The sequence below is a fragment of the Sphaerotilus sp. genome (assembly GCF_031429695.1).
GTDB lineage: Bacteria > Pseudomonadota > Gammaproteobacteria > Burkholderiales > Burkholderiaceae_C > Sphaerotilus.
Window position 1 is genome coordinate 1 of the sequence record NZ_JANPAB010000014.1, and the last position, 57028, is coordinate 57028.

General features: G+C 66.1%; 50 protein-coding genes and 1 pseudogene (1 of these 51 cut by a window edge). 25 read left to right on the forward strand and 26 right to left on the reverse strand.

All coding sequences use genetic code 11. The features are described 5' to 3' along the window. The first annotated feature begins 40 nt into the window (after nucleotides 1–40). The 6 genes from glyQ (at nucleotide 41) to zwf (ending at nucleotide 6942) form a co-directional block, all read left to right on the forward strand. Entirely contained in the window at nucleotides 41–1006 is a 966-nt protein-coding gene (gene glyQ, locus RMP06_RS02870) for a glycine--tRNA ligase subunit alpha (protein WP_310460350.1), read from the forward strand. Between the two features lie 2 nt (nucleotides 1007–1008). Further along, on the forward strand, nucleotides 1009–3153 hold the full coding sequence (glyS, locus tag RMP06_RS02875; protein WP_310460268.1) for a glycine--tRNA ligase subunit beta: 2145 nt from the start codon (nucleotides 1009–1011) through the stop codon (nucleotides 3151–3153). Between the two features lies 1 nt (nucleotide 3154). Next, nucleotides 3155–3793 (forward strand): D-glycero-beta-D-manno-heptose 1,7-bisphosphate 7-phosphatase, encoded by a 639-nt coding sequence (gene gmhB, locus RMP06_RS02880; protein WP_310460269.1) that lies wholly within the window; start codon nucleotides 3155–3157, stop codon nucleotides 3791–3793. Between the two features lie 16 nt (nucleotides 3794–3809). Continuing rightward, nucleotides 3810–4565, forward strand: coding sequence for a lysophospholipid acyltransferase family protein (locus RMP06_RS02885; RefSeq protein WP_310460270.1), 756 nt, complete (start codon nucleotides 3810–3812; stop codon nucleotides 4563–4565). A gap of 16 nt (nucleotides 4566–4581) precedes the next feature. Next, nucleotides 4582–5382 (forward strand): M48 family metallopeptidase, encoded by an 801-nt coding sequence (locus RMP06_RS02890; RefSeq protein WP_310460271.1) that lies wholly within the window; start codon nucleotides 4582–4584, stop codon nucleotides 5380–5382. Nucleotides 5383–5478: 96 nt separating this feature from the next. Continuing rightward, nucleotides 5479–6942, forward strand: a complete 1464-nt coding sequence (gene zwf, locus RMP06_RS02895; RefSeq protein ID WP_310460272.1) for a glucose-6-phosphate dehydrogenase — start codon at nucleotides 5479–5481, stop codon at nucleotides 6940–6942. 22 nt (nucleotides 6943–6964) lie between these two features. On the opposite strand, the gene RMP06_RS02900 is transcribed toward zwf, so the two are convergent. From RMP06_RS02900 to RMP06_RS02920, 5 genes are all read right to left on the reverse strand, one after another. Beyond that, nucleotides 6965–8023: an ABC transporter ATP-binding protein gene (locus tag RMP06_RS02900; protein WP_310460273.1), complete on the reverse strand. Its 1059-nt coding sequence runs from the start codon at nucleotides 8021–8023 to the stop codon at nucleotides 6965–6967. Between the two features lie 2 nt (nucleotides 8024–8025). Continuing rightward, complete coding sequence (locus RMP06_RS02905) at nucleotides 8026–10224, reverse strand: ABC transporter permease (protein ID WP_310460351.1); 2199 nt, start codon at nucleotides 10222–10224, stop codon at nucleotides 8026–8028. Nucleotides 10225–10240: 16 nt separating this feature from the next. Beyond that, entirely contained in the window at nucleotides 10241–11275 is a 1035-nt protein-coding gene (locus RMP06_RS02910) for an ABC transporter substrate-binding protein (protein WP_310460274.1), read from the reverse strand. 115 nt (nucleotides 11276–11390) lie between these two features. Beyond that, complete coding sequence (locus tag RMP06_RS02915) at nucleotides 11391–11969, reverse strand: hypothetical protein (protein ID WP_310460275.1); 579 nt, start codon at nucleotides 11967–11969, stop codon at nucleotides 11391–11393. Between the two features lie 35 nt (nucleotides 11970–12004). Then, nucleotides 12005–12199 (reverse strand): YgaP family membrane protein, encoded by a 195-nt coding sequence (locus RMP06_RS02920; RefSeq protein WP_310460276.1) that lies wholly within the window; start codon nucleotides 12197–12199, stop codon nucleotides 12005–12007. A gap of 230 nt (nucleotides 12200–12429) precedes the next feature. On the opposite strand from RMP06_RS02920, the gene RMP06_RS02925 reads away from it, so the two are divergent. Together RMP06_RS02925 and RMP06_RS02930 are read left to right on the forward strand one after the other, a co-directional pair. Continuing rightward, nucleotides 12430–13818 (forward strand): FAD-binding oxidoreductase, encoded by a 1389-nt coding sequence (locus tag RMP06_RS02925; RefSeq protein WP_310460277.1) that lies wholly within the window; start codon nucleotides 12430–12432, stop codon nucleotides 13816–13818. 81 nt (nucleotides 13819–13899) lie between these two features. After that, nucleotides 13900–14832, forward strand: coding sequence for a hypothetical protein (locus RMP06_RS02930; RefSeq protein ID WP_310460278.1), 933 nt, complete (start codon nucleotides 13900–13902; stop codon nucleotides 14830–14832). A 91-nt stretch (nucleotides 14833–14923) separates the two neighbouring features. Here RMP06_RS02930 and RMP06_RS02935 read toward each other — a convergent pair whose 3' ends face one another. The 5 genes from RMP06_RS02935 to RMP06_RS02955 all read right to left on the reverse strand — a co-directional run bounded on the left by RMP06_RS02935 (nucleotide 14924) and on the right by RMP06_RS02955 (nucleotide 21750). After that, entirely contained in the window at nucleotides 14924–16495 is a 1572-nt protein-coding gene (locus RMP06_RS02935) for a SpoVR family protein (protein WP_310460352.1), read from the reverse strand. 5 nt (nucleotides 16496–16500) lie between these two features. Further along, complete coding sequence (locus tag RMP06_RS02940; RefSeq protein WP_310460279.1) at nucleotides 16501–17793, reverse strand: YeaH/YhbH family protein; 1293 nt, start codon at nucleotides 17791–17793, stop codon at nucleotides 16501–16503. Nucleotides 17794–17852: 59 nt separating this feature from the next. After that, nucleotides 17853–19775 (reverse strand): PrkA family serine protein kinase, encoded by a 1923-nt coding sequence (locus RMP06_RS02945; RefSeq protein ID WP_310460280.1) that lies wholly within the window; start codon nucleotides 19773–19775, stop codon nucleotides 17853–17855. 457 nt (nucleotides 19776–20232) lie between these two features. Next, entirely contained in the window at nucleotides 20233–21147 is a 915-nt protein-coding gene (locus tag RMP06_RS02950) for a ParB/RepB/Spo0J family partition protein (RefSeq protein WP_310460281.1), read from the reverse strand. A 30-nt stretch (nucleotides 21148–21177) separates the two neighbouring features. Continuing rightward, nucleotides 21178–21750 carry an RBBP9/YdeN family alpha/beta hydrolase gene (locus RMP06_RS02955; RefSeq protein WP_310460282.1) on the reverse strand — a complete coding sequence of 191 codons (573 nt, stop codon included), beginning with the start codon at nucleotides 21748–21750 and terminating at the stop codon, nucleotides 21178–21180. Between the two features lie 52 nt (nucleotides 21751–21802). Here RMP06_RS02955 and argC point away from each other — a divergent pair, with 52 nt between their 5' ends. Next, nucleotides 21803–22744, forward strand: coding sequence for an N-acetyl-gamma-glutamyl-phosphate reductase (argC, locus tag RMP06_RS02960; RefSeq protein ID WP_310460283.1), 942 nt, complete (start codon nucleotides 21803–21805; stop codon nucleotides 22742–22744). Between the two features lie 55 nt (nucleotides 22745–22799). Here argC and RMP06_RS02965 read toward each other — a convergent pair whose 3' ends face one another. Beyond that, nucleotides 22800–23159, reverse strand: coding sequence for an SWIB/MDM2 domain-containing protein (locus RMP06_RS02965; RefSeq protein WP_310460284.1), 360 nt, complete (start codon nucleotides 23157–23159; stop codon nucleotides 22800–22802). Between the two features lie 235 nt (nucleotides 23160–23394). On the opposite strand from RMP06_RS02965, the gene RMP06_RS02970 reads away from it, so the two are divergent. The 5 genes from RMP06_RS02970 to RMP06_RS02990 all read left to right on the forward strand — a co-directional run bounded on the left by RMP06_RS02970 (nucleotide 23395) and on the right by RMP06_RS02990 (nucleotide 29327). Then, complete coding sequence (locus RMP06_RS02970) at nucleotides 23395–24108, forward strand: TerC family protein (RefSeq protein WP_310460285.1); 714 nt, start codon at nucleotides 23395–23397, stop codon at nucleotides 24106–24108. Between the two features lie 77 nt (nucleotides 24109–24185). Continuing rightward, nucleotides 24186–26849, forward strand: a complete 2664-nt coding sequence (locus RMP06_RS02975) for a CHASE2 domain-containing serine/threonine-protein kinase (protein WP_310460286.1) — start codon at nucleotides 24186–24188, stop codon at nucleotides 26847–26849. A 27-nt stretch (nucleotides 26850–26876) separates the two neighbouring features. Next, nucleotides 26877–27659, forward strand: coding sequence for a Stp1/IreP family PP2C-type Ser/Thr phosphatase (locus RMP06_RS02980; RefSeq protein WP_310460353.1), 783 nt, complete (start codon nucleotides 26877–26879; stop codon nucleotides 27657–27659). 44 nt (nucleotides 27660–27703) lie between these two features. Beyond that, nucleotides 27704–28387, forward strand: a complete 684-nt coding sequence (locus RMP06_RS02985) for an FHA domain-containing protein (RefSeq protein WP_310460354.1) — start codon at nucleotides 27704–27706, stop codon at nucleotides 28385–28387. Nucleotides 28388–28544: 157 nt separating this feature from the next. Continuing rightward, a complete protein-coding gene (locus tag RMP06_RS02990; protein WP_310460287.1) occupies nucleotides 28545–29327 on the forward strand; it encodes an MBL fold metallo-hydrolase in 783 nt (260 codons plus the stop codon). Between the two features lie 6 nt (nucleotides 29328–29333). On the opposite strand, the gene RMP06_RS02995 is transcribed toward RMP06_RS02990, so the two are convergent. From RMP06_RS02995 to RMP06_RS03005, 3 genes are all read right to left on the reverse strand, one after another. Continuing rightward, nucleotides 29334–30098, reverse strand: a complete 765-nt coding sequence (locus RMP06_RS02995) for a sulfite exporter TauE/SafE family protein (RefSeq protein WP_310460288.1) — start codon at nucleotides 30096–30098, stop codon at nucleotides 29334–29336. 336 nt (nucleotides 30099–30434) lie between these two features. After that, nucleotides 30435–32096 carry a GMC family oxidoreductase gene (locus tag RMP06_RS03000; RefSeq protein WP_310460289.1) on the reverse strand — a complete coding sequence of 554 codons (1662 nt, stop codon included), beginning with the start codon at nucleotides 32094–32096 and terminating at the stop codon, nucleotides 30435–30437. A gap of 82 nt (nucleotides 32097–32178) precedes the next feature. Beyond that, nucleotides 32179–32820 (reverse strand): MarC family protein, encoded by a 642-nt coding sequence (locus RMP06_RS03005; protein WP_310460290.1) that lies wholly within the window; start codon nucleotides 32818–32820, stop codon nucleotides 32179–32181. Nucleotides 32821–33080: 260 nt separating this feature from the next. Between RMP06_RS03005 and RMP06_RS03010 the strand changes: the two genes are divergently transcribed. Continuing rightward, nucleotides 33081–33596: an RNA recognition motif domain-containing protein gene (locus RMP06_RS03010; protein ID WP_310460291.1), complete on the forward strand. Its 516-nt coding sequence runs from the start codon at nucleotides 33081–33083 to the stop codon at nucleotides 33594–33596. 110 nt (nucleotides 33597–33706) lie between these two features. On the opposite strand, the gene RMP06_RS03015 is transcribed toward RMP06_RS03010, so the two are convergent. From RMP06_RS03015 to RMP06_RS03030, 4 genes are read right to left on the reverse strand one after another with little or no spacing between them, the layout of a single operon-like run. Next, on the reverse strand, nucleotides 33707–34507 hold the full coding sequence (locus RMP06_RS03015; RefSeq protein ID WP_310460292.1) for an SDR family oxidoreductase: 801 nt from the start codon (nucleotides 34505–34507) through the stop codon (nucleotides 33707–33709). Further along, nucleotides 34504–35187 carry an LPS export ABC transporter periplasmic protein LptC gene (gene lptC, locus RMP06_RS03020; protein ID WP_310460293.1) on the reverse strand — a complete coding sequence of 228 codons (684 nt, stop codon included), beginning with the start codon at nucleotides 35185–35187 and terminating at the stop codon, nucleotides 34504–34506. Before lptC ends, RMP06_RS03015 begins: the two co-directional genes overlap by 4 nt. Nucleotides 35188–35198: 11 nt before the next feature. Next, nucleotides 35199–35798 (reverse strand): KdsC family phosphatase, encoded by a 600-nt coding sequence (locus RMP06_RS03025; RefSeq protein ID WP_310460294.1) that lies wholly within the window; start codon nucleotides 35796–35798, stop codon nucleotides 35199–35201. 2 nt (nucleotides 35799–35800) lie between these two features. Then, nucleotides 35801–36751, reverse strand: a complete 951-nt coding sequence (locus RMP06_RS03030) for a KpsF/GutQ family sugar-phosphate isomerase (RefSeq protein WP_310460355.1) — start codon at nucleotides 36749–36751, stop codon at nucleotides 35801–35803. A 101-nt stretch (nucleotides 36752–36852) separates the two neighbouring features. Here RMP06_RS03030 and RMP06_RS03035 point away from each other — a divergent pair, with 101 nt between their 5' ends. After that, complete coding sequence (locus RMP06_RS03035) at nucleotides 36853–38853, forward strand: monovalent cation:proton antiporter family protein (protein WP_310460295.1); 2001 nt, start codon at nucleotides 36853–36855, stop codon at nucleotides 38851–38853. A gap of 9 nt (nucleotides 38854–38862) precedes the next feature. Here RMP06_RS03035 and RMP06_RS03040 read toward each other — a convergent pair whose 3' ends face one another. The 6 genes from RMP06_RS03040 to rpmH form a co-directional block, all read right to left on the reverse strand. Continuing rightward, nucleotides 38863–39330 (reverse strand): cyclic nucleotide-binding domain-containing protein, encoded by a 468-nt coding sequence (locus RMP06_RS03040; RefSeq protein WP_310460296.1) that lies wholly within the window; start codon nucleotides 39328–39330, stop codon nucleotides 38863–38865. 109 nt (nucleotides 39331–39439) lie between these two features. Beyond that, nucleotides 39440–40852 (reverse strand): tRNA uridine-5-carboxymethylaminomethyl(34) synthesis GTPase MnmE, encoded by a 1413-nt coding sequence (gene mnmE / locus RMP06_RS03045; protein WP_310460297.1) that lies wholly within the window; start codon nucleotides 40850–40852, stop codon nucleotides 39440–39442. Nucleotides 40853–41189: 337 nt separating this feature from the next. Continuing rightward, nucleotides 41190–42860: a membrane protein insertase YidC gene (yidC, locus tag RMP06_RS03050; RefSeq protein ID WP_310460356.1), complete on the reverse strand. Its 1671-nt coding sequence runs from the start codon at nucleotides 42858–42860 to the stop codon at nucleotides 41190–41192. Nucleotides 42861–42865: 5 nt separating this feature from the next. Next, nucleotides 42866–43174 carry a membrane protein insertion efficiency factor YidD gene (gene yidD, locus RMP06_RS03055; protein WP_409050085.1) on the reverse strand — a complete coding sequence of 103 codons (309 nt, stop codon included), beginning with the start codon at nucleotides 43172–43174 and terminating at the stop codon, nucleotides 42866–42868. An 18-nt stretch (nucleotides 43175–43192) separates the two neighbouring features. Then, complete coding sequence (locus RMP06_RS03060) at nucleotides 43193–43690, reverse strand: ribonuclease P protein component (RefSeq protein ID WP_310460298.1); 498 nt, start codon at nucleotides 43688–43690, stop codon at nucleotides 43193–43195. 32 nt (nucleotides 43691–43722) lie between these two features. Continuing rightward, a complete protein-coding gene (gene rpmH, locus RMP06_RS03065; RefSeq protein WP_293998229.1) occupies nucleotides 43723–43857 on the reverse strand; it encodes a 50S ribosomal protein L34 in 135 nt (44 codons plus the stop codon). 257 nt (nucleotides 43858–44114) lie between these two features. On the opposite strand from rpmH, the pseudogene RMP06_RS21440 reads away from it, so the two are divergent. From RMP06_RS21440 to RMP06_RS03105, 9 genes and pseudogenes are all read left to right on the forward strand, one after another. Next, a pseudogene (locus tag RMP06_RS21440) lies at nucleotides 44115–44255 on the forward strand (DnaA N-terminal domain-containing protein); the annotation flags it as partial. A 450-nt stretch (nucleotides 44256–44705) separates the two neighbouring features. After that, entirely contained in the window at nucleotides 44706–46079 is a 1374-nt protein-coding gene (gene dnaA / locus RMP06_RS03070) for a chromosomal replication initiator protein DnaA (protein WP_409050090.1), read from the forward strand. 35 nt (nucleotides 46080–46114) lie between these two features. Then, on the forward strand, nucleotides 46115–47272 hold the full coding sequence (gene dnaN / locus RMP06_RS03075; protein ID WP_310460300.1) for a DNA polymerase III subunit beta: 1158 nt from the start codon (nucleotides 46115–46117) through the stop codon (nucleotides 47270–47272). Between the two features lie 55 nt (nucleotides 47273–47327). Further along, the gene (gene gyrB, locus RMP06_RS03080; protein WP_409050086.1) at nucleotides 47328–49871 is read left to right on the forward strand and encodes a DNA topoisomerase (ATP-hydrolyzing) subunit B; all 2544 of its coding nucleotides are present in this window, start codon (nucleotides 47328–47330) and stop codon (nucleotides 49869–49871) included. 111 nt (nucleotides 49872–49982) lie between these two features. Further along, on the forward strand, nucleotides 49983–50639 hold the full coding sequence (locus tag RMP06_RS03085) for an N-6 DNA methylase (protein ID WP_310460301.1): 657 nt from the start codon (nucleotides 49983–49985) through the stop codon (nucleotides 50637–50639). After that, a complete protein-coding gene (locus RMP06_RS03090) occupies nucleotides 50636–52243 on the forward strand; it encodes an Eco57I restriction-modification methylase domain-containing protein (protein ID WP_310460302.1) in 1608 nt (535 codons plus the stop codon). Before RMP06_RS03085 ends, RMP06_RS03090 begins: the two co-directional genes overlap by 4 nt. Then, nucleotides 52224–54776: a DEAD/DEAH box helicase family protein gene (locus RMP06_RS03095; RefSeq protein WP_310460303.1), complete on the forward strand. Its 2553-nt coding sequence runs from the start codon at nucleotides 52224–52226 to the stop codon at nucleotides 54774–54776. The genes RMP06_RS03090 and RMP06_RS03095 overlap by 20 nt, the downstream gene beginning before the upstream one ends. Nucleotides 54777–54793: 17 nt before the next feature. Beyond that, complete coding sequence (locus RMP06_RS03100) at nucleotides 54794–55753, forward strand: HI0074 family nucleotidyltransferase substrate-binding subunit (protein WP_310460304.1); 960 nt, start codon at nucleotides 54794–54796, stop codon at nucleotides 55751–55753. Next, entirely contained in the window at nucleotides 55750–56088 is a 339-nt protein-coding gene (locus tag RMP06_RS03105; RefSeq protein WP_310460305.1) for a nucleotidyltransferase domain-containing protein, read from the forward strand. Before RMP06_RS03100 ends, RMP06_RS03105 begins: the two co-directional genes overlap by 4 nt. 27 nt (nucleotides 56089–56115) lie before the next feature. On the opposite strand, the gene RMP06_RS03110 is transcribed toward RMP06_RS03105, so the two are convergent. Next, a complete protein-coding gene (locus tag RMP06_RS03110) occupies nucleotides 56116–56499 on the reverse strand; it encodes a VOC family protein (protein ID WP_310460306.1) in 384 nt (127 codons plus the stop codon). Between the two features lie 112 nt (nucleotides 56500–56611). Further along, nucleotides 56612–57028, reverse strand: partial view of an SDR family oxidoreductase gene (locus RMP06_RS03115; RefSeq protein ID WP_310460307.1) — the end only. Its footprint extends 435 nt past the window's final position; the window shows 417 of its 852 coding nt (coding positions 436–852); its start codon lies beyond the right edge, outside the window; the stop codon is at nucleotides 56612–56614.

Sequence of the window (57028 nt, forward strand, 5' to 3'; positions counted from 1 at the left end):
TCCTCCACGTCCTTCCAAGTCCTCCAAGCTGCCCACCACCATGCTGACCTTCCAGCACATCATTCTTCGCCTTCAGGAATACTGGGACGCCCAGGGCTGTGCGCTGCTGCAGCCCTACGACATGGAAGTCGGCGCCGGCACCAGCCACACCGCCACCTTCCTGCGCGCCCTCGGCCCCGAGCCCTGGAAGGCCGCCTACGTGCAGCCGAGCCGCCGCCCCAAGGACGGCCGCTACGGTGACAACCCGAACCGCCTGCAGCACTATTACCAGTACCAGGTCGTGCTCAAGCCCGCACCGGCCAACATCCTGGAGCTGTACCTCGGCTCGCTGGAGGCCCTCGGCTTCGACCTGAAGAAGAACGACATCCGCTTCGTCGAGGACGACTGGGAGAACCCCACGCTCGGTGCCTGGGGCCTGGGCTGGGAGGTCTGGCTCAACGGCATGGAAGTGACGCAGTTCACCTACTTCCAGCAGGTCGGCGGCATCGACTGCAAGCCCATCACCGGCGAGATCACCTACGGGCTGGAGCGGCTGGCGATGTACCTGCAGGGCGTGGAGAACGTCTATGACCTCGTCTACGCACCGGGCCTGAAGTACGGCGACGTGTTCCACCAGAACGAGGTCGAGCAGTCCACCTACAACTTCGAGCACAGCAACGTCGAGTTCCTGCTGACCGCGTTCGGCGCGCACGAAGGCAATGCGCAGCACCTGATGACGCAGCAGCTGGCCCTGCCCGCCTACGAGCAGGTGCTGAAGGCCGCGCACACCTTCAACCTGCTGGACGCCCGCGGCGCGATCAGCGTCACCGAGCGTGCCGCCTACATCGGGCGCATCCGCAACCTCGCCCGCGCCGTGGCCGCCGCCTACCTCGACAGCCGCAAGCGCCTGGGTTTCCCGATGGCGCCCAGGGCTTGGGCAGACGAGGTGATCGCGAAGATCGACGCCGAGGCCGCCAAGGCCGAAGCCAAAAACGACGCCAAGAACGACTCGAAGAAGGCCGCCTGACCATGACGACCACGCAGAACCTCCTCGTCGAACTCTTCGTCGAAGAGCTCCCGCCCAAGGCGCTGAAGAAGCTGGGCGAATCGTTTGCCGGCACGCTGGCCGCCAGCCTGAAGGCCAGCGGTCTGGCCGGTACCGACGCCGTGGTGACGCCGTTTGCGTCGCCGCGCCGCCTCGCGGTCCACGTCACCGGCGTCGCGGCCCAGGCCGCCGACAAGGCCGTGCAGCAGAAGCTGATGCCCGTCGCCGTGGCACTGACCGCCGATGGCCAGCCCACGCCCGCGCTGCTGAAGAAGCTCGCCGCGGTGGGCGCCGATGCGTCGGTGGTGCCGAGCCTGAAGCGCCTGCCCGATGGCAAGGCCGAGGCGCTGTTCCTCGACTCGGTCGTGACCGGCGCCACGCTGGCCGAAGGGCTGCAGAAGGCGCTCGACGAGGCGCTCGCCAGGCTGCCGATCCCCAAGGTCATGACCTACCAGCTCGCGGACGGCTGGTCGAGCGTGAACTTCGTGCGCCCGGCCCACGGGCTCGTCGCGCTGCACGGCGACGACATCGTGCCCATCGCCACCCTCGGCCTGACTGCCGGCCGCACGACCACCGGCCACCGCTTCGAGGCCGCGCACCCGACCGTCACGCTGCGCCACGCCGACACCTACGCCGAGCAGCTCGCCACCGAAGGCGCCGTGATCGCCGGCTTCGACGCCCGCCGCGCCGAGATCGTGCGCCAGCTCACCGCCGCCGCCGCGAAGGAAGGCCTGAAGCCGATCGACGACGACGCGCTGCTGGACGAGGTCACCGCGCTGGTGGAGCGGCCGAACGTGCTGACCTGCCAGTTCGAGGCCGAGTTCCTGGCCGTGCCGCAGGAGTGCCTCATCCTGACGATGAAGGCAAACCAGAAGTATTTCCCGCTGCTGGACGCCACGGCCAGGCTGACCCACAAGTTCCTGATCGTCAGCAACATCAGCCCGGCCGACCCGAGCGCGGTGGTCCAGGGCAACGAGCGCGTCGTGCGCCCGCGGCTGGCCGATGCCAAGTTCTTCTTCGACCAGGACCGCAAGAAGACGCTGGCCTCGCGCGTCGAGGGTCTGTCCAAGGTCGTCTACCACGGCAAGCTGGGCACCCAGGGCGAGCGCGCCGAGCGCGTGCGCGCCATCGGCCACGCCATCGTGCAGCAGCTCAGCATGGCGACGCTGCCTTTCACGGTGGACGCCGAGGACCACTTCAAGGTGCTCGACAGCAAGGTGCAGCAGGCCGCACTGCTGGCCAAGACCGACCTGCTGACCGACATGGTCGGCGAGTTCCCGGAGCTGCAGGGGATCATGGGCGGCTACTACGCGCGCCATGAGGGCCTGCGCGACGGCGTGGCGATCGCCATCGAGGACCACTACAAGCCGCGCTTCGCCGGCGACGCGCTGCCGCGCAACCACACCGGCACGGTCGTGGCGCTGGCCGACAAGCTGGAGACGCTGGTCGGGCTGTTCGGCATCGGGCAACTCCCCACCGGCGACAAGGATCCCTTCGCGCTGCGCCGCCATGCGCTGGGCGTGATCCGCATCCTGGTCGAGAACAACCTGCCGCTGGACCTGAACGAACTGATCGGCGCCGCCCTGCCCGCCTTCGGCGAGCGGATCACCGATCCGAGCACCCCGCTACGTGCCTTCTTCGCCGATCGCCTGTCGGTGTCGCTGCGCGAGCAGGGCTACAGCGCGCAGGAAGTGGACGCCGTGCTCGCGCTGGCGCCGAGCCGGCTGGGCGACATCCCGCGCCGCCTCGCCGCGGTGCGGGCGTTCTCGGCGCTGCCGGAAGCCGCGTCGCTGGCCGCCGCCAACAAGCGCATCGGCAACATCCTGAAGAAGGCCGAAGGCACGGTCGAGGCGAAGGTCGATCCCGCGCTGTTGCAGGACGCTGCCGAGCAGGCACTCGCCGCTGCGCTGCAGTCGGTGCAGCCGCAGGCCGACACGCTGTTCGAGCAAGGCGAATACGCCGCCAGCCTGCAGGCCCTCGCCGCACTGAAGGCACCGGTGGACGCCTTCTTCGACGACGTGATGGTCAACGCGGACGACCCCGCCCTGCGCGCCAACCGCCTGGGTCTGCTGAAAACGCTGCACGGCGCGATGAACCGCGTCGCCGACCTGTCCCGGCTGGCGAGCTGACATGGGCGAGCGCAGCCCGATCCGGCTGGTCATCCTCGACCGTGACGGCACCATCAACGAAGACCGCGACGATTTCGTCAAGTCGCCGGACGAGTGGGTGCCGATTCCAGGTGCGCTGGAGGCCATCGCGAAACTGCACCAGGCGGGCTGGCACGTCGTTGTCGCCACCAACCAGTCGGGCCTGGGACGCGGGCTGTTCGACATGTACACGCTCAACGAGATGCACATGAAGATGAATGCACTGCTGGCGCCACTGGGGGGCCGCATCGACGCCGTGTTCTTCTGCCCCCACGCACCGGAAGACGCCTGCCGCTGTCGCAAGCCGCTGCCAGGGCTGTTCGAGGACATCCGCGAACGCTTCGGCCTGGACGACATGTCGGCGGTGCCGGCCGTCGGCGACACACTGCGTGATCTGCAGGCCGGCACCGCCGTCGGCTGCGCGCCGCACCTGGTGCGCACCGGCAAGGCGGCCATGCTCGACGACGCCGGCGTGCAAGCGCTGCGTGACCAGATTCCCGGTCTGGTCGTGCACGCCAGCCTGGCCACCTTCACCGATGCCCTGCTCGGTGCCGAACGCAAGAAACACAGCGACGCCCGTGCCGAGGGCAAGCGCCTGGCCAGCGGCGGCGCACCCCTTTGAACCGACCCACCCCTCCATGCTCCTCTACCTGCGTTCTGCCGTCTTCATCCTCTGGCTCATCGTCACGGTGATCCCGTGGAGCCTGGCCGCCGTGATCGGCTCGGTCTTCACGCGGGGTGCGCCGCTGTACTGGCTGTGTGCGGGCTGGTTGAAACTGTCGGTGCTGGGGGCGAAATGGATCTGCGGGGTCCACTGGCGCGTGCAGGGCATGGAGAACGTGCCCACGGCGGCGGACGGCCAGGCCTCGGTGATCCTGGTGCCGAAGCACCAGTCCACCTGGGAAACCTTCGCCATCCCGGCGATCATGCCGCACCCGCTGGCCTACGTCTTCAAGCGCGAACTGCTGTGGATTCCGTTCTTCGGCTGGGCGATCGGGCGGCTGGACATGGTCCACATCGACCGCGGCCGCCGCTCCGACGCCTGGCGCAAGGTGGTCGAACAAGGCACCCGCATCATGGGCCTGGGCACCTGGATGATCATGTTCCCGGAAGGCACGCGCACCCCGCGTGGCAGCCAGGGCGAGTACAAGACCGGCGCCTCGCGGCTGGCGGTGACGACGAACACGCCGCTGGTGCCGATCGCCGTGACGTCCGCGCGCTGCTGGCCGCGCAAGAGCTTCCTGCTGCGGCCGGGCACGATCGACATCTCGATCGGGCGACCGATCGATCCGCAAGGACGCCGCCCGGACGAGCTGATGCGCGAGGTCGAGTCGTGGATCGAGGCAGAAATGCGCCGCCTCGATCCCGAGGCCTATCCCGCCCAGCCGGGCTGACCGCGAGCGCCGCCCCGTGTCTCACCGCCCCACCGCCGACACCGGGCTGCCCCACTCCGAAGCGCTGCTGCGCCCCGCCGAGGCCAACCGCGAACTGGTGCTCGGCGGGCTGCACCTGGGCTACCTGCTCAAGCGCGCCACGCGCCGCACCATCGGCTTCGTCGTCGGCCCGCGCGGACTGGCGGTGAGCGCACCGCGCTGGGTCAGCCAGCCGCAGATCGACGGCGCCGTGCAGCTCAAGGCGGACTGGATCCTGCGCAAGCTCGCCGAGCAGGGCCAGCGCCTGGTGCAGCTCGACGCGGCGCGCATCGACTGGCGGGACGGCGCCCGCCTGCCCTATCTCGGCGAAGACCTGCGGATCTGCACCACCGACCACCACCTGACGCGCACGGTGCTGCAGGAGCCGCAGCCCCAGCTCGGCCAGCCGCGCACCCTGCACCTGCGCCTGCCCGCGCAGGCCACGCCCGGACAGATCCGCGACACCGTGCAACGCTGGCTGCAGCAGCAGGCCCGCGCGCTGTTCGAGGCCCGCATCGCCCACCACGCCGCGGCGATGGGCGTGCAGGTCACCCAGCTGCGCCTGAGTTCCGCCCGCACCCGCTGGGGCAGCGCCAGCAGCGACGGCAGCGTGCGGCTGAACTGGCGGCTCATCCACTTCCCGCTGACCACGCTCGACTACGTCGTGGTCCACGAACTCGCCCACCTGCACGAGATGAACCACGGCCCGGCGTTCTGGGCCATCGTGCGCGCCGTGATGCCCGACTACGAGGCCCGGCGGCGCACGCTGAAGGACGGCGTGGTGCCCGTCTTCGATTGAACAAGCTCACGGGTCCGGGACTTGCATATCGCCGCATCCCCCGGTGCCGATCAGCGTACCGTCCATCGCCTTCAACATCACGAGACGAGGTGTGCCTTGGCCAAGATTCCTCCCGGTGTCGGTCCGCGGTTTCCGCAGGTGGTCGTTCTGTTCGGTGCCACCGGCGATCTGGCGCGGCGCAAGCTGCTGCCGGGGCTGTTCCACCTGTCCAGCGTCGGCTTCATCCCCGGCTGCCGGATCATCGGCATCTCGCTGGATGACCTCGATGTCGAGGGCTTCCGCCGCGCCGCCCGCAGCTCGCTCGACGAATTCTCCAGCCGCAAGGTCTCGGAGGCCGACTGGGAGGCGTTTTCCGCCAGCCTGGACTACGTGCCGCTGTCGGCGGGTGCCGATGCCCTGAAGGCCGCGGTGGACCGCGCGGAGCACAGTCTTGGCGCCGAATGCCGCCGGCTGCACTACCTGAGCGTGCCGCCGAACGCGGCGTTGTCGGCGGTGCGGCTGCTGGGTGCGGCTGGGCTGGTGGAGCGTTCGCGCATCGTGATGGAAAAGCCCTTCGGCACCAACCTGGCCACGGCGGTCACGCTGAACTCGCAACTGCACGAGGTGTTCGCCGAGGAACAGATCTTCCGCATCGACCACTTCCTGGGCAAGGAGCCGGCGCAGAACATCCTCGCCTTCCGCTTCGCCAACGGCCTGTTCGAGCCGATCTGGAACCGCAACTTCATCGACCATGTCCAGATCGACGTGCCCGAGACGCTGGGCCTGGGCAAGCGGGCCGGCTTCTACGAGCAGACCGGTGCCTACCGCGACATGGTGGTGACGCACCTGTTCCAGATCCTGGCCTTCATGGCGATGGAGCCGCCGACCTCGCTGGAACCGATTCCTATTAGCGAAGAAAAAAACAAAGTTTTTCGCAGCATGCTGCCGATCCAGCCGAGCGAGGTGGTGCGCGGGCAATACACCGGCTACCGCCATGAGGAGGGCGTCGATCCCGACTCGGACGCCGAGACCTTCATCGCGCTGAAGTGCCACATCGACAACTGGCGCTGGGCGGGCGTGCCCTTCTACCTGCGCACCGGCAAGCGCCTGGCCGAGGGCCAGCGCATCATCTCGATCGCCTTCCGCGAGCCACCCAAGAGCATGTTCCCCGCCGGCTCGGGCGTGGGCTCGCAGGGGCCGGACCACCTGACCTTCGACCTGGCCGACGCCTCGAAGATGTCGCTGTCGTTCTACGGCAAGCGCCCGGGGCCGGGCATGCGGCTGGACAAGCTGAGCCTGCAGTTCGCGATGCACGACACCGGGCTGATCGGCGACGTGCTCGAAGCCTACGAGCGGCTGATCCTCGACGCGATGCGCGGCGACCGCACGCTGTTCACCACCGCCGAGGGCATCGAGCGGCTGTGGGAGGTCTCGACGCAGTTGCTCGAATCCCCGCCACCCGTGCGGCTGTACGCCCCTGGTTCGTGGGGGCCGAAGGCGGTGCACCAGCTCATTGCGCCGCACGCCTGGCGGCTGCCTTTCGAGCGGGCGTGGCGCGATCCGAATGGCCAGGCCGGGTGAACCGGCGGGGTGATCGGGCGGTTCAATCCGCCGCGTTCACCACCGACACCCCGACCTGCCGCAGCGCCAGCCCGACCGGCGCCCCCACCGGCCGGCTGGCGTCCGCGCCCGCTTCCGCCACGACGACGAACACCTCGCCCAGCGCCGTCGCCACGGTCAGCTCGCGCACGCTGCCCAGGTAGCTCGACTTGACGAGGGTGCCATCGAGCGGGCCGCTGCCGGGCGGGCCGACCTGCCACGCCTCGGGCCGCACGGCGATCTTCACCGGCCCGGCGCGCACCGACCGATCGGCCTGCACCGTCAGCGGACCGAGCCGCACCGCCCCATCCACCGCCGCCACGCCGTCGAACAGCATCGCCTCGCCCATGAACCCGGCCACGAACGCGGTCTGCGGGTGGTCGTAGAGCTGCTGCGGGGTGCCAGCCTGCGCGATGCGGCCGGCCTCCATCACGATGATCTGGTCGCTCACCGCCAGCGCCTCGCTCTGGTCGTGGGTCACGTAAGCGACGGTCAGGCCCAGCCGCTGCTGCAGCGTGCGGATCTCCTCGCGCATCGAGCGGCGCAGGCGGGCATCGAGGTTCGACAGCGGCTCGTCGAACAGCATCACCGCTGGCTCCAGCACCAGCGCCCGCGCCACCGCCACGCGCTGCTGCTGCCCGCCCGACAGCTCGCCCGGCAGGCGCCGGTCATAGCCCGACAGGCCGACGCTGGCCATCGCCGCCTGCGCCCGCTGCACGACTTCGGCGCGGGCCACGCCGGTCACGGTCAGCCCATAGGACACGTTCTCGATGACGTTCAGGTGCGGGAACAGCGCGTAGCTCTGGAACACCATGCTGACGTTGCGCTCGGCCGCGCCGAGGTCGGTCACGTCCTGGCCATCGATCAGGATGCGGCCCGAGGTCGGCGTCTCCAGCCCCGCGATCATGCGCAGCACCGTCGTCTTGCCGCAGCCCGAGGGGCCGAGCAGCGTCGTGAGCGTGCCGCGCCGGACGGTGAAGTCGATGCCGTGGACCACCAGCGGGGCGCGGCGGTCGCCGTAGCGCTTGGTGACCTGGCGGAATTCGATGCCGATGTCTGTCATGTTCAGTGTCCCTGCACGCCGCGCCGGCCCAGTTGCCGCTCGCCGACCAGCCGCTGGATCAGCGCCGTGGCCCCCGACATCAGCACGATCAGCACCGTGCAGTAGGCCAGCGCCACGCCGTAGTCGCCGTTGCCGACGCGGCCGATGATGTAGGTGGTGGCGAGTTCGTTCTCGGCCGTCACCAGGAAGACCACCGCCGAGACGGTGGTCATGCTGCGCACGAAGCTGTAGACGAGTGCCGCCACCAGCGCCGGGCGCAGCAGCGGCAGCACGATGCGGCGCAGCGTGGTGGCCGTGCTGGCGCGCAGCATGGTGGACGCCTCGTCGAGCGACGGGTCGAGCTGGCGCAGGCTCGCGGTGCCGGCACGCACGCCCACCGGCAGGCTGCGGAACACGAAGCACAGCACGATGATCAGCCCGGTGCCGGTCAGCTCGAACGGCGGCACGTTGAACGCCAGGATGTAGCTGATGCCCAGCACCGTGCCCGGAATGGCGAACGCCAGCAGCGCGCCGAACTCGAACGCGCGCTGGCCCGCGAACTGGGTGCGCGCCAGCAGCCATGCGATCAACAGGCCGAGCGTGGCGCACAGCGGTGCTGCGATCGCCGCCAGCCGCACCGTGGTGAACAGCGAGTTCCACGCCGTGCCCGCCCAGACGAGGCCGTGTTCGCCCCACTGCAGGTCGAACGCGGTGCGCAGGTGGGCCAGCGTGGGCGTGTAGTCGCGGCCCCAGGTCTGCACGAAACCGCCGACGAAGGCGAACAGGTAGACGACCACCGTGAACGCCAGCCACGGTCCCGCCACGCCCACGCACAGTCGCCGCACCACGTCCGGCAGCGGCAGCGCCAGGCCCGCGTCGCCCTTGCCGGTCACCGTCGTGTAGCCGACACGGCCGAGCACCCGCTGCTGGAGGAAGAACACCGCCAGCGCGAAGCCGGTCAGGATCAGCGCCAGCGACGCCGCGCGGCCCTGGTCGAACTGCGCGCCGACGATGGCGAAGAAGATGTCGGTGGACAGCAGCGCGTACTGGCCGCCGACGACCACCGGGTTGCCGAAGTCGGCCATGCTCTCGATGAAGCCGACGAGGAAAGCGTTCGTCAGACCCGGCTTCATCAGCGGCAGCGTCACCGTCGTGAAGGTCTTCAGCCGCGACGCCCGCAGCGTCTGCGCCGCCTCCTCGACCGACGGGCTGATGCCCTGCACCACGCCGCGCAGGACCATGAACGCGATCGGCGTGAACGCGAACATCTGCGCCAGCCAGACGCCGAACAGGCCGTAGAACCAGCGCGTCGGCGGGATGTCGAAGGCCCATTCCAGCGCCTGGTTCACCAGCCCGGCGCGGCCGAACAGCAGGATCAGCCCCAGCCCGACCACGAACGGCGGCGTGATGATCGGCAGCAGTGCCAGCACGTTCAGCGGGCGGCTCAGCCGCTGCGCGCCACGCTCGGCGTAGAGGGCGATCAGCGCGCCCATCACGGTCGTGCCGGTGGCCGTCATCAGCGCCAGCAGCAGCGTGTTCCACGCCACCCCGCAGCGCACGCCGCCCGCCACGCAGCCCAGCCCCCAGATGCGCTCGTGCCCGAGCCGCTCGGCCAGCACGCGTGCCGACCATGCGCCGTCCTCATCGACAAAGGCGCCCATCAGGCTCTTGCCGACCGGCAGCGCGACAAACAGCAACAGCAGCGCCACACACAGCACCACCGCAGACGACACGAACAGGTCGCCCCGGAAGCGCCCGAGCCGCGCCAGCCCGGCGCCCAGCAGCATGAGCAGCACCAGCGCCACCCAGGCACCGCCCAGCCCCATGCCGAACTGCCCCGAGGGCAAGGCGCCGAACACCCCCTGCAACCAGGCGAACGACCAGCCCCGCGCCCCGATGGCGAACCCGCAGCCCAGCACGCCCGCCAGCCCGGCCACGGCCGCCGTGACCAGCACGCGGCCCTGCGCCCGCCCGCTCGGCAGCCACGCACCGACCAGCGCCAGCAGCAAGGCCACGCCGCCGCTCCACAGCCACGGCTTGCCATGGCGCAGCGCCTGCACCAGCGCGCTCGCCGTCTCGGCGCCACCCCAGGCACCCGCGAGCGATTGCCACAGCGTCAGATCCTGCGGGAAGTACCAGGGCAGCAGCCCCCACGCCGCCAGCCCCGACCCCACCCAGGCGAACACCGCCCGGCGCGCCTGCACCTGCCCTCGGTTCAGCATCGACACCCCGCCCGGCTCAGCGCGGCAGCGAATTGACGTCCTTCTCCCAGCGCGCGATCAGCCGCTTGCGCTCGGTGCTGGAGCCGTACTTGGCGTAGTCGTAGGGGATGAACTTGATCTTCTTGAAATCCGGCACCCGCGGATCGACCTTGGCGGCCTTGTTCGACGGCAACTGGAACTGCTTGGCCGCCGCGCCCATTTCCTGCGCCCCGGCGGTCAGTGCCCAGTCGTAGAAACGCTTGGCATTGGCCAGGTTGCGGGCACCGTCGATGAGGCTCATGGAGCCGATCTCGGCGCCGGTGCCGTCGGCAGGGGTGATGGTGGCGATCGGGAAGCCCTGCATCGCCTCGCCGGGGCCGTCATGCACGAAGCTGATCGACACCGTTGTCTCGCCCCGCGCCGCCGCCTTGATCGGGCCGGTGCCGGAGCGGGTGTACTGGCTGATGTTGCGGTGCAGCGCCTTCATGTACTCGAAGGCCTTTTCCTCGCCCATGAGCTGCACCAGCGTGGCGACCATCGTGTAGGCGGTGCCGCTGGAGGCCGGGTTGGCGACCTGGATCTCGCCCTTGAACGCCGGGTTGAGCAGGTCGGCCCAGGTCTTCGGGATCGGCAGCTTCTTCTTGGCGATCAGCTCGGTGTTGTAGCCAAAGCCGAGCGGGCCGGAGTAGATGCCCACGGTGCGGAACTTCGACTGCTCGGCCTGCTGCTGCGCCCAGGCGTGGAGCTGCGGCAGCGACGGAGACTTGTAGTCGAGCGACAGCCCCTGCTCGGCCGCCTGCAGGTGCGGATCGCCCGTGCCGCCGAACCACACGTCGGTCTTCGGGTTGGCGCGCTCGGCGATGAGCTGCGCCAGCGCCTCGCCCGAACCCTTGAGCGACATGTTGACCTTGACGCCCGTGGTCTTGGTGAACACCGTCTGGATCATGTTGCACCACTCGGCCTGCACCGAGCAGATGACGTTGAGCTGGCCAGCGTCCTGCGCCTGCACGGCGGGGGTGGCAAACAGCGCGGCCACGGCGAGGGCTGCGGCGCATGGAATGGGGTGGGGCATGGCGGAATCCTCCTGCGGTGGGCTGTAGCGATTGTCGTCAGCCCGCCCCCCGGGACGCCACGAGGAAAACCAGCGGGCCGGCAGCCGGCGTTGTCGCCTGCGCGTCACCCTGTGGTCAGAACGTCGCAGACAACCCCAGCGACCACAGCACCGGCCGCACCGTGGGCAGCCCGTCGAAGCGGTGTTGCCCGACATCGACCGCCGCAACCACGCCCAATCCCATCGGCAGGCGGCACGTCAGTCCGGCACCCAGCAGCAGGCCGATATGTGGCTCGGAGGACTCGAACACCTCGGCGCCATTGACCGACGTGACCAGCGCCGTCTGCCAGCGCCCGAGGCCGATGCGCGCCTGCGCCTGCCAGCCCTCGGCCAAGGGAACGGCGGCTTGCAGGGCGGCGAAGGGGCCGCTGGTGTGGCGGCGGTGGCGCTGCACCCACGGGCCGGTGCGGGTATCGCCGAACGACGCCGCTCCCAGCACCACGCCAGCCGATGCACCCGCAGCACCCAGCGACCACATCACCCCGGCCGACACGCGCCCGCCTGCCGAGCGCCCAGCCTCGGCATCCGACGCCAGGCCCGGCGCGAGTTCCACCGTCCACGCCGCCTGGGCGGCAGCAGGGTCCGGCAACGCAAAGCCCATCGCGAAGGTGAAGGCCAGGGAAAAGGCAGGAATCGTGGCGTCAAGGCAAGGCATGCGCAGGATTTTGCCTGCGCTGCCGGGGCGGCCGCCTATTTCGGCGACACGGGGCAGGTGTTCATGCCGAGCAGCGAGTACAGCGGGCACATGCGGAACAACCCGGTCGCCAGCGGCACGACGCCGATCCAGCCCCAGGCCCCGATCTGGCCGGACAGCGCCAGCAGAATCAGGACCAGACCGACCACGATGCGGAGGATGCGGTCCGCGCCGCCAACATTGATGTTCATGCGAGTCTCCTGGTGAATCCAAACGCCAATCAGAACGTCAGAGCACCGACCACTCGGTCGGCATGCAGGGAGATTGTGGCCCCCGCCGGGCCATTATTCGTGATGTGGATCACGTTGAATCACCCTGCAGGGTATGCACCGATGCCCAACCCTGCGCCCCGCCGGCGTGCCAAAGAACGGCACCGCAGGCATCATCACGCCCTCACCCAGAAACAGACCGGAGACGCCCCATGAACGCCCACCGCCCGATGCCCGACGCGATGCTGCAGGCCCTGCGCGACCGCTTCGGCGACCGCTGCTCGACCGCCCAGGCGGTGCGCGACCAGCACGGCCGCGACGAGTCCGCCTACGACGCCGCGCCGCCCGACGCCGTGGTCTTCTGCGAATCGAACGAGGACGTGATCGACGCGGTCAAGCTGGCCGACCGCCACGAGGTGCCGGTGATCCCGTTCGGGGTCGGCTCGTCGCTCGAAGGGCACCTGCTGGCGGTGCAGGGCGGCATCAGCCTGGACCTCTCGCGCATGAACCGCGTGCTGCGCGTCAACGCGGAAGACCTGACCGTCACCGTGCAGGCCGGCGTCACCCGCACGCAGCTCAACCGCGAGATCCGCGACACGGGCCTGTTCTTCCCGATCGACCCCGGCGCCGACGCCTCGCTAGGCGGCATGGCGGCCACCCGCGCCTCAGGGACCAACGCGGTGCGCTACGGCACGATGCGCGAGAACGTGCTGGGCCTGGGCGTCGTCACCGCGTCCGGCGAGTGGATCCACACCGGCACGCGGGCACGCAAGTCCGCCGCCGGCTACGACCTGACGCGGCTGTTCGTCGGCAGCGAGGGCACGCTGGGCGTGATGACCGAGGTCACGCTCAAGCTCTACCCGCTGCCCGAGGCCGTGTCGGCGGCGATCTGCCATTTCCCGAGCATCGACGCGGCGGTGCAGACCACGATCATGACGATCCAGATGGGCGTGCCGATCGCGCGCGTCGAGCTGGTGGACGCCAACACCGTCGGGCTGGTCAACCGCCACAGCGGCCTGGGGCTTGCCGAGCGACCGATGCTGCTGATGGAGTTCCACGGCTCGCCCGCCAGCGTGGCCGAGCAGGCGCAGACGGTGCAGGACATCGCCGCCGAGCACGGCGGCGAAGCCTTCGAGTGGGCCTCGACCCCGGAGGAGCGCACCCGGCTGTGGACCGCCCGCCACCACGCCTACTTCGCCGCGATCCAGAGCCGGCCGGGCTGCCGGGCGATGTCCACGGACGCGTGCGTGCCGATCTCGCGGCTGGCCGAGCTGATCGCCGAATCGGTGGCCGATGTCGATGCGAGCGGCCTGCCCTACTTCCTCGTCGGCCACGTCGGCGACGGCAACTTCCACTTCGGCTACCTGATCGACCCCGACCAGCCCGCCGAACGCGAACTCGCCGAGGTGCTGAACCACCGGCTGGTCGAGCGCACGCTGCGCATGGAAGGCACCTGCAGCGGCGAGCACGGCGTGGGGCTGCACAAGATGGGCTTCCTGCTCGACGAGGCTGGCGCGGGCGCGGTCGGGCTGATGCGGGCGATCAAGCAGGCGCTGGACCCGAAGGACATCATGAATCCGGGGAAGATCTTTGCGGTGTGAGCGGCGCAAAGCCTGAGATTGCGTCAGATCGTCCCGCGATATCGGCCCCCAGACTGATCGGCAGGCTTCCTAGAATGGGCCATGTCCGAAATCATCAGCCAGATCGCCCAAATCAACGTGCCGCAGGACGTCCTGCAGAACGCGGATTTCGACGGCATCGTCAACGACTTCCGCCGCCACTTCCGGCGGCTGGACGATTTCCAGCGCATCCATGGCCCCGTCGGAATGCACGATTCGCTGCAGCCGCTGTGGCAGGCCATCGCTGCGGGCGACCACCGGCCGGGCACAGCGGATCTGGAGGTCTCGGCACTGGCCAAGACGCTGGGACAGCTGGTCGTGCTGTCGGTGGTGCAGTCGCAACAGCTCCAGCGCCAGCAGGACGCGCTCGGCTCGCAGCAGACGGCCACCCGCACGCTGCAGCAGAAGGTCAAGCAGGCGCATGCCACGCTGGCCGAGCACCAGCAGGCGCAGGGCGTCCACAGCACCGAGATGCAGCAGGTCATGCGCCAGCTGCTGGAGTTGCGCAACGGACTGGTGGCCTCGACCCAGCGCCTCACCGAAGCCGGTCAGGACAGCCGCAAGACCCGCGAGGAGCTGCAGGCGCAGATCAAGCAGACGCTGACGGACGCCACGGCGCGCGTCGATACCGCCTGCGAATGGGTGCAGACCATCGCCGACGCGCAGAACACCAAGGTGGAGACCTTGCGCAACGCCGTGCGCGCCGACACCGACGCCCGCGACCAGGCCGAGCGCCTGCTGGCCGATGACCTGGCGCTGATGCAGCGGCAGCTCGACCACGAGCACAACCGGGTCGAGGACATGGGTGACCTGCTCTCGCAGCACCGCATGGCGCAGGACGCGCTGCAGTCCCGGATCACCGCGCTGACCGAGGACCGCGCCGCCGAGCAGGCCCGGATGCAGGACCGGCTGAAGAAGCTCACGCTGGGCATCGCGGGGGTGTCCGGACTGGCGCTGATCGGGCTGATGCTGGCGGTCACGCGGTTCACGGGCTGATTCGCTCTCCCAGAAAGCAGAAGGCCGACCCGGTAACGGGTCGGCCTTCTGGCCTTCTGGCCTTCTGCTTGGCCGCATGGGTGGTACAGGGTCAGTTCGACGATGCTGGCGCCGGCACACCCCACCGCTTCGTCACGTCGCCCTTGCCGTTGACGCTCTCCAGGAACACCGCGAAACCCCACAGCCGCGCCACGTGCTTGAGTACCTCGACGGCACTGTCGGCCAGCGGGCGGTCCTGGTGCTGAAAATGCCGCAGCGTCAGCGAGCGGTCGCCGCGCAGGTTGACGTTCCAGACCTGGATGTTCGGCTCGCGGCTGCCGAGGTCGTATTGCCGTGACAGCATCTCGCGCACGCGCCGGTAGCCGCTGTCGTCGTGGATGGCGCTGACCTCGATCTCGGACTGCTTCTCGTCGTCGTGCAGCGCGAACAGGCGCAGGTCGCGCATCAGCTTGGGGCTGAGGTACTGGCCGATGAAGCTCTCGTCCTTGAAGTTGCGCATCGCCTGGTCGAACGCGGGCAGCCACGGCGTGCCGGCCAGCTCGGGGAACCACTGGCGGTCCTCGTCGGTCGGCTCCTCGCAGATGCGCTTGATGTCGGTGTACATCGCGAAACCGAGCGCGTAGGGGTTGATGCCGCTGTAGCCCCGGTCACCCACGCGCGGCTGGTAGACCACGTTGGTGTGCGACTTGAGCCACTCGATCATCACGCCGTCGGTGAGGTGGCCGTCGTCGTACATCGTGTTGAGCAGCCGGTGGTGCCAGAAGGTGGCCCAGCCTTCGTTCATGACCTGGCTCTGCCGCTGCGGATAGAAGTACTGCGCCACCTTGCGCACGATGCGCACGATCTCGCGCTGCCAGGGTTCGAGCAGCGGGGCGTTCTTCTCGAAGAAGTACAGCAGGTTCTCCTGCGGCTCCTCGGGGAAGCGGCGGTTGCCGAGCGCTTCCTCGGCCTTCTCGGCGCGCCGGGGCAACGTGCGCCAGAGGTCGTTGACCTGCTGCTGGGCATAGGCCTCGCGGTCCTTGCGCTCGGAGAGTTCCTGCGCGAGGGTCTTCTTGCTCGGGCGGCGGTAGCGGTCCACGCCGTGGTTCATCAGCGCGTGGCAGCTGTCGAGGAAAGCCTCCACGGTGTCGATGCCGTGGCGCTCCTCGCAGTCGGCGACGTAGTGCTTGGCGTAGACGAGGTAGTCGATGATCGACGCCGCATCCGTCCACATCCGGAACAGGTAGTTGCCCTTGAAGAAGCTGTTGTGGCCGTAGGCGGCGTGGGCGATGACGAGGGCCTGCATCGGCATCGAGTTCTCCTCCATCAGGTAGCTGATGCAGGGATTCGAGTTGATGACGATCTCGTAGGCCAGGCCCATGTGGCCGCGCTTGTAGTTCTTTTCGGTGGAGATGAACTCCTTGCCGTAGCTCCAGTGGCGGTAGTTCACCGGCATGCCGACGCTGGCGTAGGCGTCCATCATCTGCTCGGCGGTGATGATCTCCAGCTGGTTGGGATAGGTGTCAAGGCCGAAGCGGGCCGCGGTGCGGCGGATCACGTGGTGGTACTGATCGATCAGCTCGAAGCTCCAGTCGCTCGGGCTGGGCAGCGGCTCGGCCGCACGCTCGGGCGCCGGGAGCGGGCCGTCGTGCAGATCCTTCATGGCGACGGCGGGCATGGGCATCGATTTCATGCGGTGGCTCCTTCCTTCTTGAACAGGTCACGGAACACCGGGTAGATCTGGTCGGCGCTCGTCACCTTGCGCATCGCGAAATGCGGTCCCGACACCTCGGCGAGCCGGACATATTCGTCCCACAGGTTCTGCTCGGGCTCGGCCACCTGCACATAGGCGTAGTAGCGGCACAGCGGCAGGATCTTGTTCTGCAGGATCTCGCGGCAGCGGCCCGAGTCGTGGTGCCAGTTGTCGCCGTCGCTGGCCTGGGCGCCGTAGATGTTCCACTGGTCGCTGGGGTAGCGGGCGCGGATGATCTCCTCCATCAGCACCAGCGCGCTGGACACCACCGTGCCGCCGGTTTCGGTCGAGTGGAAGAAGCCCTGCTCGTCCACCTCCTGCGCCTGCGTGTGGTGGCGGATGAAGACGATGTCGATCTTCTCGTAGTGCCGGGTCAGGAACAGGTAGAGCAGGATGAAGAAGCGCTTGGACAGCTCCTTGCGCCCTTCGTCCATCGAGCCGGACACGTCCATCACGCAGAACATCACCGCCTTGGACGTCGGCACCGGCACCTTCACGCGGCTGCGGAAACGCAGGTCGATCGGGTCGAGGAAGGGGATGCGGCCGAGCCGCGTGCGCAACTCGGCGATGCGGGCCTGCAGGTCCAGCAGCACCTTTTCGGCGAGCAGGTCGGTGGGGTGCGGATGCGCCTGCAGTTCGGCGAGCTGGTGTTCGAGGTGGCGCAGCTCGCGCCGGCTGTCGTTGCCCAGCGCGATGCGCCGACCGAGCGCGCCGCGCATCGAGCGCACGATGTGCAGGTTGCTGGGCGTGCCGTCGTTGGTGAAGCCGGCACGGTGGCTCTTCCACTCGGGCGTCTCGGCGATCTGGGTGCGGATGAGGTGCGGCAGCGCCAGGTCCTCGAAGAAGACCTGCATGAACTCTTCCTTGCTCAGGGAGAAGACAAAATCGTCCTCGCCTTCGCCGGAGTCGCTCGCCTGCCCCTGACCCGAGCCGCCACCGGCGCCGCCGCCCTTGGGCCGCTTGATGCGGTCGCCGGCCACGTAGTCCTGGTTGCCGGGGTGGACCATGTCACGCTGGCCGCCCTGCCCGTGGTGGAAGACCGGCTCGCTGATGTCCTTCTTCGGGATGTGGATGTCCTCGCCACGCTCCAGGTCGCGGATGCCGCGCCCGTCGATGGCCCGGCGCACGGCCCCCCTGATCTGGTCCTTGTAACGACGCAGGAAGCGCTCGCGGTTGCCGATCGACTTGTTCTTGCCGGAGAGCCTGCGGTCGATGATCTGCTGGAACATGGTTCACCTTGCAATGGTTGGCTGCCCCGGTGCCTCCCGGAGCCAGGGCGGCCGGGGCCTCAGCTCGACTTGCGCACGCGCAGGTACCACTCGCACAGCAGGCGGACCTGCTTGGATGTGTAGCCCTTCTGCACCATGCGATTCACGAAATCCTCGTGCTTCTTGGCCTCGTCGTGGCTGGCCTTGGCGTTGAAGCTGATGACCGGCAGCAACTCCTCGGTGTTCGAGAACATCTTCTTCTCGATCACGGCACGCAGCTTCTCGTAGCTGGTCCAGACCGGGTTCTTGCCGCCGTTGTGGGCACGGGCCCGCAGCACGAAGTTGACGATCTCGTTGCGGAAGTCCTTCGGGTTGGAGATGCCCGCGGGCTTCTCGATCTTCTCCAGCTCGCCGTTCAGCGACCCGCGGTCGAAGACTTCACCCGTGTCGGTGTCGCGGTACTCCTGGTCCTGGATCCAGTAGTCGGCGTAGGTCACGTAGCGGTCGAAGATGTTCTGGCCGTACTCCGAGTAGCTCTCCAGGTAGGCGGTCTGGATCTCCTTGCCGATGAACTCGGCGTAACGCGGGGCCAGCAGCTCCTTGATGTAACCGATGTACTTCGATTCGGTTTCGGCAGGGAACTGCTCGCGCTCGATCTGCTTTTCCAGCACGTACATCAGATGCACCGGGTTGGCGGCCAGCTCGGTGTTGTCGAAGTTGAAGACCTTGGACAGGATCTTGTAGGCGAAGCGCGTCGAGATCCCGCTCATGCCCTCGTCGACGCCGGCGTAGTCGCGGTACTCCTGGTAGCTCTTGGCGCGCGGGTCGGTGTCCTTCAGGTTCTCGCCGTCGTAGATCATCATCTTGCTGTAGAGGCTGGAGTTCTCCGGCTCTTTCAGGCGGGTGAGCATGGCGAACTGGCTCATCATCTTCAGCGTGCCCGGCGCGCAGGTCGCCCCGGCCAGCGACGAGCCGCGCAGCAGCTTCTCGTAGATCTTCACTTCCTCGGACACCCGCAGGCAGTACGGCACCTTGACGATGTAGATCCGGTCCAGGAAGGCTTCGTTGTTCTTGTTGTTGCGGAAGGTCTTCCACTCGCTCTCGTTGCTGTGGGCCAGCACGATCCCGTCGAAGGGGATGGCGCCAAAGCCTTCCGTGCCCTTGAAGTTGGCTTCCTGTGTCGCGGTCAGCAGCGGGTGCAGCACCTTGATCGGCGCCTTGAACATTTCCACGAACTCCAGCAGCCCCTGGTTGGCCAGGCACAGGCCACCCGAGTAGCTGTAGGCGTCCGGGTCGTCCTGCGCGTAGGTTTCCAGCTTGCGGATGTCCACCTTGCCGACCAGCGCACTGATGTCCTGGTTGTTCTCGTCACCCGGCTCGGTCTTGGCGATGCCGACCTGCTTGAGGATCGACGGGTAGCGCTTGACCACCTTGAAGCGGCGGATGTCGCCGCCGAACTCTTCGAGACGCTTGACCGCCCACGGGCTCATCACGCGGTTGAGGTAACGCACCGGGATGCCGTACTCCTTCTCCAGCACGGCGCCGTCTTCGACCGGATCGAACAGGCCCAGCGGCGATTCGTTCACCGGCGAGCCCTTGATCGCGTAGAACGGCACCTCCTGCATGAGCTGTTTCAGGCGCTCGGCAATGGAGCTCTTGCCGCCGCCCACCGGGCCGAGCAGGTAGAGGATCTGCTTCCTTTCCTCCAGCCCTTGCGCGGCGTGGCGGAAGTAGGAAACGACCTGCTCGATCGCGTCCTCCATGCCGTAGAACTCGGTGAAGGCGGGGTAGATCTTGATGATCTTGTTGGCGAACAGCCGCGACAGGCGGGTGTCGTTGCGGGTGTCGATCGACTTGGGCTCACCGATGGCCTTGAGCATGCGCTCGGCAGCCGAGGCATAGGCCAAGGGGTTGCGCTTGCACTCGTCGAGGTAGTCTTCCAGCGAGATTTCTTCCTCGCGGGTACGCTCGTAGCGGGCGGCGAAATTGCTGATCACGTCCATTGCAGGCCTCCTGTATGAAGTCAGGCGATGGGCGACAGGATCAGTGTCGCGCCACCAGGGAAGATCTGATGGAGTCCCGCACCCGGGTGCGAGGCGCCATCAGAACTTTCCGTTGGTCTGCAAGCGCGGTGGATCCGCGTTTGTGTGACTCGGCAATGTCAGCTTCGTTCAACTTGAGCCGCGCGGTCCCTGGAAGAACCCGGTCCTCGGGCGGCATTTCCACTTGTGCACCGGGAGCCGCGACTTCCATCACTGACCACCAGCCCCTGCCATTCCACTACGTCAGGACGGCCTTCCGCGTTGACACCTGCAATGCCTGTGCCTGCCTGAGGTCAACACCGGAACATGTCGGACCTGATCGTGACGGATCGTACGATTGGCAACAACACTCGGGTCGGGGTCGATCAGCGGAATGAAAGCCACCCGGAACCGGGTGGCGCAGCGCGGTGAACCGTGCTCAGCGCTCGGTGGCGCCGAGGCGGTCGAGCAGACCGCCGAGTTCGTCGAGCGAGCCGAAGGCGATGACCACTTCGCCCTGCTCGCCACGGCGGGTGCGCTTCTTGACGCGGATCTCGACCTGGGCGGTCAGCAGATCCGACAGCAGCGATTCGAGCCGCTGCACGTCGCGCGACTTGGCCGGACGGGCGCGATCGGCCGCACCTGGCTGAGCCAGATCGTGCTGGCGGTTGACGAGTTTTTCGGCTTCCCGCACCGACAGCTTGCGGCCAACGACTTCGTTGGCGCAAGTGATCTGGTGCGCCTTGTCCAGCGACAGCAGCGCACGGGCGTGGCCCATGTCGATGTCGCCGGCGGTGAGCATCTGCTGCACTGGCTCGGCCAGTTGCAGCAGGCGCAGCAGGTTGGACGTCGCGCTGCGCGAGCGGCCGATGGCCTGTGCGGCGCTGTCATGCGTCAGCCCGAATTCGCGGATCAGGCGCTGCACGCCGTGCGCTTCTTCGAGCGGATTGAGGTCTTCGCGCTGGATGTTCTCGATCAGCGCCATCACCGCGGCAGCCTGGTCCGGCACGTCGCGCACCAGCACCGGCACCTCGTCCAGCCCCGCCAGCCGCGCGGCACGGGTGCGGCGCTCGCCGGCGATGATCTCGTACATCGGCAGCCCGTCGCGCGCGGCCACCGGACGCACCAGCACTGGCTGCATCACGCCCTGGGTCTTGATGCTCTCGGCCAGCTCGAACAGCGAGCCCTCGTCCATGCGTGTGCGCGGCTGGTACTTGCCGGGCAGGAGCTGGTCGAGCTGAACGGCACCGGGATGCCTCTCCTTGCCGCCGGGCTGTGGCGTGGTGTCGCTGACCTGCGGCCCGAGCAGGGCTTCCAGACCGCGACCGAGACCTTTGGGCTTCTTGGTGACCATCCGGCGATTGTCCGCGATATTGGTGTGGTTTCAGGGCTGAACGCTCGGGGCATTCACCAGTGATGCGACCAGTGCCAGCCCCTCCGGCCAGTCCTGCAGGCCGGATTCGGCATTGAGGTGCCCGCGCGGGCCGGCGTCCACCCGCGTGGCGCCCCAGTCGACGCACAGTCCGGCCGCGCGGGCCGGGTCGCAATACGGATCATCCGACGACACCACCGCGGTCGCCACGAATGGCAGCCGCCCGCGCCGCATCGGTCGCCAGTTGTGCAGCTGCGGCGGCATGTCGTCGCGCTCGGTGTCGGGCGGTGCCACCAGCAGCGCACCTTGGACGCGGCCCGTGTGGCGACTGTGTGCCGCCCACGCCGCCACGAGCTGGCAACCCAGGCTGTGCGCGACCAGCACCGCCGGACGCACATCCGACAGCAGCACGTCGTCGAGCCGCGCCATCCAGTCGCCGCGGCGCGGCCAGGTCCAGTCGTCCTGCTCGACCCGCGTGAAGCCGTGCAGCGCCGCCCAGCGGGTCTGCCAGTGGCCCTCGCCCGAGCCAAGCCAGCCTGGCAACAGCAACACACGGCAGGTTTCCAGAAGGCCAGAAGTGTTCATCGTCATGTCCATGCCGTATTCTTTCGCGTTCCACCGATCACGAGGTTCCCCCATGAAGCATGCAGTGTTTGTCGACGGCCAGGAAGGCACGACGGGCTTGCGCATCCACGAGTATCTGGCCAGCCGCGCCGACATCGAGGTGTTGCGCATCGCGCCCGACCAGCGCAAGAACGCCGCCGAGCGCGCCCGTCTGCTCAACGCGGCTGACGTGGCCTTCCTGTGCCTGCCGGATGCCGCCGCGGTCGAAGCCGCCGCGCTGATCATCAACCCGAACACCTGCCTGATCGACGCCAGCACCGCGCACCGCACCGTGCCGGGCTGGGCCTTCGGCCTGCCGGAGCTGGCGCCCGGCCAGCGCGAACAGCTGCGCGCCACCAAGCGCATCGCCAACCCCGGCTGCCACGCCAGCGCCTTCATTCTGCTGATGCGCCCGCTGGTCGATGCCGGATTGGTGCCCGCCGCGTTGCCGGTGAGCGCCACGTCGCTGACGGGCTACTCGGGTGGCGGCAAGAAGATGATCGAGCAGTACGAGGCGGGCGGCGACGTGAAGCTGCAATCGCCACGTCCCTACGCGCTGGGGCTGTCGCACAAGCACATCCCGGAAATGATGACCCACACAGGGCTGACGACCAAGCCGGTGTTCGTGCCGGTGGTCGGCAACTTCTACAAGGGGCTGTCGGTGACGATCCCGCTGCACCGCGCGCAACTGGCCCCGGGCGCCACGGCTGAACGGCTGCACGCGGCATTTGCCGAGCACTACGCCGGCGAGCCCTTCGTGCGCGTGATGCCGCTCAACGACCCGGCAACGATGGAAGACGGCTTCTTCGACGTGCAGGGCTGCAACGACACCAACCGGGTCGATCTGTTCGTGTTCGCCAATGGCGAGCAGGTGCTGCTGATGGCACGTCTGGACAACCTCGGCAAGGGTGCCAGCGGCGCGGCGGTGCAGTCGATGAATGTGCATCTCGGCATCGAGGAAAGCTTGGGCCTCTGACGCCCCGGACGCAAAAAAGCCCGGCGGTGCCGGGCTTTTGGTGGATCAGGACAACTCAGGAGAGCTGGTTGCTGATCAGCTTGGTCATCTCGAACATCGAGACCTGATCCTTGCCGAAGATTGCCTTGAGCTTCTTGTCGGCGTTGATCATGCGCTTGTTGGCGGGATCCTGCAGGTTGTGCTGCTTGATGTATTCCCAGACCTTCTTGGTGACTTCGGTGCGGGGCATCATGCCCTTGCCGACCACGGCCGCGAGCAGCTTCGAAGGGGTCATCGGCTTCATGAAGGCCGCATTGGGCTTCTTGACCTCGGCCGCAGGGGCTTCGACCACCGGTGCTGCAACAGGTGCAGCAACAGCCACTTCGACTACTTGTGCGGGGGCCTTCTTCGCGGCGGCCTTCTTGGCAGTTGCCATGTGTGATTTCTCCGTCTTGGATGGTGATGTGCCCGTGGGACCGGCACTGCGCGGCAATGGTACTGCTTGCCTATGGTGTTGAGAAGGCGTGCGCAGCGGAGTTCCTCTGCTGCACCTGTCAAAATCATCTGCCACACGGCCGACCATGCCCGCAGATTCGTAATTTCACGCACTGACGATCGGTGTGTGTGGCCGGACACTCCGTGGTTCAACCCCATTCGAATTCGACATTGCCATGAACCTAGCCGACTCCGCCATCTGGATCGCCCTGATGAAAATCATCTGGGTCAACATCCTGCTTTCCGGTGACAACGCCGTCGTGATCGCGCTGGCCGCCCGCGGCCTGCCGCCCCAGCAACAAAAAGCCGCCATCTTCGGCGGCAGCGGCGCGGCCATCGTGCTGCGGGTGGTGCTGACGCTGTTCGCGGTGCAGTTGCTGCAATACCCCTTCCTGAAACTGATCGGCTCGGTACTGCTGCTGTGGATCGGCATCCAGCTGCTGGCCGGAGGTGACGGTGATGGCGACATCAAGGCCAGCTCGTCGCTCGGAACCGCCATCCGCACCATCCTGGTCGCCGACCTGGTGATGAGCCTGGACAACGTCATCGCTGTGGCCGCCGCCGCCGACAGCGCACCACTCGAAGCCCGAATCCCGCTGCTGATCGCGGGCCTGGGCCTGTCGATTCCGCTGATCATCTTCGGCAGCACGCTGCTGCTGCACTTGATGGAACGCTTCCCGATCATCATCACGGTCGGTGCCGCCCTGCTGGGTTTTGTGGCCGCCGAGATGGGCATGACCGATCCGTCGATCATCGACTGGGTCCACCAGCACCTGCACAACCTGGAGATTCCGATCAGCCTGTTCTTCGCATTCGCGGTGGTGGTGGTGGGCAAACAGCTCGCCAAGCGCCAGGAAGCCGGCAAGAGCGCGGACGAACAAACGGTCTGACGCACGCCACGGTGCCGGAGCGGGCTCCGGCGCTGCGATACTGTCGGACCGCTACTGCACATTCCCGTCCGATCAACATGACCAGCCCACGCCCCATCTTCTGGAAACAGGACAGGGCCTGGGCTTTGTTGTTTCTGGGTCTCGCCGGTCTGCTGCACGCCACCACCGACCTGGCACTGCTGCCACAGCAGTGGCTCTTCGACCGCGCCATCACCAGCCGCATGGCGCCGGCGCCTGTCGCCGAAGTCGCACTGGTGATGATCGACGAGACCAGCCAAGCCCGTTACGGCCGTGCGCCTTGGTCACGGGATTTGCACGCACGGCTGATCGATCGGCTGGTGCAGGCCAGCGTCGTCGTCGAGACCGAGCCCTTCATCGGCCACGAGAGTGAACGGGCACTGGCCGAGCTGCAGCACCTGCACGCCACCATCGCCGCTGACCCGGTGCTGGCCAAGTATCCCGAGCTACCAGCCATGCTGGAGCGCAGCGAGTTGAACCTCGACGGCGACGCACGGCTCTCCGCCAGTCTGGAGCGCCACCAGCGTACGCTGCTGAGCCTGGCCGCGCTGCCAAGCCTGCCGTCGACCGCCACCCCCGCAGCCTCCAAGAGCCAGGCGCCCGGCGCGCGCACCCCCACCGGCGCACCGCTGGCCGCCCCCTGGCCCCTGCCGCTGCTGCGCGACGCCGCGGCAGGTGTGGGCCACAGCGAGATTCAGCCCGACCGCGACGACGTGCTGCGCCGCCACGCACTGCAAAGGCAGGTCGGTGCATGGCGGGTCAGCTCGCTCGCGGTGCTGGCCGCCGGCCTGCACCGTGGCCTCACGCCAGCCCAGATTGACACCGCTCTGCAATCGTCCCCACCGCGCCTGGGCGGACGCACGCTCCCGGTCGATGCCCTAGGACAGCTCGCACCGCTGTGGGCGCCGGGGACGGCGGCACAGTCAGGCATCGTGACCATCAGTGCGCAGGACGTGCTCGACAACCCGACCGCTGTCGCCCGGCTGCAAGGTCGCATCGTCATCATCAGCCACGACGATACGGGCATGACCGCCCGCCAGATCCGGTTGCCGGACGGCCGCCTGATCCATCCGGCCGAGGCACTGGCACGGGTCACGTCGGCACTGGTCAGCGGCCGCTGGGTGCAGCAGCCGGGCGGGGCACTGTGGGTGCCATGGCTGCTGCTGGCCGGTGTGGCGGGCTTTGTGCTGCGCGTCCTGCCACGGGTGACGCGCGGCTCGGCGCTTGCCCTGTCGGCCGCGGCAGGCCTGGTGTTGCTGATCGTGCCGCATGTTCTGCTGGGGCAGGCGCGGATCTGGGCGCCACTGACCTTGCCGATGTTCGGCCTGATTGGTGCCTGGATCGGGCTGTACCTGCACGAACACTGGTCGCGCCGCACCACCCGACACAGCGCACCACCGCCCGTGCTGATCGATACGCCGATGGCCGACACAATCATCACCACCTTCGACGTGATGCCGCTGGAGCCACGCACGGCGCCGAAGCCGATGCCCTTGCCTGCCGCGCCAGCAGCGCCCCTGCCCCCCCCCGCCGCCTCCATGCACGACAGCGGCCCCGACACCGAACTCCCCAACGGATTCGGCGCCAAGACACAGGCGATGGACATGGCGGAACTGGACCATGCCTACGAGAAAACACGGCCGATTCCACGCGATCCGGAAGATTTCGGCGACGGCGATGCGGCGGCGCGGGCACTCGAAAAGACCCAGCCACTGTCGCGCGACGAGGTGCTTGCCGGCGCGGCGCTGACTGCGCCCGATGCGCAGCGCGAGTTACCCAAGCTCGGGCCGTACCGACTCGATCGTGAACTCGGCCGCGGCGCGATGGGACGGGTCTACCTGGCCCAGGACACTGAAACCGGACAGGAAGTGGCGGTCAAGACACTGGCGCTGGCCCGCGAGTTCGATGGCTACGCGCTCCAGGAGGCCCGCCAGCGTTTCCACCGCGAGGCCGAAGCCGCGCGCCGGCTGCAGCACCCCGACATCGTGCGCGTGCTCAAGACCGGTGAAGAGCACGGCATCGCCTACATCGCCATGGAGCGCCTCACCGGCCATGACCTCAGCCAGCACCTGCGCGCCGGCAGCCTGCTGCCGATGGCCACGATCGTGGCCATCGGCACGCGGATCGCCACCGCGCTGGCTCACGCCCACGCGCTGGGTGTGGTCCACCGCGACATCAAGCCGGCCAACGTGATGATCGACCTGACGCACGGGCAGGTGAAGGTCACGGACTTCGGCATCGCCCGGATCTCCGGCGCCAGCCGCACCCGCACCGGTCTGATCCTCGGTTCGCCTTCCTACATGTCACCCGAGCAGATCGCCGGACGCCAGACCGATGGCCGCAGTGACCTGTATTCGCTCGGCGTGCTGATGTTCCACATGCTCACCGGGGATCTGCCGCTGTCGGGCCACACGATGACCGAGCTGATGGGCGCCATCGCCAACAAACCCGCGCCGGACGTGCGCAGTCTGCGGCCCTCGGTGCCCGAGGCGCTGGCGGACGTGCTGGGCATCCTGCTCGACAAGCGGCCCGAGCTGCGCTATCCGGATGGTCTCGAACTCGCCACCGATCTGCACCTGATCTCATCCATGTTGCAGCGCAGCAGATCACAGCGCCAGGACTTCCCCGTGCTCGGATCGGTGGAGGAATACGCGGCGGGACCATTCCCGCACACGGCACAGATGCCCGCGCCGAGAACCGCCGCGTCACAATCACGCCGCTGATCCATGGACCGCCCGCGTGTCTTTCCCATGACTTTCGAGTTCTTTTCCGCGACCGACCGTGGCCGCGTCCGCAACAACAATGAAGACTCGGTCGCCCTGGACGAGTCGGCTGGCCTGATGGTGCTGGCCGATGGCATGGGCGGCTACAACGCTGGCGAAGTCGCCAGCGGCATGGCCACCGCGTTCCTCCAGCGCGAACTCGGCCAGTGGCTGCGCGAAGCCGGGCCGGAAGCCTCCGATCGCGAAGTGCGCCGGGCAATGGACGTCTGCGTGGACAACGCCAACCGTGCCATCTTCAATGCCGCCCACGCCGAGCCGCAGTACGCCGGCATGGGCACCACGCTGGTGGTTGGCGTGTTCCGGGGCGGCCGGCTGCTGCTGGGCCACATCGGCGATTCACGGGCCTACCGCTGGCGCGATGGCCGCCTGATGCAACTCACCCGCGACCACTCGCTGCTGCAAGAACAGATCGATGCCGGTCTGATCTCGCCTGAACAAGCCGCCTACAGCCACCAGAAGAACCTGGTGACCCGCGCGGTCGGCGTCGAGGACGTGGTACTGCTCGAAGCCCATGTCCATGCCGTCCATCCCGACGACTGGTTCCTGCTGTGTTCGGACGGCCTGTCGGACATGCTCGACGACCCGCGCATCGCTGCCGTACTGGGCGAACATCCCGAGATTGACAAAGCTGCGCAAGCACTGCTCGATGCCGCCAATCAGGCGGGCGGGCGGGATAATATCGCTGTGATACTGGTAGCCGTTCACGCCCTGCCCGGTGCAGGCCAAGCGTGGTGGCCATTCCGGCGCTGAGATCCAGGGACCAGATCCCAGACGCCAAGCTTCAGAGGTTGCTCATGCCCAAACTTGTTGTTTCGCTGGACGGTGTTGTCATCAAGGAAGTTCAGCTCACCAAGGACAAGACCACCTTGGGCCGGCGTCCTTACAACGACATCGTGATCGACAACCTCGCTGTCAGCGGGGAGCACGCCGTGCTGCAGATGGTCGGTCAGGATGTCTACATCGAGGACCAGAACAGCACCAATGGCACGTACATCAACGGCCGCGCCATCAAGAAGCAGCTCCTGCAACACAACGACACGATTGAAATCGGCAAATACAAGATCAAGTACCTGGTCGAGGACAGCTCGGATTACGAGAAAACCATGATCCTCAAGCCGGGCCAGCACCCGCACGGCCTGCACGGACGGCCCACCGCGCCAACGATGCCCAGCGCATTCCCACCCTCGGGCTTCGGCGGGCTGGCCGCTGGAACCGTCCCCCAGGCATCCATCCGGGTGCTGTCGGGAGCGGCGGCAGGACGTGAGGTCGTGCTCACCAAGGTGGTGACCACGGTCGGCAAGCCCGGGGTGCAGGTGGCCTCGATCACCAAGCGTCCTGGCGGCTATGTGTTCGCCCACGTGGAAGGCAATGCTAGGCCGACCGTCAATGGTGCACCAGTGCAATCCGATCCTGTTCATCTGAAGGATGGTGACGTCATCGAACTCGCTGGCACGCAGATGCAGTTCATGCAACCCTGACCGGGCGGACACGGCCCGTGTGCTTGTTCACATTGACAGACTCCGGCACCTACGGCGGGGCGCAAGCAGTGCGGAAGTGCGCAGGGGCTCGCTTGCGCCGGGGTGAGGTGCGGGGCAGCATGGCCGCCTCTGTTGCAATTCCTCACCTGGAAACCTGATGAATCTGCGTGTCCTAGGCTGCTCGGGCTCGATTGCCCTCGACAACCGGACCACCTCTTTTCTGCTCGATGAGCACGTGCTCGTCGACGCCGGAACCGGTGTGGGCGACCTGACCCTGGACGAGCTGGCCGCCATCGACCACATCGTGCTGACCCATTCGCACCTGGACCATGTGCTGGGCATCCCACTGATTGCCGACAGTGTCATGCAGCGCCGTCTGGCCATGACGCCGTTCCGCCCCATCCAGGTCCACGGTCTGCCCGAGACACTTGACGCTCTGCGCCAGCACGTCTTCAACAACGTGATCTGGCCCGATTTCACCAGGTTGCCGCGTCGGGACCAGCCCATCCTGGCGCTGGTGCCATTCCAGACCGGTGACCTGCTGGACCTGAGCGGCCTGCGCATTGAGGTGCTGCCAGCATGGCACACGGTACCCGCCTGCGGATTTGCCGTGGACACGCCCTCCGGCTGGTGGGTGTTCACCGGCGACACGGGACCTAATCCGGCACTCTGGGAGCGCTTGCGCGGACGCCCGATTGCGCAACTGGTGATCGAAACGGCGTTCAACGACGATGAGCGCATGCTCGCCGAGATCAGCCGCCACCTGTCGCCATCGATGCTTGCTGAGGAACTGCGGAACCTCGACGTGGACAGCGACACCTCGATCGCCATCACCCACATTAAGCCGGGCGAGATGGCCGCCGTGACAGGGCAACTGGCTGCACTCGACCTGCCCTTGCCGGTCTTCGCGCTAACCCGGGGCGAACGCTACCGGTTCTGACCCGCCTCAACCGGCGAGCCGGAGCGCGTCCCACCCGGTGCGCACGATCAACGCCCCCACCACCACGATGAACACGCCGCGCACGAAGCCGGCGCCGTGGCGCAGGGCCAGCCGCGTCCCCAGCAGGCTGCCGACGATGTTGGCCACAGCCATCGTGGCTGCCACCGACCACCAGACATGCCCGGTCGAGGCAAACAGCACCAACGCCGCCACGTTGGTGGCCGTGTTGAGCAGTTTGGCCGCCGCCGATGCGTGCAGGAAGTCGTAACCCAGCACGCGCACGAACAGGAACACGAAGAAACTGCCGGTGCCGGGGCCGAAGAAACCGTCGTAAAAACCCACCAGGGCACCAATCAGGGTGGCCTGCAGGGCTTCGCGCCGCGCGGAGGAACCGGGAGCATGGGTGCGCCCCAGGTCCTTGCGCACCAGCGTGTAGACCAGCACAGCCAGCAAGATGAACGGCAGCGCCTTGCGCAGCCCGGTGGCAGGCACCTGTGTCACCAGCCAGGCTCCGGCAAAGCTGAAGACCAGCGCGGCCACGGCGGCCGGCACCAGCGTCACCCAATTCATCGTCACCCTGCGGGCGTACTGCGCTGTGGCCCAGGCCGTGCCCCATATGGCGGCGCCCTTGTTGGTACCGAACAGCGTGGCAGGTGCCGCCGCCGGATACACAGCGAACAAGGCCGGCACCAGCACCAGCCCGCCACCGCCCACGATCGCATCGACAAACCCCGCCAGCCCCGACGCCAGCGTCACCCACACCAGATCCATCTCCCACGCCCCCTGAAAAACAAAAGGCACCGGGGTTGCCGGTGCCTTTGAATTGTCTCACTGCGCTCTTGCGCTGCATGTTCGGAGCGTCAGACCTGCCTGGAAATTTTATTGGGTGGCAGGGTGATGGTGTTGTTGTTGTCGGCGCCTGTTGATTGCGCTTGGTGAACCAGTCTCCTCAGTCCCTCGCTCCTGCACGCAGCCACCAAGGGTCTGCGTTTGCGAGTGGCGGAAATGTAGGGGCTGGGAGCAGCCGAACCTATTCGGGGTTTCCCTCATCTACCTGGCGTGTTGCCCCCTTGTAACGCCGTTGTAGCGCCCGAAAATGGGCATCGGTCAAGCGTGGCGGTCGGCAAGCACCCATTGCGCCGCCCGTTCGGCCAGCATCAGGGTCGGCGAGTTGGTGTTGCCGCTGGTGATCGTGGGCATCACGCTGGCGTCCACCACACGCAGCCCGGCCACGCCATGCACCCGCAAACGCGCATCGACCACCGCCGTCGGATCATCCGCCCGGCCCATCTTGCAGGTGCCCACCGGGTGGAAGATGGTCGTGGCGATGTCGCCCGCCAGACGCACCAGGTCCTCGTCGCTCTGGTACTGGATGCCGGGCTTGAACTCCTCGGGCTGGTAGCGCTGCATCGCCGGCTGCGCCACGATGCGCCGGGTCACGCGCAAGGAGTCGGCCGCGACCTGCAGGTCCTCGGGGGTGGCGAGGTAGTTGGCGAAGATGGCAGGTGCATCCTCATGGCGCGGCGAAGTGATGCGGACATGTCCGCGCGAGGTCGGGTTGAGGTTGCACACACTCGCCGTGAAGGCGTTGAACGCGTGCAGCGGCTGGCCGAAGGCGTCGAGCGAAAGCGGCTGGACGTGGTACTCGATGTTCGGCCAGGTGAAGGCGTCCGACGTGCGCGTGAAGGCGCCGAGCTGGGACGGCGCCATGCTCATCGGCCCGGTGCGGCGCAGCAGGTACTCCAGCCCGATCTTCGCCTTGCCCCAGGGCGTGGCGGCCAGGGTATTGAGGGTCTTGACACCCTGCACCTTGTAGACGGAGCGAATCTGCAGGTGGTCCTGCAGATTCTCTCCGACGCCGGGCAGATCGTGCTGCACGGGGATGCCGTGCTGCTGCAGCAAGGCACCCGGCCCGATGCCGGAGAGCTGCAGGATCTGCACGCTGCCGATGCTGCCCGCGCACAGGATCACCTCACGGCTGGCGGTCACCATCTCGACGCCATGCGGCGTGACCACCTCGGCGCCGGTGCAGCGCAATGCGCCGTCTGCGCCAGGTTCAGTCAGCAGACGGCGGACGTGGGCGCCGGTCCACATCTCGAAGTTGGGTCGGCCAAAGCAGATCGGGCGCAGGAACGCCTTGGCCGTGTTCCACCGGAAGCCAGATTTCTGGTTGACCTCGAAGTAGCCCACACCCTCGTTGGTGCCGCGGTTGAAGTCGTCGGTGGCGGGGATGCCGGCCTGCTGCGCCGCCTGTGCGAAGGCGTCGAGCACGTCCCAGCGCAGGCGCTGCTTCTCCACGCGCCATTCACCCCCGTGGCCGTGCAGCGCCTTGAAGGCCTCGGGCGTCTGCTCGGCCTGGCCAGGATCGAGCCGCCAGTGGTGTTCGTGCTGGCGGAAGTACGGCAGGCACTGGTCCCAGCGCCAGGTGTCGTCGCCGGTCAAGGCGGCCCACTGGTCGTAGTCGCGCGACTGGCCTCGCATGTAGATCATGCCGTTGATGCTGGAGCTGCCGCCCAGCACCTTGCCGCGGGGATAGCGCAGGGTCCGACCGTTGAGACCGGGATCGGGCTGGGTCTGGTAGAGCCAGTCGGTGCGCGGGTTGCCGATGCAGTAGAGATAGCCCACCGGGATGTGGATCCAGTGGTAGTCGTCATGCCCGCCGGCTTCGAGCAGCAGGACGCGGCTGAGGCCCTTGGCGTGACTGAGGCGGTTGGCCATCAAGGCACCGGCTGTTCCTGCGCCGATGATGATGTAGTCGAAACTGGGCATGTGCTGGGGTCTCCGTGGCCCCGGACTCTAAGCGCAAGGACCGCGGCTGACACTCAGTCGAAACGCCAGTCGACCCCGCATCTCAACCGCTCACACGCGACGCCAGAATCGGGAACAGCTTGATCAGCCCCTCGGCCATGATCTCCACCGCCAGCGCTGCCAAGATCAGCCCCATGAGGCGGGTCATCACGTTGATGCCCGTCTTGCCCAGCAGACGCGCTATGGCGCCAGACGCGGAAAAGGCCAGGAATGTCGCGGCACCCACCACCACGCCAAACCCGACCAGGGCCGCCAGGTGCCACCAGTGGCGGGCCTGGTCGGCATAGATCACCATGGTCGAGATCGTGGCGGGCCCCGTCAGCAATGGAATGGTGAGCGGCACCACGGCGATGCTGTCGCCGGCATCGGCACGCTGCTGGCCGTCGCTGACGTCGTCCGAGCGCGACTCGGCTGGCTGTGCGTTGAGCATCTGCAGCGCACTGATCAGCAGCAACGTCCCGCCACCCACCTGGAACGAGGCCAGCGAGATCCCGAAGAACTCGATCACCTTCAGCCCCGCCAGTGCGCTGATGGCAATGACGAGGAAGGCCGAGAAGCTCGACACCCGGATCGTGCGTCTGCGCTGTTCAGGCGACAAGTGTTGGGTGAAGTGGATGAAGAACGGCACGACGCCGATCGGATTGACGATGGCCAGCAGCGCCACCAGCGGTTTGAAAAGGTCCATCTTCAGATTCTGCACCTGCACGGATTCGGGGTTTACCCCTGAACCACAGCCTTCAGCGGCAAATTGGACGAAAAAATCTGCGCAGCCTTACAACACTTCTTGCAGTAGGGATGCTCACAGCGCTTGACCGTCATACATAATGATCTCTCGTGATTGGACGCGGCGCCTTTTCTCTGTTCCCTGGAATGAGTGCTGGCTGTAGCTCCGCCACATGGTCCTCTGGTACATCATGTACCCTGTTTCTTGAAAGGCGCTCTTCCATGGGCAACAAACTCTATGTGGGCAATCTTGCCTACAGCGTCCGCGACGAAGATCTGAACGACGCGTTCTCCCAATTTGGTGCGGTCAGCTCCGCCAAGGTCATGATGGACCGCGAAACCGGCCGCTCCAAGGGCTTCGGTTTCGTCGAAATGGGCTCAGATCCTGAAGCCCAAGCCGCGATCAACGGCCTGAACGGCCAGCCGATCGGCGGTCGTGCCATCGTCGTCAATGAAGCCCGTCCGCGTGAAGAGCGTCCGGGTGGCTTCCGCAGCCCCTACGGTGGTGGCGGCGGCGGTGCTGGTGGTGGTGGTGGCGGCCGCAGTGGCGGCGGCGGCTACGGCGGCGGCGGCGGTGGTGCTGGCGGCCCTGGCGGCGGCGGCGGCGGTGGTTTCCGCAGCCCCTACGGCGGCGGCGGTCGCCGTGAAGGCGGCGGCGGCACCGGCGGTGGCGGTGGCCGCAGTGGCGGTGGTGGCGGCTACGGTGGCGGCGGCGGCTACGGCGGCGGCGGCTACTGATTTCGCCAGAGTGTCGGTTCGCTGACGCTTGATCGAAAACCAGCTTCTGTTTTGAGACAAGGCGCCAGATCGCAAGATCTGGCGCCTTGTTGCATTTGGGGGCTGCGTGGCTAGTTCGGCGGTTCACCCCGACGGTGCTTGCGTCCGCGTCCGGCGATCACTCGGTCATAGAGCCAGCCCGGCAGCAGCCGGAGCACCACCACCACCCAGGCCATTTGCCGCGGCACGACTGCGAAGCGCCTGCCGCGCGCGATCAGCGACAGAGCACGCTTGGCAAACATCTGCGGCGAAATCAGGAACGGCATGGGGTAGCGATTGCCGCGGGTCAGCGGCGTGTCGACAAACCCCGGTACCAGCGTCACGACCTGCAAGCCATCGGCACGCAGCTCCACGCGCAAGCTCTCGCAATACGCCACCACTGCCGCCTTGCTGCCGCAATAGCCCCCATGTCCCGGCAGACCGCGGATGGCGGCCACGCCCACCAGCGTCCCCTTCCGTGCCAGACGCATCGGTCGGATGAAGGCATGAAAGGTGGCCGCCATGCCCAGTACATTGGTGGCGAACAGTTCGTGCAGCACCTCCAGATCAGCCCGATCGGCCGTGTCGATGCCCACGCTGATGCCCGCATTGGCGATGACGACCGCCGGCAGCCCTTGTTCGATCAGACACCGGGTCGCCGCAGCGATGACAGCGTCGGTATCCTGCACATCGGCGGCGTAGACGGCCGCCCGCTCCGGCCCCAGGCCCTGCTCGGCCAGCCATTGCTGCACCACCTCGACCCGCCGGGCGACCAGCGCCAGCCGCCAGCCCTGGCTGGCATAGGCGGCCGCCAGTGCTTGCCCGATGCCGCTGGACGCGCCGGTGATGAACACCAGCGGCGAACGCTCGCGTGCGAGTTGCTCCTGGTTCATCGCCGGGCAGGCAGACGGCCCCTCACGGCGCCCTGCAGTTCGAGCCGGCCATCGGCGTGGTCATAGACCAGCGTCCGGGCCTCGATGACGCTCTGCCCCTGTCGCAGGGTGACCGGGCGGGCGCTGCGCACCTGGTCGGCACGGCGGTCGAACACCATCTCCTCGCTGGTGAAGGTCAGCGGCGCCTCTTCCAGCGAGAGCAGGTCACGCACCACCGTCGCTCCGCCACTGAGCCGCACCTCGTCCCCGCCGCCGCTCGCCACAGCCCGGGCCGCCGTGGCGCGCAGCGTGTGGCCCTCGTCGTCGCGCCAGCGCAGGCGCACGCCGTCGATCTCCAGCGTGTCGGTGTCCGGGTAGTGGCGGACCACATCGCCCTCGACCACCCCCCGCGCCGGACCGGCGGAGGCGTAGTGCTGCACCGAGAAGCCACGCATTTCGTAGTCCGGTTCGTGTCGTATCTCGGAGGCCGCACGGTCCTGCACCGGCGCTGGCGTGCTCTGCACCAGCCACCAGGTGGCGGCCGCAAGCAGCGCCATCAGGAACAGCGGCAGATTACCCAGCAGCGCGTGGCGCACCCGCACGCTGCGCGGCAGCACCGGATGTCCCGCCGCTTCCGGCAAGCGGCTGAGCAGCGGCGGCAGGGGCAGCGGTGTGACGTCGTCGTCGTCGAGGGGAGCCACGGCGCGGGCCCTCAGCGCGCCGTGCCGTCCAGCGTGGTCAGATGACCGGCCAGCAACCCGGCATAGTGGCCACCCGCCATCAGCAGCAGATCGCAGAACTCGCGGGCCGCACCCTGCCCGCCCGGCATGGCCGTGACGTGGTGCGCCACCGCCCGCACTTCGGCATGGGCCTGCGCCGGCGCACAGGCCAGCGCGCAACGCACCATCAGCGGCAGGTCAGGCCAGTCGTCGCCGATGACCGCCAGTTCGTGCCAGTCCAGCGCCAGCGCTTGCAGCACCTGCTGCGCCGCTGCGAGCTTGTCGTGGATGCCGTGGAGCGCGTGGACGATGCCCAAGTCCGCGCAACGCCGGCGCACGGCCGGCGTGTCGCGCCCGGTGATCACGACCGGCGTGATGCCGGCGCGCCCCAGCAGCTTGATGCCGTGGCCGTCCAGCGTGCTGAAGGCCTTGACCGTCTCGCCGGACTCGCCGATGTAGATGCGGCCGTCCGTCAGGCAGCCATCGACATCGAAGACCGCCGCGCGCACCGACTGCGCCATCAGCAGCAGCTCGGGCGAAAACTGCAGCGTCGGCAGGACCGGTCGCGGCCAGACAGGGGTGGGAATCGTCATGCTCAGATCACCTTGGCGCGCATCAGGTCGTTGGTGTTGAGCGCGCCGATCAGGCGGCCCTCGACGTCGTGGACCAGCAGCGTGGTGATGCAGGCTTCCTCCATCAGCGTGGCGGCCTCGACCGCCAGTGCATCGGCGCGCACGCTGCGCGGCCGGACACCACGCAGGAGTTGCGCGGCGGTCAGCGTGCGCAGGTCGATGCCCTGCTCGACCGCGCGGCGCAGGTCGCCGTCGGTGAAGACGCCGATCGCCTGGCCGTCGGCATCGACGATGGCGGTCGCACCCAGGCCCTTGGCGCTCATCTCGCGCATCATCTCGACGCAGCCCGCCTCGGGTGTGACCCGCGGCACCGCATCACCCTGGCGCATGATGTCGTGGACATGGGTCAGCAGCTTGCGCCCGAGCGCACCACCCGGGTGCGAGCGCGCAAAGTCCTCGGCGCGAAAGCCGCGTGCATCCAGCAGCGCCACTGCCAGCGCATCGCCCAGCGCCAGTTGCGCCGTGGTGCTGGCGGTGGGGGCGAGGTTGAGCGGACAGGCTTCCTGCGCCACGCGGTTCGACAGCACCAGATCCGCGTGTGACGCCAGCGTCGAATCAGGCCGGCCGGTCATGCCCACCAGCGTCACGCCCAGCCGCTTGAGCGCCGGCAGGATCGCCGCCAGCTCGTCGCTCTCGCCCGAATTGGAGATCGCCAGCACCACGTCGCCACGCGTGACCATGCCGAGGTCACCATGGCTGGCCTCGGCAGGGTGGACGAACAGCGCCGGCGTGCCGGTAGAGGCGAGCGTCGCGGCGATCTTGCGCCCGACATGGCCGCTCTTGCCCATGCCCATCACGACCACGCGGCCGGTGCTGCGCAGCATGGTCTCGACCACCGCAGCAAAGCCAGCGCCTTGCTGGTCCTGAAGTTGCAGCAACGCGTCGGCCTCGATGCGCAGGGTCTGACAGGCCATGCGGATGGCCCGCTCGGCATCGAAGGTGGAGGCAGCATGGGCAGGGGTCACGGAATCTCGGGCCAAGGCTGAATTAGGATAGGGTGATTCTAGGACGGTGCATGGCCAGCAATCTCGATCTCGCGCTCCTCTACCTGCTCGCTGCCGTGCTCGGAGTGGTGGGCTGCAGGCTGCTGAAACTGCCGGCGATGCTGGGCTACTTGATCGTCGGTGTGCTCATCGGCCCCAACGCGCTGGCGCTGGCACGGGACTCGGCCGGCATCCGCTACCTGGCGGAGTTCGGCGTCGTCTTCCTGATGTTCGTCATCGGGCTGGAGTTCAACCTGCCCAAGCTGCGCAGCATGCAGCGGCTGGTGTTCGGACTCGGCGCAGGCCAGGTGGTGCTGACGGTGGTCGGTGCAGCATTGGGACATGTGCTGCTGGCCTTGCTGTTCAAGCTGGTGGGACGACCCTGGGATCTGAGCTGGCCGGGCGCGGTGGCACTCGGTGCCGCAATGGCCATGTCCAGCACGGCCATCGTGGTCAAGATGATGGCCGAGCGGCTGGAGCTGGAGAGCGAACACGGCCGCAACGTCATGGGCGTGCTGCTGTTCCAGGATCTGGCGGTCGTGCCGCTGCTGGTGCTGATTCCCTCGCTGGCCGATGGGGGCGACGACCTGTGGCGCACCCTGGGCGGGGCCTTGGTCAAAGCGGTGGTCCTGCTGACGCTGCTGCTGTGGGGCGGTCAGCGGGTGATGCGCTGGTGGCTGACGTTGGTGGTGCGGCGCAAGAGCGAAGACCTGTTCATCCTCAACATCCTGCTGATCACGCTCGGCCTGTCGTGGCTGACCGAACACGCCGGACTGTCGCTGGCGCTCGGCGCCTTCGTGGCCGGGATGCTGATCGCGGAAACCGAGTTCAAGCACCAGGTGGAGACCGACATCCGGCCCTTCCACGACGTGCTGCTGGGGCTGTTCTTCATCACCATCGGCATGAAACTCGACTGGCGACCGGTGCTGGACCAGTGGCCGCTGGTCCTGGTGCTCAGCGTGCTGCCGGTGGTGGCCAAGGCGGGGCTGGTGGCGGTGCTGGCGCGGTTGTTCGGCTCGGCGCCGGGGGTGGCGATCCGCACGGGTCTGTACCTTGCACAGGCAGGCGAGTTCGGTTTCGTCCTGCTGACGCTCGGCGCCGACGTCAAGCTCATCGGCAACCAGTGGATGAGCCCGGTGCTCGCATCCATGGTGCTGTCGATGCTGGCCACGCCCTTCATCATCATGGGCAGCAACCGCATCGTGATGCGCCTGTCCGCGACCGACTGGCTGATGCAGTCGGTGCAGCTCACCACGATCGCCAAGAAGTCGATGCGCACTGAGGCGCACCTGATCATCTGCGGCTACGGGCGCAGCGGCCAGAACCTGGCGCGCCTGCTCGACACGGAGCGCATCCCTTACGTGGCACTCGACCTGGACCCGGATCGGGTGCGTCAGGCGGCAGCGGCAGGCCAGAGCGTCGTCTTCGGTGACGCGGCCAAGCTGCCGAGCCTGATCGCCGCCGGCCTGTCACGCGCCACCGCGGTGGTCATCACCTACAACGACACCCCCTCGGCGCTCAAGGTGCTGCAGCATGTGCGCGAACACGCGGCCCACGTGCCGGTGGTCGTGCGTACGCCGGACGATACCGATCTCGAACGCCTGCGCGCCGCGGGCGCCACCGAGGTGGTGCCAGAAGCACTCGAAGGCTCGTTGATGCTGGCCAGCCATGCGCTGGCGCTGGTGGGGGTACCGATGCGGCGGGTGATCCGCATCACGCGGGATGCACGCGATGCCCGCTATGGCCTGCTGCGCGGCTACTTCCACGGCGCCGACGACGACACCGTCAGCGAACAGCACCAGGCACGGCTGCAGTCGGTCAGTCTGCCGCCAGGTGCGCCGAGCGTCGGTCAGCGCCTGGGCGACCTGACGTTGCACGTGATGGGTGTGTCGGTGGTGTCGGTGCGGCGGGCGACTGGACAAGTCGTGGCCACGGGCGACGAGGAGCTGGTGCTGGCCGGCGGCGATGTGCTGGTGCTCAGCGGCTTGCCGGAAACACTGGCGCTGGCCGAGAGCCACCTGCTCAAGCGCTGAAACGCTGCTTCAGGCCACGGCCACCCGCAGCGCCAGATTCGCGCGCAGGCGCGCCACCATCACGGCACCCGCCGCCCTCAGCACCTCGTTGGCGATCAGCGGCGCGCGCGCGGTGAGTTCCTCGAACCGTGGCAGGTGCAGCGCCCAGACAATGGACGGGGTCATGGCTTCGACATTGGCGGAATGCGGCTGGTCGCTGAACAGGCCCGTCTCGCCCACCAGCGCGCCGGGGCGCATCAATGCGATGCGGCTGGTGCCGGGTGCGGCGCCGCTGACGTAGACCTGCAAGGTGCCCTGGCCGAGGAAGTAGGCGGCACGATCACAATCGTTCTGCTTGATCAGCAGGTCGCCGGAGCGCAACTGGTACGCCGTCAGATAGGCAGCCAGGTGGCGCCACTGAGCAAGATCCAGACGTGCACGGAAGGCATCATCGGCCCGGTAGGACTGGACTGCCTCGATCAGATCATCTATTCCCATGGCGCACTCCTGCTGATGCTGGCATTCCCATCCAATCGTCGAACATGCCAGAGTGAACCGACTTGCGCTGATTCAGATCGTAACAAGTGCGCAAACTGAAGGACACCATCTACTTGCCGATGCAGAAGCGCGTGAATATGTCACCCAGCAAGTCGTCCGGCGTATAGGCACCGGTGATTTCACCCAGCGCATTGTGGGCAAGCCGCAGCTCTTCGGCCAGCAGATCAAGCGCTGCATCGGACTGCGCCGCCCAACTCCGCGCCAAGCCGAGGTGGTTCTGCGCCTGCCGCAGCGCCTTCAGGTGGCGGGTGCGGGCAATGAACACCCCTTCCGGCGAGGCGTGCCAGCCGGCCAGCGCCAGCAGTGTCTTGCGCAGGGTCTGCAGGCCGTCGTGGGTCTTGGCCGACAGCGCCAGTGCCCTGCTGCCCTCGGGCAGCGCAGCCAGTGCCCTGGCCGCGCGTTCCGCGGACGCTGCGTCGGCCTTGTTGAAGATGTGCACCAGCCGCTGCTGGTCAGGCAATCGGGCTTCGATGGCGCGGTCTGCGTCGGCATAGGCCGGGTCGTCGCAGCGGGTCAGGTCGTGCAGCAGCAGCACGGCGTCCGCCTCGGCGATGGCGCCCCAGCTGCGCGCGATGCCGATGCGCTCGACCTCGTCGCTGGCCTCTTCGTCCGAGCGCAGCCCGGCGGTATCGATGACATGCACCGGAACACCCTCGATCTGCAGCGTCTCGCTCACCTTGTCGCGGGTGGTGCCGGGGATCGGCGTGACGATGGCCAGCTCTGCGCCAGCCAGCGCATTCAGCAGCGAACTCTTGCCCGCATTGGGCTGCCCGGCAATCACGACCTTGAGTCCTTCGCGCAGCAAGGCACCTTGCTGCGCGGTGTCGAGCACAGCCGCCAGCTGGCCAGCCAGTCGGTCGAGCCGGCCCCGGGCATCGGCCTTCTCCAGGAAGTCGATCTCCTCCTCGGGGAAATCCAGCGTCGCCTCGACCAGCATGCGCAACTCGACGAGCCGGTCGCGCAACGCGGTGACACGCTCGGAAAACGCACCGGAAAGCGAGCGCGCTGCACTGCGGGCCGCCGCTTCGGTGCTGGCGTCGATCAGATCGGCCACGGCTTCCGCCTGGGCCAGATCCAGCTTGTCGTTCAGGAAGGCGCGTTCGGTGAACTCACCCGGCTCGGCCAGCCGCAGTCCTGGCAGTGCGCCCTCACCCGCGGCACCCAGGCAACGGGCGAGCAGCAACTGCAGCACCACCGGGCCGCCATGGGCCTGCAACTCCAGGATGTCTTCACCGGTATAGCTGTGCGGCGCAGGGAAGAAGAGCGCGAGGCCCTGGTCAATCGGCAGGCCGTCTCCACCGAGAAAGGGTCCGTAAGTGGCATGGCGGGGCGCCAGGGTGCGCCCGGTGAGCACCCGGATCAGCGGTAGCAGACCGCGCCCGGACACGCGCACGATGCCGACGGCACCCCGTCCAGGTGCGGTGGCAATGGCAACGATGGGATCCTGGTGGCGGGCGAGCATGGCGCACATTCTCGCCGACACCGACGCGGGCAAAGAAAAACGCCCTGTCGGACCAGCCGGACAGGGCGTTGCAGGATTCGCGCGGAGGGGAGCCAGCCACAAGTGCATTCAACCCCCAGAGCCGAGACTGTTGCAGCGAGCCTCCCGGCCCCGAATGCGGCTCTCAAAGCCTGCTGCAACACCCCCGGGTCAAACCCCGCAGAACGCATGATGCATGGGGAATGTGACGCTCTCAAGACCCCGATTGCATCAAGCGTTTCGAGGTGTGGGGCTTGTCGCGGCCGGATTCCACGTTACCGGGAGCCAGCCGGATGTACCCGGGTAAACCCCTGCAGACTCAGCGATTGAGGCCGAGCTGCCGGTTGATGATCCACTGTTGTGCGATCGCCAGCAGGTTGTTCACAAACCAGTACAGCACCAGACCTGCGGGAAAGAACAGGAACATCACGCTGAACACCAGCGGCATGATCCACATCATCTTGGCCTGCATCGGGTCCGGTGGCGTCGGGTTCAGCCAGGTCTGGAACAGCGTCGAAGCAGTCATCAGGGCCGGCAGGATGTAGAGCGGATCCTGCACGCTCAGGTCATGGATCCAGCCGATCCACGGTGCCCCGCGCATCTCGACCGAGGCCAGTAGCACCGAGTACAGCGCGATGAAAAACGGCATCTGCACAAAGATCGGCAGGCAGCCGCCCAGCGGGTTGACCTTCTCCTCGCGGTAGATGCGCATCATTTCCTGCTGCATCTTCTGCGGATCGTCCTTGAAACGCTCGCGCATTTCCTGGACCTTGGGGTTCACCGCCTTCATCTTGCCCATCGAGCGGTAGGCGCTGGCATTGAGCCAGTAGAACGCGATCTTCAGCAACACCACCAGGCCCACGATCGACCAGCCCCAGTTGCCGATCAGGCCGTGCAGCTTGTCGAGCAGCCAGAACAGCGGCTTGGCGAGGATCGTCACCCAGCCGTAGTCCTTGACCAGCTCCAGCCCCGGCGCGAGCGCTTCGAGCTTCTTCTCCTCCTGCGGGCCGGCATAGAGCGTGGACTCCACGGCCTGCGTCGCGCCTGCAGCGACAGGTGCCAGCGGCAGCGTCATCGACATCGAGTACAGGTTGGTGCCTTCGCGCTTGGTCTGGAAGCTGCGCTCCAGCTTGTCGCTGACCAGCCAGGCCCCGACGAAGTGGTGCTGCACCATCGCGATCCAGCCGTTGTCGGCGGATTTTTCGTGGTCGGACTTGCCCTTCTCGATGTCCGTGAAAGCCACCTTCTGGAACTTGCCCTTGTCGGTGTAGACCGCCGGGCCGGTGAAGGCGGTCGGACCCATGAACATCGAACTGGACGGCACGGTGCCGTCGCGGGCGAGCTGCAGGTAGAGCTGCGCCGACACGGGTGCAGCCGAACCGTTGACTACCTCATGGCGCACCTTGATCGCGTAATCGCCCCGCTTGAAGGTGTAGGACTTGCGCAGCTTCACGCCGCCCTGGTCGGGCGACTCGAAGGTCAGCGTCAGCTCGTTCTGTCCGTCGGCCAGCGTGCGCGGGCCGGGCAGGAGGTTCATCACCGTCAGGTGGTTCGGCAGTGCCGCCTCGCCGGCCAATCGCGGAATCAGGCCCGAATCGGCCTGGTAGACCCGGTCGGCGGTCTGCTCGAACAGCATGACGGGCTTGGTCGCGTCGTGTTCGTCCTTGTAGCGCGGCAGGGCCATGCGGACGATGGAGCCGCCGCGCGTGTCGAACGTCGCCTGCACCAGATCGGTGGTGACTTCGACCTTCTGCGAGGCTGGCACACCTGCCGCGGCGGCTGGCAAGACCGCCACCCCAGACACGGCTGCAGCCGACGCCGCAGCGGCGGCCGGCACACCAGCGGCCCCCGCTTGCGCCGGTGCCATCACAGCGGGTGGCGGTGGCGCAAACATCGACGGTTGCCCGTTGTGCTTGCTCCAGCCATCCCACAGCATCACGAGCGAGACGGAGAAAACGCCCCACAGCACGGCGCGCCGCGTATCGGTCATACCGGTCATACAGGTGTCTTTCGAAAGGAAGAAAACAGTCGGTGCGACTGCTCAGGGACCGGATCATGCCCGCCCGCGCACCAAGGATGACAGCGCGCGATGCGTCCGACCGTCAGCGCGCCGCCATGCAGGGCGCCGTGTCGCTCCAGCGCCACCAGCGCATAGGCCGAGCACGTCGGCTCGAAACGACAGGACGACCCGAGCCAGGGACTCAGCAACAACCGGTAGCCACGCACCAGCCCGATCAGCCCCTGCCGAGGCAAGGACTGCAGGCGGTGGCGCGGCGCCGGACGAACGGGATCGTGGTCATTCATGCGCAGGCGAGGCAACCGTCAGGCCACCCGGTCCGGCGCGGCTTGCGCCAACGCGCGGCGCGCCCGCCGGGCAGCATCACCCAGCAGCGCGTCGATTTCCGCATGCAGCAGCGCCGCCAGCACTTCCGAGCGTGCGCTCGGAAACTGCTTGCGATCGATGGGCGCACGCAGGCGCACCACCCAGTCCCCTGCAACCAGGGAATCCAGGTGGCGCCGAATGCCGGCACGGATCTGGACCTTCACCAGCGTGCGGGTCACTGAGCGCCGAGCATGTCGCTTCGGCACCACCAGACCCAGACGCAGCGCGGTCACTTCCGTACGGTTATCCACAACGTTATCCACAGATTCATCCACAACCTCGGACGAGGGTGGGACGTGGCCTGTTGACAACTGGATTCTTGCGACATGGTGCACCATGAAATGGGCACTGCGCGAAATAGGCCGAACCGCCATGACCGACTCGAACCGGGCAGCCCCGGTCAGCGAAGTCAGGACCATGGATTCGGCAGCGCTCACCGTGTCGCAACGGGCGCTGGACGCCCCGTGGCTCAGACAGCCAGGCGCTTGCGGCCCTTGGCGCGGCGTGCATTCAGCACGGCGCGGCCACCACGGGTCTTCATGCGCACCATGAAGCCATGGGTGCGGGCGCGGCGAACCTTCGACGGTTGATAGGTGCGTTTCATCTTGAATCCTCTAGCCTTGGCTTGGGCCCGATCTTGAGCCTGATCCGAACGGGCGCCCCTCTGGCACCCCAATTCGGGAAACCCACGATTACAGCAAAAACTCCCTGAAAAGTCAACGACTTGCCACGTACGGACTGGCTGCGCGAGGGGATTGACCCCTCGCTCAAAACTGTGGATAACCGCAACCCTGGGCTGCATGATGTCGATACAATCGCGCCCCTTCTCTTGAGGTTGTCCACAATTTTCAGAACATGCACATGGACCTGTGGCAACGAGGCTGTGAGCGCCTCGCCGCCGAGCTGCCGGCACAGCAGTTCAACACGTGGTTTCGCCCACTGCCGCCCGCTGACGTGTCGGCGGCCGGCGAAGGCTACCTCGTGGGTCTGCGTGTGCCCAACCGGTTCAAGATGGACTGGATCCGCTCGCAATTCGCCACGCGGATCGAACGGCTGCTGAGCGAAATCGCCGGCAAGCCGGTGCGGCTGGAGTTGTCTCTGGGCAACGCCAGCGATCCCGTGCCTCGTCCGCCCGAGCCTCCTGCGCCCGCGCCGCTGCCGCCGCCAGCCCCTGTGCAGATGTCGATGATCGACTTCCTGCCGCTGCCAGCCGAAGCAGCGCTGTACCCACCAAGCGGCACGACCCGCTCGACGGCCAGCCGCTCTCGCTCGCGCGCGAACCCAGTGAACGGCAGCGGTGCCAGTCCGGCTGTGCCGGTGCCGGTGCCGTCGGCAACTGCCGCACCGCGCGCTGGTCGAACGCCGTCCAGCATGCCCGGCCTGCACGCATTGCTGACACTGCCGGCCTCGCACGCTGCGCTGCTCGCTGAACCGCCGGCCGCGCCCAAGTCCATGGCGCGCGCCAGCTCCGCACGCCGTGCCGCGGCTGCCAGCCCGCCGCCCGCTGCCGCCGAAACGCCCACCGAATCTGCTGTGCCACCCGTTGCCTCCGCGCCCCCGCAGTCGAGCAGCGCAATTTCTGCCGCTTCCGCGCTGGCCAAGGCGTCGGCGGCCGTCGCCTCGCGGCGCAAGCGGGTGGCAGGCACCAAGGCCGCGGAAGCAGCCACCACTTCGCAGACGCCCGCGATGGCGCCCGCTGCCGTGCTGGTGCCCAACCCGGGCAGCGCCCAGAGCGTTGGCCGGATCCTCGGCGCCCCGACCATCATCATCCCGACCGTGCCGCCGCCCACGGCCCCGTCGGCCACCCGCGGCCGCATCAACCCCGCCCTCACCTTCGACACCCTCGTGCCGGGCCGCGCCAACCAGATGGCCCGCACTGCCGCACTGCACGTCGTCGGCTCGCCGGGCGGCATGTACAACCCGCTGTTCCTGTACGGCGGCGTTGGCCTGGGCAAGACGCACCTGATCCACGCCGTCGGCAACGCGCTGCTCAAGGAGCACAAGGACGCCCGCGTGCTCTACCTGCACGCCGAGCAGTTCATCTCCGATGTCGTGCGCAACTACCAGCGCAAGACCTTCGACGAACTCAAGGCCAAGTACCACTCGCTCGACCTGCTGCTGATCGACGACGTGCAATTCTTCGCCGGCAAGGACCGCACGCAGGAGGAGTTCTTCAACGCCTTCGAAGCGCTGCTGACCAAGCGCGCCCACATCATCATGACCAGCGACACCTACCCCAAGGGGCTGGTGGACATCGACGAACGCCTGACCAGCCGCTTCGACGCCGGCCTGACGGTCGCCATCGAGCCGCCGGAGCTGGAGATGCGGGTGGCGATCCTGATGAAGAAGTCGGTCGCCGAAGGCAGCCAGATGCCCGAGGACGTGGCCTTCTTCATCGCCAAGAACGTGCGCGCCAATGTGCGCGAGCTGGAAGGCGCGCTGCGCAAGGTGCTGGCCTACTCGCGCTTCAGCCACAAGGACATCAACATCGCGCTGGCCCGCGAGGCGCTGAAAGACCTGCTGTCCATCCAGAACCGGCAGATTTCCGTCGAAAATATCCAGAAGACGGTGGCAGACTTCTACAAGATCAAGATCGGCGACATGTACAGCAAGAAGCGCCCGGCCAGCATCGCCCGGCCGCGCCAGATCGCGATGTACCTGGCCAAGGAAATGACCCAGAAAAGCCTGCCCGAGATCGGTGACCTGTTCGGCGGGCGCGACCACACGACGGTACTCTACGCGGTCCGCAAGATCGCCGCCGAGCGCCAGAAGAACACCGAACTCAACCAGCAGCTCCACGTCCTGGAACAGACCCTCAAAGGCTGAGCCGCAAGGCTCGCAGGCTGAAAGACCCTCCCATCATGATCGTGTTGAAAGCTCCGCAGGACAAGCTCCTCGCCGCCCTGCAGGCCGTCTCGGGCATCGTCGAGCGCCGCCACACCCTGCCCATCCTGGCCAACGTGATGATCCGCCGCCACGCCGGGCAGTGCGAGTTCACCACCAGCGACCTGGAGATCCAGGTCCGCACCAGTGCGCCGATGGACGGCGACAAGAGCGACTTCAGCACGACCGTGGGCGCGCGCAAGCTCATCGACATCCTGCGCACGCTGCCGCCCGATCAGATCGTCTCGCTCAGCGCCGCGCAGAACAAGCTGACACTGCAGGGGGGAAAAAGCCGCTTCACGCTGCAGACGCTGCCGGCGGACGACTTCCCCCTGGTGCAGGAAGCCGCCGATTTCGGCCCCACCTTCAGCGTGCCGCAGAAGACGCTCAAGGGCCTGATCGACCAGGTGCATTTCGCGATGGCGGTGCACGACATCCGCTATTACCTGAACGGCATCCTCTTCGTCGCCGAAGGCCAGACGCTGACGCTGGTGGCCACCGACGGCCACCGCCTGGCACTCGCACAGGCCACGCTCGACGTGGAAATGCCCAAGCAGGAAGTCATCCTGCCGCGCAAGACCGTGCTGGAGCTGCAGCGCCTGCTCAAGGACGGCGCCAAGGAGGCCAAATCCAAGGACAGCGCCAAGGACGGCAGCGAAGCCGAAGCCGCCCGGATCGAGATGTGCTTCGCGGCCAACCAGGCGCGGTTCACCTTCAGCGGCATGGAGTTCGTCACCAAGCTGGTCGAGGGCAAGTTCCCCGACTTCAACCGCGTCATCCCCAAGAACCACAAGCAGCACATCACCCTCGGCCGCGCCCCGCTGCTGACCAGCCTGCAGCGCGCCGCCATCCTGACCAGCGAGAAGTTCAAGGGCGTGCGCATGAACTTCGAGCCGGGCGCCCTGCGCATCGCCTCGAACAACGCCGAGCAGGAAGAGGCCAAGGAAGAGCTGGAGATCGACTACGGCGGCCCGGCCATCGAGATCGGTTTCAACGTCACCTATCTGATGGATGTACTGTCCAACATGGACCAGGAACTGGTGACGCTGTCGCTGCAGGACGCCAACAGCTCGGCGCTGTTCACGGTGCCCGAGCAGGACGGCTTCAAGTACGTCGTGATGCCGATGCGGATCTGAACGGGTCTGAGCGGACCCGAGTGGATTGGATATTTGAGTGAGCCAGATGAGTGACATGACCGACCAGACCCAGCAGCCCACCCCGTCGGAGGCGATCGTCCCCGAAGCGCCCCAGCAGACCGCCGCCGAAATCTCCGCCGCCTACGGCGAAGGCAGCATCCAGATCCTCGAAGGCCTGGAAGCCGTGCGCAAGCGCCCCGGCATGTACATCGGCGACACCAGCGACGGCACCGGCCTGCACCACCTCGTCTTCGAAGTCGTGGACAACTCGATCGACGAAGCGCTGGCGGGCCACTGCGACGACATCGTCGTGACGATCCATTCGGACAACTCGATCTCCGTCACCGACAACGGCCGCGGCATCCCGACCGGCGTCAAGATGGACGACAAGCACGAGCCGAAGCGCTCTGCGGCCGAGATCGCGCTGACCGAACTGCACGCAGGCGGCAAGTTCAACCAGAACAGCTACAAGGTCTCGGGCGGTCTGCACGGCGTGGGCGTGAGCTGCGTGAACGGGCTGTCGAAGTGGCTGCGCCTGACGGTGCGCCGCGAGGGCCATGCCTACTTCATGGAATTCCGCCAGGGCGTGCCGCAGGACCGCGTGCTGGAGCGGCGCGACGGCTTCGAGATCAGCCCGATGAAGGTCATCGGCGAGACCGACAAGCGCGGCACCGAGGTCCATTTCCTGCCGGACCTGGAGATCTTCTCGAACATCGATTTCCACTACGAGATCCTGAGCAAGCGCCTGCGCGAACTCTCGTTCCTGAACAACGGCGTGAAGATCCGCCTGGTCGATGAGCGCAACGGCAAGGAAGACAACTTCGCCTATGCCGGCGGCGTGAAGGGCTTCGTCGAGTTCATCAACACCGGCAAGAAGGTGCTGCACCCGAACATCTTCCACGCCCGCGGCGACAAGATGAGCGACAACAACACCAACGTCGGTGTCGAAGTCTCGATGCAGTGGAACGAGAGCTACAACGAGAACGTGCTCTGCTTCACCAACAACATCCCCCAGCGCGACGGCGGCACGCACCTGACCGGCCTGCGTGCAGCGATGACGCGGGTGTTGAACAAGTACATCGACGACAACGAGATCGCCAAGAAGGCCAAGGTCGAGATCGGCGGCGAGGACATGCGCGAAGGGCTGGCCTGCGTGGTCAGCGTCAAGGTGCCGGAGCCGAAGTTCTCCAGCCAGACCAAGGACAAGCTGGTGTCGTCGGAGGTGCGCGGCCCGGTGGAAGACATCGTCAGCCGCCTGCTGACCGACTGGCTGCTGGAGAACCCGACCGACGCCAAGACCATCTGCGGCAAGATCGTCGACGCCGCCCGCGCCCGCGACGCCGCCCGCAAGGCGCGCGAGATGACGCGGCGCAAGGGCGTGCTGGACGGCATGGGGCTGCCGGGCAAGCTGGCGGATTGCCAGGAGAAAGACCCGGCGATGTGCGAGATCTACATCGTGGAGGGCGACTCCGCCGGTGGCTCCGCCAAGCAGGGGCGGGACCGGAAGTTCCAGGCCATCCTCCCGCTGCGGGGCAAGATCCTGAACGTGGAACGTGCGCGCTACGAGAAGCTGCTGTCGAGCAATGAAATCCTGACGCTCATCACGGCACTCGGCACCGGCATCGGCCAGGGCATGGGCGGCGACGACTTCAACCCCGACAAGCTCCGCTACCACCGCATCATCATCATGACCGACGCGGACGTGGACGGCGCGCACATCCGCACGCTGCTGCTGACGTTCTTTTACCGGCAGATGCCCGATCTGGTCGAGCGCGGCCACATCTACATCGCGCAGCCTCCCCTCTACAAGGTCAAGCACGGCAAGCACGAGCAGTACCTGAAGGACGGCAGCGAGCTGGATGTCTACCTGCTGAAGGTGGCGCTGGACAGCGCGATCGTCGAGCCGGGCGCAGGCCGCGAGCCGATCAGCGGCGCGGCGCTGGAGGAACTGGCGCGGCAGTACCTGCTGGCGACGAACGTGATCGCGCGGCTGTCGAACTGGATGGACGTGGAAGCCCTGCGCGCCATCAGCGACGGCCTGACGCTCGACCTCGACACGCCTGAAGCGGCGGCCACCAGCGCGGACGCCCTGAAAGCGGCGCTGCACGACGCCGAGGTCAGCGCCGAGATCGACCCGCGCACCGACAAGCACTTCCTGCGCATCAGCCGCCGCCACCACGGCAACATCAAGAGCAGTGTCATCACCGCCGACTTCGTGCATGGCGCCGATTACGAGGCGCTGAGCGTGGCGGGCGTGACCTTCAAGGGGCTGCTGAGCGAGGACGCGGTGGCCAAGCGTGGGGAAGGCGAGCGGCAGAAGCAGGTCAAGGTGGCGGACTTCCGCGCCGCGATGGCCTGGCTGATGACGCAGGCCGAAAACGCCGTCGGCCGCCAGCGCTACAAGGGCCTGGGCGAGATGAACCCCAGCCAGCTGTGGGAAACCACGATGGACCCGACCGTGCGCCGCCTGCTGCGCGTGCAGATCGAGGATGCGATCGAGGCGGACAAGGTGTTCACGATGCTGATGGGGGATGAGGTGGAGCCTCGGCGGGAGTTCATCGAGACGAATGCGTTGAGGGCGGCGAATATCGACGCATAACCGTCGCATCAAACGACCTGAACCATAAAAATGCTCAGCCCTGCTGGGCATTTTTTGTATGTCAACTTGAAAATACTCAGCTATTGATCAATAGATGTCGAGCCACAGCCTATGAGCCTTGTCAAATCAAAACAGCGTGTCGCCGACCACGGTGAAGTATTCACGCCTGCATGGATGGTGGACGCCATGCTCGATCTCGTGAAGGATGAGACCGAGCGCATCGACTCCCGCTTTCTGGAGCCAGCATGCGGGAGCGGCAATTTCATCGTGCAGATATTGCGGCGAAAACTCGCTGCGGTAGAGGTCAAATACGGGAAGTCGGAATTCGATCGGCGAAACTATGCGCTGCTCGGGCTGATGTGTATTTATGGGGTAGAACTGCTGGCAGACAACGTCGCAGAGTGCCATTCCAATGTGCTGGAAGTATTCACCGAATATCTCCAGCTCGATGCAATGGATGACCTGTATCGGGTTGCATCGCATGTACTGTCACAGAACATCATCCATGGTGATGCGCTGACCATGCGGGTTCACGGCGGACAGCCCATTACGTTTGCTGAATGGGGTTACTTGGGCAAGGGGAAATTTCAGCGGCGTGATTTTCGCTTTGACGTTCTCACCGGGTCGTCGGCCTTCAGCACGGAAGATTCTCTCTTTGCCCACTTGGGCAAGCATGAGATTTTCGCGCCAGCACGAACCTATCCGCCCATGACAGTGCGTGAACTGGCTGCGGCAGCATCGGGCAACGACGCAGTGGGGACCACATGAACATCCAAGCCAGTTTTTCGCTGCGCGGACGTAATCCGGACGTTCTGACTTGCATTGCCAACCTATCGAACGACGAGGTTTTCACACCGCCTGAACTGGCCAACCGCATGTTGGACACGCTGGCGGAGGCCTGGGCGGCGGATCATGATGGCGCCAACTTATGGGCGGATAAAACTGTCAGGTTTCTTGATCCATGCACGAAGTCGGGGGTTTTTCTGCGAGAAATCACCCGTCGCTTAACCAACGGCTTGGAGCCTGAAATACCTGATCTACAAAAACGTGTTAATCACATTTTGGCAAATCAGGTTTTTGGTATTGGCATTACACGCCTGACCAGTTTGCTAGCGCGGCGCAGTATTTATTGCTCCAAAAATGCCAATGGTGCAAATTCCATTGGCACTGGTTTTAAAGGCGACGCCGGAAATATCTGGTTCGAGCGCACTGAACATACATGGGTCAATGGCAAATGCACGTTTTGCGGGGCGAGCCAAGCGACGCTCGATCGCGGCGACGAGTTGGAAACCCACGCTTACGCATTTATTCATACCAAAAACATCAAAACTCGGATAACCGAGTTATTTGGAGCAGATATGCAGTTCGACGTCATCATTGGAAATCCGCCGTATCAATTGAATGACGGCGGCTACGGTACGAGTGCCGCGCCGATTTATCAATTGTTCGTGGAAAAAGCACTTGAGCTTGATCCGCATTACGCCGTTTTCGTTACACCGTCGCGCTGGATGGCTGGAGGCAAGGGCCTTGACAACTACAGGGCGCAGATGCTTGCAGACAAGCGTTTGCGTAGCATCGTGGACTATCCAAAACTCTACGAAGGCTTTCCGGGTGTGAAGATTCGAGGCGGGATCTCATATTTTTTATGGGACCGTCTGCACAACGGGCCGTGTACCGTTCAGACGGTCTGGGATGGCGAACCAACAGGGCCAGCGGTCGCTCGTCATCTGGACACATATGACATTCTTGTGCGCCGTAATGAGGCGGTACCAATTTTAGAAAAAGTACGGGCAAAGGGTGAATCAACGCTCACTGGACGAGTTTCCAGTCAGAAACCATTTGGACTTCGAACATTTTTTCATGGTAAAGCAGACTCCAATCAGCTCAATAATCCCGTAAAGCTATTTGGCTCCCAAAAAATAACTTGGGTCGAACGCTCTGAAATTCCGAACAACGCTGCTTGGATCGACAAGTGGAAAGTTTTGATGACTCGGGTTCAGGGAACGAGTGCTGCAATTGAGACTAAATTCCTCAGTAAGCCAATCATCGCTGAACCCGGTACGGCATGCACGGAGAGCTATATCGTAGCCGGTCTGTTTGATTCAGAAAAAGAAGCCAACAATTACGCGACTTACTTGCGTACTAGATTTGCACGCTTCCTTGTATCGCTCCGCAAGTCAACGCAAGATGCTGCGCGTGGAGTTTATAGCTTTATTCCTGATTTACCTCTCAACCACGAGTGGACGGATGCCAAGCTCTACAAGCGGTATGGCCTGACGAAAGACGAGATTGCATTCATTGAATCTCAAGTGGCTGAGCACGATGCCTCACTGTTTGACGCAAGCGGCGCAGATGACGGTGAAGATGAATAAGCCAACCATTGAGGAAATCCTCAGCCCCAAGCCTGATGCCCGCCCACGCATCTACGCCTACTCAATTTCCGATGCCGCACACAAGGGCCTGCTCAAAGTAGGTCAGACCACAAGAGATGTGAAGTTGCGCGTGGCTGAGCAGCTAAAAACAGCCGCCATCAAAAACTACACCATCGAGCTGAACGAACCCGCTACACGCAACGATGGCTCCATACTTACCGACCACGAGGTGCGTGCGGCACTCGTTCAAAAAGGATTTGAAAACACCGAACTGGAGTGGATGCGCTGTACCGTGGCGAACGTCAAAACCGTACTAGCCGAGCTGCGCACAGGCCAACGCTTCAGCGGCACACACCACGAATCCTTCGGCATGCGCGACGAGCAAGCCGACGCCGTGAACAAGACGTTCGCCTATTACCACTCGATCTGGGCCGAGAACGCCAACGAAGCACCGCGTTTCCTTTGGAATGCCAAGATGCGCTTTGGCAAGACCTTTACCTCTTACCAGTTGGCAAAGAAACTCAAGGCCAAGCGCGTGCTGGTGGTGACCTTCAAACCGGCAGTCGAGGATGCCTGGAAAGCCGACCTAGAAAACCACACCGACTTCGACGGCTGGCAATACCTCTCCCGTTCTTCTGGCAGCGATCCGACGCAAATTGATCGGGACAAGCCGGTCGTGTATTTCGGTTCGTTTCAGGATCTGCTAGGCCGCGATACCGCAGGCAACATCAAAGCCAGAAACGAGTGGCTGCACACGGTGAATTGGGATTTGGTGGTATTCGATGAATACCACTTCGGCGCTTGGCGCGACACGGCCAAGGAGTTGTTCGAGGGCGAGGACGACGCCGTCGCCAAAAAAGAAACAAAGCTCGAATACGCCAGTGACCTGGACTGCATCAATGAAGACTTGACCGTCCTTTCGGACAACGAAAACGATTTCCTTCCCATCACGACCCGAGCTTATTTATATCTCTCTGGCACACCGTTCAAGGCACTGTCCACGGGCGAGTTCATCGAAGAGCAAATCTTCAATTGGACTTATACGGACGAGCAACGTGCCAAAGAATCATTTGTCACCGAGCATCCAGACAAGCGCAACCCTTATGCCGCCCTCCCGCAGATGCGCCTGCTGACCTACCAGATGCCAGACGAGTTACTGGCGATCGCCAGCGGTGGGGAGTTCGATGAGTTTGACCTCAACGCATTCTTCGAGGCATCAGGCACAGGCAATAGCGCACAATTCAAGCACAAGAGTGATGTGCAGAAGTGGCTCGACATCATCCGAGGTGGATATGCAACCCAGTCAGCAGAATTACTGAAGGTAAGCACGCGGCCACCATTTCCTTATTCAGATGCACGCCTGCTCCCCTATTTGCAGCATTCATTCTGGTTCCTGCCGAATGTCGCCGCTTGTCATGCAATGGCCAATTTATTGACAGAGCGGCATAACACCTTCTGGAAGGGCTATCAGGTCATCGTCGCCGCTGGCGCTTCGGCGGGTATCGGACTGGAGGCGCTGCCCCCAGTTCGCAAGGCAATTGGCAGCGGGTTCGACAGCAAAACCATCACACTGTCCTGCGGCAAGCTCACCACAGGCGTGACGGTGGCGCAATGGTCGTCGATCTTGATGCTGCGCAATCTGAAGTCACCCGAGACCTACTTTCAAGCGGCATTTCGTGTGCAGTCGCCGTGGTCCATCAAGAACCCCAACGGCGACAACCCACACGAGGAGGAAATCCTCAAACCCGTGTGCTTCGTCTTCGACTTCGCACCCACACGCGCACTGCGCCAACTTTCCGAATACGGGGTCGGCTTGTCGCCGAACGAGTCCAATCCCGAAAACGCAGTGCGGGATTTGGTCGCCTTTCTGCCGGTGCTGGCCTACGACGGCGCGAACATGACGCAGATCGACGCAGGCGGCATTCTGGACATCGCGATGGCGGGTACATCCGCCACGCTCTTGGCACGCAAGTGGGAAAGCGCATTGCTGGTGAACGTGGACAACGGCACCCTGCGCCGCATCCTCGATAACCCCGAGGCGATGGCGGTGGTGGCGCGCATCGAGGGTTGGCGTTCGCTGGGCGACAACGTCATCGAGACCATTATCAACAAGAGCGAAAAGGTCAAAGAACTCAAGAAAAAGGCCAAGGATGGAAACCTCTCGATCAAGGAAAAGAAGGAGCTTTCCGAAGAGGAGCGGGAATACAAGTCCAAGCGCAAGATGCTGCAGGAAAAGCTGATCAAGTTTGCAACGCGCATCCCGGCATTCATGTACCTGACCGACTTTCGTGAAAACACGCTGCAGGATGTCATCACCAAGTTGGAACCCGATCTATTTCTCACTGTGACCGGACTGACGGTGCAGGACTTTCACCTGCTCGTGCAACTCAAGGTGTTCAACACCGAGCAGATGAACCAAGCAGTATTTGCGTTTCGGCGATATGAGGATGCATCGCTGCGCTACACCGGCATTGAGAGTCACAGTGGCCTGACCCACTATGGCTTGTACGACACTGTGGTTGCGAAAGACTGAGGAATCAGTCCACCTACATGGCACACCACATCGCCCACTACACCCTCGTGCAACTACGGCCACGGCCGGACGCGGGCGAGTTCGGGAACATGGGCGTGGTGGTGGCCTGTCCGGCGATGGGCTTCTTCGATTTCCGGCTGATCACCCGCTACCGGCGCATCACGCACTTCTTCGAGGAGTTCAAGCGCGAGCTGTTCACCAAGGTGCGGCGCGAGGTAGAGGCTGAACTGGCTCATCTGCGGGACCACCTGCACCAGCGGCAATTCGCCAGCGGGTGCCGGGAAGAGGCACTGGCGTTGCGGTTGGTGCAGGATCTCGTGCAGCCTCGGGAGACCATGATCCGTTACGCGCCGCTGCGAGTGGCGATGACAGACGACCCCCAGCAACTGCTGGAACAGGTCTTTGCCCGCTATGTGCAGCGCAGCAGCGAGGAAAACCAGAGCCGACGGCACGATACACACACGGGCCAATTGCTGATCGAGGCGCTGCAGTCGTCGCCCCATCAGGATTTGGACATCACCACCCCGCCATTCAATACCCTAGCGCCCATGCCCTTCCCCCTCGACCTCTCCCCGCTGCGCCAGGCCCTGACCTCGCTGGAAGACAGTCTGCACGTCGTCGCCGACGAGGCATGGTTTCAACAGCAGTCGCAGGCCGTGCGCAACACGCTGTTCGCTGGAGTGATCCAGAACTTCGAGTTCGTCTACGAGCTAGGCACGAAGATGCTGCGCCGGCAGATCGAGGCCGAGACCGACACGCCGGGCGAGACGGACCAGCTCGGCTTTCGCGACCTGCTGCGCGTCGGGGCCGAGAAGGGGCTCATCGGCGATGTCGAAGCGTGGTTTCGTTACCGGCAGATGCGCGGCACCACGTCGCACACCTACGATCTGGCCAAGGCGCAGCAGGTCTACGAAGGTGTCCGCCCGTTCGTGGCCGATGCCCGTGCGCTGCTGAGCGCGCTGGAGCGGCGCACATGAATTCCCCCAACGCGGACGAACTGGCCGCGCGACTGGCAATCGAGCCGCGTCATCTGGAGATCGTCCGCAACGTGCTGTCTCGGCTGGTGCCGAATCGGGAGGTCTGGGCCTTCGGTTCCCGCGCTGGCGGCGGCGCCCACCCTCCCAAGCCATGGTCCGACCTGGATCTGGCGGTGATCGGATCAGCACCGCTGTCGCTGGACGAGCAGGCGGCGCTGTCCGAAGCCTTCTCGGAGTCGGACCTGCCGTGGCGGGTCGATGTGGTGGACGGTGTGACCGTCAGCATGGTGTTTCAGGAGCGCATCAAGGCCGCACGGCTGCTGATCCAGGGCTAGCGTGCAGCAGATGCCCACTGGCCGCGCTCACCCCCGCGGCACGCGGTACAACCCGCAGAGCTTGTTCCCATCCGGATCACGCAGGTAAGCCAGATAGAGCTTCCCCGCGGGGCCTTCACGCAGGCCCGGCGGGTCTTCGCAGGTCGTGCCGCCACTGGCCAGTCCGGCGGCGTGCCATGCCTGGACCTGCTCGGGCGACTGGCACGCGAAACCGGTGGTGCTGCCGTTGGCGACCGTGGCCGGCTGCCCGTCAATCGGCCGGCTCACCGAGAACACGCCGGTCCTGGTGCGCCAGAAGATGCGGTGGCGGTCCACGGCGCCGGGTGGAACGTCGAGCGTGCCCAGCAGGGCGTCGTAGAACGCCTTGGCCCGGTCGAGGTCGTTGGTGCCGATCATGATGTGCGAAAACATGGGAGATCTCCTGTCGGAATGGCGGGCCAGCCTAGCACCGCCCCCGCCCTCTCCCCGTCATCCTCGCGACAGCGAGGATCCACGCGACCCAGCGACGCCCGGCAGGCGCCGCTCAGCGCAGCGCAGCTTCCACCATCGCCGCCAGCGTCGCCGTCGGCCGCCCGATCAGCGCGCTCAGCCGGTGGCCGTCGTCGAACAACCCGCCCTTCGACGCCCCGACGTCCGAGTCCGCCAGCAGGTGCGCGATCGGCTCCGGCAGACCGGCGCCGAGCAGCGCGCCGCGGTAGTCGGCTTCGGGCAGGTTGACGTACGGAATCGTGCGGCCGGTCTGGCGACTCACCTCGGCAGCGAACTCGGCCAGCGTGTACGCCGTGTCACCCGCCAGTTCATGGACCTGCCCGGCCTGGTCGTCGCGCGTCAGCACGGCGGCCGCCGCGGCGGCGTAGTCGGCGCGCGCGGCGGAAGCGATGCGGCCCTCGCCGGCGCTGCCGATCACCGCACCGTGCTGCAGCACGGCGGGCAGGCTGGC

Bases quoted from the DNA above. Each gene is read 5' to 3' on its own strand.
- RMP06_RS02950 (WP_310460281.1), bottom strand. From the start codon at position 21,147: ATGGTCACCAAGAAGCCCAAAGGTCTCGGTCGCGGTCTGGAAGCCCTG.
- RMP06_RS02940 (WP_310460279.1), bottom strand. From the start codon at position 17,793: ATGTTCCAGCAGATCATCGACCGCAGGCTCTCCGGCAAGAACAAGTCG.
- dnaA (WP_409050090.1), top strand. From the start codon at position 44,706: ATGGCGCGCGCCAGCTCCGCACGCCGTGCCGCGGCTGCCAGCCCGCCG.
- RMP06_RS03025 (WP_310460294.1), bottom strand. From the start codon at position 35,798: ATGACGATTCCCACCCCTGTCTGGCCGCGACCGGTCCTGCCGACGCTG.
- argC (WP_310460283.1), top strand. From the start codon at position 21,803: ATGAAGCATGCAGTGTTTGTCGACGGCCAGGAAGGCACGACGGGCTTG.
- RMP06_RS03085 (WP_310460301.1), top strand. From the start codon at position 49,983: ATGAGCCTTGTCAAATCAAAACAGCGTGTCGCCGACCACGGTGAAGTA.
- mnmE (WP_310460297.1), bottom strand. From the start codon at position 40,852: ATGCTCGCCCGCCACCAGGATCCCATCGTTGCCATTGCCACCGCACCT.
- RMP06_RS02975 (WP_310460286.1), top strand. From the start codon at position 24,186: ATGACCAGCCCACGCCCCATCTTCTGGAAACAGGACAGGGCCTGGGCT.
- RMP06_RS03090 (WP_310460302.1), top strand. From the start codon at position 50,636: ATGAACATCCAAGCCAGTTTTTCGCTGCGCGGACGTAATCCGGACGTT.
- RMP06_RS02930 (WP_310460278.1), top strand. From the start codon at position 13,900: ATGTCCGAAATCATCAGCCAGATCGCCCAAATCAACGTGCCGCAGGAC.
- RMP06_RS02970 (WP_310460285.1), top strand. From the start codon at position 23,395: ATGAACCTAGCCGACTCCGCCATCTGGATCGCCCTGATGAAAATCATC.
- RMP06_RS03100 (WP_310460304.1), top strand. From the start codon at position 54,794: ATGGCACACCACATCGCCCACTACACCCTCGTGCAACTACGGCCACGG.
- RMP06_RS02910 (WP_310460274.1), bottom strand. From the start codon at position 11,275: ATGCCCCACCCCATTCCATGCGCCGCAGCCCTCGCCGTGGCCGCGCTG.
- yidC (WP_310460356.1), bottom strand. From the start codon at position 42,860: ATGACCGATACGCGGCGCGCCGTGCTGTGGGGCGTTTTCTCCGTCTCG.
- RMP06_RS03105 (WP_310460305.1), top strand. From the start codon at position 55,750: ATGAATTCCCCCAACGCGGACGAACTGGCCGCGCGACTGGCAATCGAG.
- RMP06_RS02980 (WP_310460353.1), top strand. From the start codon at position 26,877: ATGACTTTCGAGTTCTTTTCCGCGACCGACCGTGGCCGCGTCCGCAAC.
- RMP06_RS03030 (WP_310460355.1), bottom strand. From the start codon at position 36,751: ATGGCCTGTCAGACCCTGCGCATCGAGGCCGACGCGTTGCTGCAACTT.
- RMP06_RS03000 (WP_310460289.1), bottom strand. From the start codon at position 32,096: ATGCCCAGTTTCGACTACATCATCATCGGCGCAGGAACAGCCGGTGCC.
- RMP06_RS02915 (WP_310460275.1), bottom strand. From the start codon at position 11,969: ATGCCTTGCCTTGACGCCACGATTCCTGCCTTTTCCCTGGCCTTCACC.
- gmhB (WP_310460269.1), top strand. From the start codon at position 3,155: ATGGGCGAGCGCAGCCCGATCCGGCTGGTCATCCTCGACCGTGACGGC.
- RMP06_RS02955 (WP_310460282.1), bottom strand. From the start codon at position 21,750: ATGAACACTTCTGGCCTTCTGGAAACCTGCCGTGTGTTGCTGTTGCCA.
- RMP06_RS02945 (WP_310460280.1), bottom strand. From the start codon at position 19,775: ATGGACGTGATCAGCAATTTCGCCGCCCGCTACGAGCGTACCCGCGAG.
- RMP06_RS02920 (WP_310460276.1), bottom strand. From the start codon at position 12,199: ATGAACATCAATGTTGGCGGCGCGGACCGCATCCTCCGCATCGTGGTC.
- RMP06_RS03040 (WP_310460296.1), bottom strand. From the start codon at position 39,330: ATGGGAATAGATGATCTGATCGAGGCAGTCCAGTCCTACCGGGCCGAT.
- RMP06_RS02905 (WP_310460351.1), bottom strand. From the start codon at position 10,224: ATGCTGAACCGAGGGCAGGTGCAGGCGCGCCGGGCGGTGTTCGCCTGG.
- RMP06_RS02885 (WP_310460270.1), top strand. From the start codon at position 3,810: ATGCTCCTCTACCTGCGTTCTGCCGTCTTCATCCTCTGGCTCATCGTC.
- RMP06_RS02925 (WP_310460277.1), top strand. From the start codon at position 12,430: ATGAACGCCCACCGCCCGATGCCCGACGCGATGCTGCAGGCCCTGCGC.
- RMP06_RS03015 (WP_310460292.1), bottom strand. From the start codon at position 34,507: ATGAACCAGGAGCAACTCGCACGCGAGCGTTCGCCGCTGGTGTTCATC.
- glyQ (WP_310460350.1), top strand. From the start codon at position 41: ATGCTGACCTTCCAGCACATCATTCTTCGCCTTCAGGAATACTGGGAC.
- RMP06_RS03005 (WP_310460290.1), bottom strand. From the start codon at position 32,820: ATGGACCTTTTCAAACCGCTGGTGGCGCTGCTGGCCATCGTCAATCCG.
- gyrB (WP_409050086.1), top strand. From the start codon at position 47,328: ATGACCGACCAGACCCAGCAGCCCACCCCGTCGGAGGCGATCGTCCCC.
- RMP06_RS02965 (WP_310460284.1), bottom strand. From the start codon at position 23,159: ATGGCAACTGCCAAGAAGGCCGCCGCGAAGAAGGCCCCCGCACAAGTA.
- RMP06_RS03095 (WP_310460303.1), top strand. From the start codon at position 52,224: ATGACGGTGAAGATGAATAAGCCAACCATTGAGGAAATCCTCAGCCCC.
- glyS (WP_310460268.1), top strand. From the start codon at position 1,009: ATGACGACCACGCAGAACCTCCTCGTCGAACTCTTCGTCGAAGAGCTC.
- rpmH (WP_293998229.1), bottom strand. From the start codon at position 43,857: ATGAAACGCACCTATCAACCGTCGAAGGTTCGCCGCGCCCGCACCCAT.
- RMP06_RS03110 (WP_310460306.1), bottom strand. From the start codon at position 56,499: ATGTTTTCGCACATCATGATCGGCACCAACGACCTCGACCGGGCCAAG.
- RMP06_RS02935 (WP_310460352.1), bottom strand. From the start codon at position 16,495: ATGCCCATGCCCGCCGTCGCCATGAAGGATCTGCACGACGGCCCGCTC.
- yidD (WP_409050085.1), bottom strand. From the start codon at position 43,174: ATGAATGACCACGATCCCGTTCGTCCGGCGCCGCGCCACCGCCTGCAG.
- RMP06_RS02995 (WP_310460288.1), bottom strand. From the start codon at position 30,098: ATGGATCTGGTGTGGGTGACGCTGGCGTCGGGGCTGGCGGGGTTTGTC.
- RMP06_RS02985 (WP_310460354.1), top strand. From the start codon at position 27,704: ATGCCCAAACTTGTTGTTTCGCTGGACGGTGTTGTCATCAAGGAAGTT.
- RMP06_RS02990 (WP_310460287.1), top strand. From the start codon at position 28,545: ATGAATCTGCGTGTCCTAGGCTGCTCGGGCTCGATTGCCCTCGACAAC.
- RMP06_RS03010 (WP_310460291.1), top strand. From the start codon at position 33,081: ATGGGCAACAAACTCTATGTGGGCAATCTTGCCTACAGCGTCCGCGAC.
- RMP06_RS02900 (WP_310460273.1), bottom strand. From the start codon at position 8,023: ATGACAGACATCGGCATCGAATTCCGCCAGGTCACCAAGCGCTACGGC.
- dnaN (WP_310460300.1), top strand. From the start codon at position 46,115: ATGATCGTGTTGAAAGCTCCGCAGGACAAGCTCCTCGCCGCCCTGCAG.
- RMP06_RS03035 (WP_310460295.1), top strand. From the start codon at position 36,853: ATGGCCAGCAATCTCGATCTCGCGCTCCTCTACCTGCTCGCTGCCGTG.